The sequence below is a fragment of the Allobosea sp. Root483D1 genome, from assembly GCF_001429505.1.
Lineage (GTDB): Bacteria > Pseudomonadota > Alphaproteobacteria > Rhizobiales > Beijerinckiaceae > Allobosea.
Window position 1 is genome coordinate 54,447 of sequence record NZ_LMJW01000006.1, and the last position, 55,502, is coordinate 109,948.

Here is a 55,502-nt window from a genome sequence, read left to right on the forward strand (position 1 = left end):
CAGGTTTTGACGGGATAGAGGATGTGCGGCTCGACGCCGGGCACCGAAGTGGGAACGGCGAAGCCGAAATAAGGATCCCGGCGGAAGTCGGCGCGGTTGAGCGAGCCGTCGAGCGCCGCCGTCAGCAGGCGGCGCGTCACGCGGATCGGCATGCGCCGGCCGGTGCCGTAGCCGCCGCCGGTCCAGCCGGTGTTCACCAGCCAGCAATCGACATGGTGCTTGGCGATGAAGTCGCGCAGCAGATTGGCGTATTCCGACGGATGGCGCGGCAGGAAGGGTGAACCGAAGCAGGTCGAGAATTCCGGCTGCACGCCGACGAGCCCGCGCTCGGTGCCGGCGACCTTGGCGGTGTAGCCGGAGAGAAAGTGGTACATCGCCTCGGCCGGGGTCAGCTTGGCGATCGGAGGCATCACGCCGAAGGCGTCGGCGGTCAGCATCACGATGTTCTTCGGCGTGCCGGCTCGGCCCGAGCGCGAGGCATTCGGGATGGCGTCGAGCGGATAGGCCGAGCGGGTGTTCTCGGTCTTGCTCTCATCGTCGAAATCGACCTCGCGCGAGATCGGATCCATGACGATGTTTTCGAGCACGGTGCCGAAGCGCTGCGAGGCCGCGAAGATCTGCGGTTCGGCCTCGGCCGAGAGGCGGATCGTCTTGGCGTAGCAGCCGCCTTCGAAATTGAAGATGCCTTCCTTCGACCAGCCGTGCTCGTCGTCGCCGATCAGGGTGCGGTCGGGATCGGCCGAAAGGGTGGTCTTGCCGGTGCCGGAGAGGCCGAAGAAGATTGCCGGATCGTCCTTGGAGCCGACATTGGCCGAGCAGTGCATCGGCACCACGCCCTTGGCCGGCAGCGTGTAGTTCAGATAGGTGAAGACCGATTTCTTCATCTCGCCGGCATAGGCCGAGCCGCCGATCAGCACGATCTTGCGGGAGAAGTCGATCGCGACCACCGTCTCGCTGCGGCAGCCATGGCGTTTCGGATCGGCCTTGAAGCTCGGCAGGTCGACGATCGTCAGCTCGGGCACGTAACCCGCGATCTCGCCGGCCTCGGGCCGGATCAGGAGGTTACGAATGAAGAGCGAGTGCCAGGCGAGTTCGGTGAAGACCCGCGCCTTGACCCGGTGGGCCGGGTCGGCGCCGCCATAGAGGTCCTGCGCGAACAGCTCCTTGCCTTCGGCATGCTTGATGAAGTCGGCGAGCAGGGTCTCGAACTGCTCCGAGGAGATCGCGCCGTTGTTCTCCCACCAGACCGTCTTTTCGGTCAGGGCGTCCTTGACGACGAACTTGTCCTTGGGCGAGCGGCCGGTATGCGTGCCGGTGTCGGCGCAGAGCGCGCCGCCGCGAGCGAGCTGCGATTCGCCGCGCCGCAGCGATTCCTCATAGAGGCGCGCCGCCTCAAAATTCCAGTAGACCGCCTTGAGCCCGCGGAAGCCGAATTTGTCGGCGCCGCTGTTCGGGTTGACGTGACCGATGGTCTCCACTGGCAATTCCTCCTGCCGAGAAGCCGCCGCCTGACAATGCCGGCGCCGTGATTGGAGCGGGGCGGGCCCCACTATGGGCCCGATGGACCGGTGAAGTGGAAGGCTCTTTAGGCGGATGATGACGCCGGCTCAAGTCGCGAGGGTAGCTCGTGAGCGGCCCTTTGGAATCTAAATCGTTTAAAAAATCCAGCTGTGGTGAATCGCCGCGCTCAGGTTGCTTCGCGGGCCTTGCCTGCGAGGGCGACGAGGGTTTTGCGCAGCGCGTCCGGCGTCGTCACCGGCTCGTCGAAGGGCAGGCGCAGGGCCTTGTCGCCGAGCATCAGGTCGGCGCCATCGGGATCCACGCCGGAGAGGCGCCAGGCGCCCTCCTCGCCGCCTAGCAGCCGGGTGGCGTAGAGCCCGATCGCGTCGGCATGGTCCTCGTTCATGTGTTCGACCGCGCCTTCCTCCGCCTCGATCAGCGCCTGTGCCTGCGAGCAGTCGCTGAGCACGTCCCCGGCCTCGAGCTCGTAGGCCCGGCCGAAGCCGCCATTGAGGCTGGCGCGCGCGAGCTTCAGCGCGAAGAAGGAGAAATCGGGAAAATCGACATAGAGCGAGGCCTTCGGCTGGCGCGCCAGGAAGCGGCGGCGCGCGTGCTGGCCGAAATCTGAGTCGCGTTCGATTTTCTCGGCTGTCGCCAGCAGTGTGATCCTCGCATGGGCGAGCGGGTCGCCCTTGCCGCCGGGCGCAATCAGCAGGGAGCAGCGCGGATCGGCGATGAGGTTGCCGGTGTGTCCCGACAGCGAGGAGACCAGGATCAGCGGGGTACCGTCGATGTCGGTGGCGAGGCTGGTCAGGCTGGCGAAGGGGTGTCCCTCCGGCGTCAGCGTCGCCAGGGAGCCGGAGCGCGCGCTGCGCAGGAGGCCTCGCGCGAGCCCGCGTGCGCTGGCATCGGTCGGCCTGATCGGATCGGTCGCCATGGCACTTTTTTCTGTCTTAAGGGTTTTCGAGGCGAGACGTAGCGAAACCGCCTTGGCTTGGCTAGATTGCAGCCTTGCTTTGGCCGCTCTCCCGCGAGAGTGGACCCCTTTGATTGCAACGCCAGAACACAAAGAGCTGGAAAAGCTTATGCCAACCATTGCGCTGGTCGACGACGACCGCAACATCCTGACCTCGGTTTCGATTGCATTGGAGGCCGAGGGCTATCGCATCCAAACCTATACGGATGGCGCCTCTGCCCTGGATGGGCTGAAGCAGAATCCGCCCGACCTCGCCATCTTCGACATCAAGATGCCGCGCATGGACGGGATGGAGCTGCTGCGCCGCCTGCGTCAGAAATCCGATCTGCCGGTGATCTTCCTGACCTCCAAGGACGAGGAGATCGACGAGCTCTTCGGCCTGAAGATGGGCGCCGACGACTTCATCCGCAAACCGTTCTCGCAGCGCCTGCTGGTCGAGCGGGTCAAGGCGATCCTGCGCCGCGCCGGCGCCAAGGACGCGAGCGCGGCCCCGCGCACCGAGGACGCCAAGGCGCTGGAGCGCGGCCTGCTGCGGATGGATCCGGAGCGCCATACCTGCACCTGGAAGGGCGAGCCGGTGACGCTCACCGTCACCGAGTTCCTGATCCTGCAGTCGCTGGCGCAGCGTCCGGGCGTGGTCAAGAGCCGCAACGCGCTGATGGACGCGGCCTATGACGACGAGGTCTATGTCGACGACCGCACCATCGACAGCCACATCAAGCGCCTGCGCAAGAAGTTCAATCAGGTCGATATCGAGTTCGACATGATCGAGACGCTCTACGGCGTCGGCTACCGCTTCAAGGAGACTTGAGAAGCACCCCGGCGCGGCCCACGACCACGTTTGCGTGCGCGCCGGGACAGGGTATGAGCCGCTCATGGCGACGATCGAACAGGAGGGGGCCCGCCAAGGCGGGCCGCGNTGTTCGGCCGGCGCCTGGCGCGTGCGGTCTCGGGGCGGGCTGCGTCGAGCCTGACCCGGCGCATCGTCGTCCTCAACCTCGCCGGCCTCGTGGCGCTGCTCGTCGGCTTTCTCTACCTCAACCAGTTTCGCGAGGGCCTGATCGAGGCGCGGGTGCAGAGCCTTCTGACGCAGGGCGAGATCATCGCCGGCGCCATCGCTGCCTCCGCCACGGTCGAGACCGATACGATCGCGATCGATCCGGACAAGCTCCTGCAGATGCAGGCCGGCGAGAGCGGGGCCATCGCCGAGGATCCGCTCGACTTCTCGATCAACCCGGAGAAGGTCGCCCCGCTGCTGCGCCGGCTGGTGACGCCGACCAAGACGCGCGCCCGCATCTACGACAAGGACGGGATGCTGACGCTCGATTCGCGCAACCTCTATTCGCGCGGCGATATCTTGCGGCTCGACCTGCCGCGCATCGGCGAGAGCGACGAGCCACCGCTGTTCGAGCGCACCTGGAACCTGCTCCGCAACCGCCTCGGCCGTGCCGACGTGCCGGCCTATGACGATTTCGCCAACGCCAACGGCAAGTCCTATACCGAGGTCGCCCGGGCGCTGGCCGGCTCGCCGGCGAGCGTGGTGCGGGTCAACACACGCGGCGAGACCATCGTCTCGGTGGCGGTGCCGGTGCAGCGCTTCCGGGCCGTGCGCGGCGCGCTGCTGCTGTCGACGCAGGGCGGCGACATCGATGCCGTCATCGCCTCCGAGCGCTACGCGATCTTCCAGGTCTTCGCGGTCGCGGCCGGCGTGATGATCATCCTGTCGGTGCTGCTCGCCGGAACCATCGCCGAGCCGATCCGCAAGCTCGCCGACGCGGCCCAGCGCGTGCGCCGCGGCGTCAAGTCGCGCGAGGAGATCCCGGATTTCTCTAGCCGCCATGACGAGATCGGCCACCTCTCCGGCTCGTTCCGCGAGATGACACAGGCGCTCTACAATCGCATGGAGGCAATCGAGCGCTTCGCCGCCGACGTCGCCCATGAGCTCAAGAACCCGCTGACCTCGCTGCGCAGCGCGGTCGAGACTCTGCCGCTGGCCAAGAGCGAGGAGTCGCGCGGGCGCCTGCTCGCGGTGATCCGCCATGACGTGAAGCGGCTCGACCGGCTGATCACCGACATCTCGGATGCATCGCGCCTCGATGCCGAGCTCGCCCGCGACGACGCTGCTCCGCTCGACGTCGCGCAATTGCTCGAGGCGGTCGTCTCGGTCCAGAACCAGATCAGCCGCGACGGCCAGCCCGTCGTCGAGCTCGCGATCGACCGGCGCGGCCAGCGCCCGGGCGGCGATCCGTTCCGCGTGATGGGCCACGATTCCCGCCTCGGCCAGGTCTTCGTCAACCTGATCGAGAACGCCCGCTCGTTCTCGCCCGCCGACAATCCGGTCAGGGTCAAGCTCTCCCGCGTTGCCGGCGACGTGCTGATCACCATCGAGGATGACGGCCCCGGCATTCCGCCGCATGCGCTGGAGCGGATCTTCGAGCGCTTCTACACCGACCGGCCGGAGAGTGGCTTCGGCCAGAATTCGGGCCTCGGCCTCTCGATCTCGCGCCAGATCGTCGAAGCCCATCGCGGCACGATCCGGGCCGAGAACCGTTACGCCTCCGAGCAGTCGGAAGGCGAGGACAAGCGGCTCGGTGCACGGTTCGTCGTGCGCCTGCCGGCGGCGCAGCAGGCATGACCGCAGCGCCTCCGCTTCGCCTGCACGCCAGTGCCGTGGTGGTCGGCGAGGCCGGCATCCTGATCCGCGGTCCGTCGGGCGCCGGCAAGTCGAGCCTGGCGCTGGCGCTGATCGCGCTTGCGCGATCGCAGGGGCGCTTTGCCCGGCTGGTCGCCGACGACCGCACCGAGGTCACCGCCCGCGCCGGCCGTCTCCTCGCCGCGCCGGTGCCGCCGATCGAGGGGATGATCGAGCGCCGCGGCCTCGGCCTGACGCCGGAGCCCTATCTCGCGACGGCGGTGATCCGGTTCGTGATCGATTGCGGCGCCGAGCCCGAGCGCATGCCGGAACCGGAGGCGCTGGTCGAGACCATCGCCGGCGTCACCCTGCCGCGATTGCCCCTGCTGCCGAGGGCAGGCGACGAACGTCTGATACTGACGGCGCTTGCGCTCTTTGCAGGCTCTGATTGAATTGCCTTCGACGAGTTCGAGACAAGCGCCTTGCCTATCTTTCGCACCTGCCGCATAAACCGCGACCTTGTCCGGGTGCCGATGGGCGCTCTTCGGTGGGACTGAATGATCGGACTCGTGCTTGTCACGCATGGGCACCTGGCGACGGAATTCCGCGCCGCGCTCGAACATGTCGTTGGCCCGCAAGCCAACCTGGCCACAATCGCCATCGCCCCCGATGACGATATGGAGGGCCGTCGGCGCGACATCATCGCGGCGGTCGAGCAGGTCGAGACCGGCAAGGGCGTCATCGTCCTGACCGACATGTTCGGCGGCACGCCCTCCAACCTCGCCATCTCCGTGATGGAGCCGGGCCGGATCGACGTCGTCGCCGGCATCAACCTGCCGATGCTGATCAAGCTCGCCAGCGTGCGCGAGGAGAAGACCCTCGACGAGGCTGTCAGCAGCGCGCAGGATGCCGGTCGCAAGTATATAACGGTGGCCAGCCGCGTACTGGCGGGCAAATGAGGTCCGGCGTGCAGGACATGCGCGAAGAAGACGTTCGCGACGAGGATTGCGACTGCTCCGAGGTCGAGATTCCGGCCGGCGCCGTCTATGGCGAGTTCCAGATCATCAACAAGAAGGGCCTGCACGCCCGCGCCACGGCGAAATTCGTGCAATGTGCCAGCCAGTTCGACGCCGACATCACCGTCTCCCGCTGCGGCGAGACGGTCGGCGCCACCTCGATCATGGGCATCCTGACGCTGGGCGCCGGCATCGGCTCGACCATCACCGTGGTCGCCAAGGGCGCCGACGCCAATGACGCGCTGCAGGCGCTGGGCGCGCTCGTCGCCGACAGGTTCGGCGAGGGCGAATAGCTCCCGGACCGTCATTCCCGGACGCAGCGCAGACCCGGGAATCTCTTTCAGAATGCGGTACCAGTCGTAACCTCACCGTCGTGAGATGCGCGTGGGCGAGCCCGAGCATGACGCGCTTCCCCGCTCGTCGTCGCAGGATATAAAGACATCTTTATATCTTTGATTGCCTTCCCGCGGGCGCCCTGCTAGAGAGCCGCCCATCATTCAGCGCGATCTATTGGAGCAGCCCCGTGTCGAAGCAGGATTACGTCGTCAAGGACATCAGCCTCGCGGATTACGGCCGCAAGGAAATCAACATGGCCCAGGACGAGATGCCGGGCCTGATGGCGATCCGCGCCGAGCACAAGGGCAAGGCCCCGCTCAAGGGCGCCCGCGTCGCCGGCTGCCTGCACATGACCATCCAGACCGCCGTGCTGATCGAGACGCTGACCGAGCTCGGCGCCGACGTCCGCTGGTCCTCCTGCAACATCTTCTCGACCCAGGACCACGCCGCCGCCGCGATCGCCGCGACCGGCGTGCCGGTCTTCGCCATCAAGGGCGAGACGCTGGAAGAGTACTGGGAATACGTGCTGCGCACCGCGACCTGGGGCGACGGCGGCACGCCCAACATGATCCTCGACGATGGCGGCGACCTGACCATGCTGATCATCCTCGGCGCCGAGGCCGAGGCCGGCAAGGCCGAGTTCCTCGACAAGCCTGGCAATGAGGAAGAGACGATCTTCTTCAAGCTGATCAAGCGCGAGCTGAAAGCCAATCCGGGCTGGTTCACCAAGACCCGCGCCGCGATCAAGGGCGTCTCCGAGGAGACCACCACCGGCGTGCACCGCCTGTACGAGCTCGCCAAGGCGGGCCGCCTGCCCTTCCCGGCGATCAACGTCAACGACTCCGTCACCAAGTCGAAGTTCGACAACCTCTATGGCTGCCGTGAATCGCTGGTCGATGCCATCCGCCGCGGTACAGACGTGATGATGTCGGGCAAGGTCGCGGTCGTCGCCGGCTATGGCGACGTCGGCAAGGGCTCGGCCGCCTCGCTGCGCCAGGCCGGCTGCCGCGTGCTCGTCACCGAAGTCGATCCGATCTGCGCCCTGCAGGCGGCGATGGAAGGCTACGAGGTCGTCACCATGGAGGATGCCGCGCCGCGCGCCGATATCTTCTGCACCGCGACCGGCAATCTCGACGTCATCACCGTCGACCACATGCGCGCTATGAAGCACCGCGCCATCGTCTGCAACATCGGCCACTTCGACTCGGAGATCCAGGTCGCCGGCCTGAAGAACTTCAAATGGGACAACGTCAAGCCGCAGGTCGACGAGATCGAGTTCCCCGACGGCAAGCGTATCATCCTGCTCTCGGAAGGCCGCCTGGTGAACCTCGGCAACGCGACTGGCCACCCGTCCTTCGTGATGTCCTGCTCGTTCTCGAACCAGACGCTGGCCCAGATCGAGCTCTGGAACCACCACGCCAAGTACGAAAACAAGGTCTACACCCTGCCCAAGCACCTCGATGAGAAGGTCGCGGCGCTTCACCTCGCCAAGGTCGGCGCCAAGCTGACCAAGCTCAACGACGCCCAGGCGAAGTATATCGGCGTGGCACAGACCGGTCCGTTCAAGCCGGAGCTCTATCGCTACTGACGAGCTCCGCCTGGCCGCTGCCGGCCGGGCGAAGCGACGTCGCGCCGCCGGGAGCCTGTTTCCGGACCCGGCGCCACATTCGAGAAGCCCGGCCTCGTGCCGGGCTTTTTCGCATCTGCAGTCGATTTGTCGTGCCGGATACCACTAATAGATGCGCCGAGCTGGCCAGCATCAACTTGTTGATGCTGGCGCGGTGAGGCCGGGCGCGACCGCCGCCATTCGACCTTTACTGTCGATTAAGCACTTCCTGCCGGAGTCCTGCGGTGATTACAGTGGCACTGATTCGGGCTGCCGGCAGGCTCTGCACGCGGCGTCCGGTTTCGTGCAGCGGTGGCTTTGCGGGTTGCGGGCGTGGGTCCTTCAGGGGAGCCAGGGCCGGCTGCCGCGTTGATGAGCTCCCGCCGATGGCGGCCAGATCACGGGCCTGGAACAGGACGGATGCGAGAATGAGACGGGCAAGGCAGGTCGGGCGGGAGATGAACGGAGCGGTCCGCTTCCTCCTGCCCGGGCTTGCCGGCGTAGCGCCGGCTCCCGCTCTCGCGCAGGCCGAGATGCTGCTGCCCCTGCGGCCCGACTGGCTCAGTGCCGGCGGTCTTTCGCTGATCTTCGTCGGACTCGTCGTCTTCGCCACGACCACCTCGATCCTCTATGTTCGCGAGCGTTCGCGCTGGACGAGGCGGGAAGGTGAGCTCGCCGCCGGGCTGGAGGCGACGCGAGGCCATCAGGAGCGGCTCAATGCCCTGCTCGGCAGCGATCGCCAGGTCGTGCTGAGCTGGGATGGGCCGAAGGCGAGCCCCGTGGTCGAAGGCGACAGCGGCTTCCTCGGCATCGGCGGCTCCGCCCCGGCGCTGGCCTATGGCACCTGGGCAGGGCCTGCCGAAGCAAAACGACTCGAACTTGCGACCGAGGCCCTCAAGGAGCGCGGCGAGGCCTTCGCCTTCACCTTCAAGGCCAAGGCCGGGCGCTTCGTCGACGTCGAGGGCCGGCCCGTCGCCGGCCGCGCCGTGATCCGCCTGCGCGAGGTCGGCGGCGAACGCGCCCGGGCGCTGGCGCTCGAAGATGAGCTCGGCAAGCTCGCCAGCAACCATGCTGCGCTCACGACATTGCTCGCCGGCGTGCCGCAGCCGGTCTGGATGCGCGCCACCGATGGCCGCTTGACCTGGGTCAACGCCGCCTATGCCCGCGCCGTCGAGGCCTCGGACAGTCAGCAGGCGGTCACGGCCGGGCTCGACCTGTTCGATCGCAGCGAGCGCGAGGCCGCCGCCAAGGCCCGCAAGGACGGCCGCGTCTTCCAGCTGCGCGCGCCCGTCGTCATGGCCGGCCAGCGCCGCATCGTCGATGTCCTGGAGACGCCGACGCCGTCGGGCTATGCCGGCATCGCTACCGATATGAGCGAGCTGGAGGCGGTCCGCGCCGACCTGCAGCGCCAGATGGACGCGCATGTGCGCACCCTCGACCGTCTCAAGACCGGCGTCGCCGTCTTCGACGCCTCCCAGCGCCTGGTCTATCGCAACAGCGGCTACGAGGCACTCTGGTCGCTCGATACCGGCTTCCTCGATTCGAGCCCCGGCGACGGCGAGATCCTCGACCGGCTGCGCACCGAACGGCGCCTGCCCGAGCTCGGCGACTACCGGACCTGGAAGGCCCAGGTGCACGCCGCCTATACCGCGACCCGCGCCAGCGAGGACTGGTGGTATCTGCCTGACGGACGCACCGTCCATGTCGTCGCCAGCCCGAACCCGCAGGGCGGCGTCACTTATCTCTTCGACGACGAGACCGAGCGCTTCACCCTCGAATCGCGCTTCAACGCGCTCTCTCGCACCCAGCGCGAGACGCTCGACTCGCTGCGCGAGGGCGTCGCCGTGTTCGGTTCGGACGGACGCCTCAAGCTCTCCAACCCAGCCTTCGCCCAGCTCTGGAAGCTCTCGGCCGAGCGCGCCGCCGCCGCGCCGCATATCGACGAGGTCGTGACCCTGAGCCGCCCGCTCTTCCCCGACGATGCCGTCTGGACGGAGATCCGCAGCGCGGTCGCCGGCGTGCGCGATGCGCGCGAGGATTATCGCTGCCATATGGAACGCCGCGACGGCACGGTGCTCGACTGTACGGCCACGCCGCTGCCCGATGGCGCTACGCTGATCACCTTCGCCGACGTCACCGCCGGCGTGAACGTCGAGCGGGCGCTGACCGAGCGCAACGACGCGCTGGAGCGCGCTTCGCGGCTGCGCGAGGAGTTCGTGCATCATGTCTCATACGAATTACGCTCGCCGCTGACCAACATCATCGGTTTCGCGCAATTGCTCGGCGAGGAGACGGTCGGTGCGCTGAACGAGAAGCAGCGCGACTATGCCGGCCATATCGTGCGCTCCTCCGGCGCGCTTCTCGCCATCATCAACGACATTCTCGACCTCGCCTCGATCGATAATGGCGCGCTCGCGCTCGATCTCGAGGAGGTCGACGTCGCCAAGAGCATCGCCCAGGCCGCGACCGGGCTGCAGGACCGTCTCGCCGACAGCAAGCTCAGGCTGCAGGTCGACATCGCGCCCCAGACCGGGCCGCTACGCGCCGATCCCAAGCGCCTGCGCCAGATCCTGTTCAACCTGCTCTCCAACGCCATCGGCTTCTCGCAACCCGGCCAGACCGTCCGCGTCAGCGCCGGCCGCTTCGGCGGCGAGATCCGCATCACTGTCGCCGACGAGGGCCGTGGTATCCCCGACGAGGTCAAGGAGAAGGTCTTCGACCGCTTCGAGAGCCATTCGCTGGGATCGCGCCATCGCGGCGTCGGGCTCGGCCTGTCGATGGTGCGCTCGATCGTCGAACTGCATGGCGGCCGTGTCGAGCTCGATTCCGCCCTGGGTCAGGGCACGCGCGTCACCGCCGTCTTCCCGCCTGAAGGCATGCGCATCTCGGACGCCGCGGAATGAGTGACGAGGCCGCGCGGGCGGGTACCCATGTCGTCGTCCTGCCGGACGAGGCCGCGACGGTGCGGCTGGCGCAGGACATCGCCGATATCCTCAAGACCGGCGACGTCGTCGCCCTCTCGGGCCATCTCGGCGCCGGCAAGTCGCTCCTGGCGCGCGCCATGCTGCGCCGCCTCACCGACGATCCGGCGCTGGAAGCGCCGAGTCCGACCTTCACCCTGGTGCAGAGCTATGACAGCCCGCGCGGGCTGCTGCTGCATGCCGATCTCTACCGCGTCCGCACCCCTGACGAACTCGACGATATCGGCCTGATCGAGGATCTCGATCTCGCCGTCACCATCGTCGAATGGCCTGATCGGGCCGGGACACGTCTGCCCGGGGGAAGGCGGCTCGACATCGTGCTGGAGGTCGACCCCGAAAACCCCGAGCAGAGCCGGATCGCGACGCTCTCCGGCGGAGTGCTCTGGCGCCAGCGGCTGGCGCTGGCGATCGGGGCGCGCCGGCTCATCGACGAAGCCGGCTGGAGCGAGGCCAAGCGCGAATTCATGCTCGGCGACGCCTCGAGCCGTGCTTATGAGCGCCTGATCAGGCCATCCGGCGAGACTGCGATCCTGATGATCTCGCCGCCGCGGCCGGACGGGCCGGCGATCCGCCAGGGCAAGCCCTACAGCGCCATCGCCCATCTCGCCGAATCCGTCGACGCCTTCGTCGCCATGGACAAGGGGCTGCGCTCGCTCGGCCTCTCGGCGCCCGAGATCCTGGCGCAGGACCTCGTCACCGGCCTTCTGATCACCGAGGATCTCGGCGCCGAGCCGGTGGTCGATGCTGATGGGCCGATTCCGGAGCGCTACGAGGCGGCCGCCCGCCTGCTCGCCGAACTGCACCGGCACGCTTTGCCGACGATCCTGCCGGTGGTGGAAGGGCGCGACCATATCCTGCCTGACTATGATCGCGAGGCGCTGGCGATCGAGACCGAACTGGTGCTCGACTGGTATGCCCCTCACATCGCCGGCGTGACCCTGCCGGCGGTGACGCGGGCGGAGTTCAGTCGGATCTGGGAGAAGCTCTTCGACGAGCTCTTCGAGGCGCCGGCGACCTGGACATTGCGCGACTATCACTCGCCGAACCTGCTCTGGCTGCCGGATCGCGTCGGCCATGCCAGGCTCGGCCTGATCGATTTCCAGGACGCGGTGCTCGGCCACCCGGCCTATGATCTCGTCGCGCTCGGCCAGGATGCCCGCGTCGACGTGCCGGCGGCGCTGGAGTTGCGCCTGCTTGCAGCCTATGCCGGAGCGCGGCGCGGCACCGATCCGAGCTTCGACCTGCCGGGCTTTGCCCGCGCCTATGCGATCCTCGGCGCCCAGCGCAACACCAAGATCGCCGGCATCTTCGCCAGGCTCGACCGGCGCGACGGCAAGCCGGGCTATCTCAAGCACCTGCCCCGGATCGAGACCTATCTGCGCCGCAATCTCGAACAGCCGGCCCTGGCCGAGCTGAAGGCCTGGTACGAGACCTATCTGCCCAAACTTTATGCCGGGCAGGAGGAGAGTGCGCCGGACGAGGCCAGCGACCCGGCCTGAAAGAAGACTCAGCCCTTGCGGACACGCGCGGGAACCCCTCTCCCGAGCGGGAGGGGGGTAGGGGTGAGGGACCGCCATTTCGTAATGAGATCGCAGCGGAGCCGCAGCGTTTTCGGGGTGCAGGCCCTCATCCCTGCCCTTCTCCCACACGGGGGAAGGGTTCCCCGCGCTTTTCACTGGCTGCTTGTGCCTATCGGCTTCTCACGCCGGCGCGGCGCCCTGCGTGCCGAGATAGACCGCGTAGAGCGACTGGCTCGCCGCCATGAACAGGCGGTTGCGCTTCGGCCCGCCGAAGCAGACATTGCCGCAGACTTCCGGCAGGCGGATGCGGCCGATCAGCTTGGCCTCGGGATTGAAGCAGAGCACGCCATTATAGCCGACGGCACGGCCGGCATTGCTGGAAGCCCAGAGATTGCCCTGCACGTCGCAGCGCAAACCGTCCGGCCCGCATTTCACTCCGTCGACCATGCAATCCGAGAACAGCTTGCCGTTCGAGAGCTTGTTGTCGGCGCCGACGTCGAAGACATGGATGTCGCCCTTGCCGCCGGGCCCGGTGTCGCCCGGGCCCTTGCCGGTGGAGGCGACGTAGAGCTTCTTGAAGTCGGGCGAGAAGCACAACCCGTTCGGATCGGGCACCTGCTGTTCGGTGACGACGAGGTCGACCCGGCCGCTCGGGTCGATACGGTAGCAGTTCGTCGGCAATTCGCGCTTGAAGAAGCCGATCTCGGGCGGTTGGCCGAGGCGCGGATTGAGCTTGCCGCTCGCATTGCTCGGGCCGCCGGCCGCATCGGGCGCCCCCTCGTAGAGTTGACCGCCATAGGGCGGATCGGTGAACCAGTAGCTGCCATCGGGATGCTGGACGACGTCGTTCGGCGAGTTCAATCGCTTGCCGTCGAACTTGTCGGCGAGGATCGTCACCGAGCCGTCGAGCTCGTAACGGACGACGCGGCGGTTCAGGTGCTCGCAGGAGAGCTGCCGGCCCTGGAAGTCGAAGCTGTTGCCATTGCTGTTGCCCGACGGCGTGCGGAAGACGCTAACGCGGCCATCATCCTCAAGCCAGCGCAACTGCCGGTTGTTCGGGATGTCGCTCCAGACGAGATAGCGCCCCTGCGCGTTCCAGGCCGGCCCTTCCGCCCAGAGCGCGCCGGTCCAGAGCCGCTGGATCGGTGCGTTGGGCTGGGCTAGGCCCTCGAAGGCGGGATCGACGGCAATGACGTCGGGATCCCAGAAATAGGTGGTCGGCGCGCCGCTACGGCTGAAATCGCGCGGCGGCGTGGTGATCGTGCTCGGCGGCCCGGGCCGGGCGGCCGGGGCCTGCGCCAGAGCCGTGTCGGCGGCGGCGACAAGCGCTCCCGCCCCCGCGGCCTGCAACAGGCGGCGGCGCGACAATGCGGAACGTGTTTGATCGATTGGGCTTCGCTGCATCGGTGACCTCCCTGGGTTGAACTGTGCCGTTCTTACCCGGCCATCGGGAGCGCCGATTGCGGCGATGACGTGACGGCAGGCTGCCGTATCGTCATGACGAGCCTTGTCCCAACAGTGCTTCTCAATGACCTAAATCGGTTTAATGATATCGAGTCCGGCGATCGGGACTGCGATTTCCGCTCAGGCCGCCAGATCGGCGACCAGTGCGTCGAGCAGCAGCGCCCCTTCCGGCGTCGCGGCGAGGCGGCCGTTCGGCTTACGAGTGAGGAAGCCCTCGGCGATCAGGCTGCCGATCCGGTTGCCGTTGAGCTTGCGGCCGGCCAGCCCCTCGAACACGTCGAGATCGATGCCTTCGACGAGCCTCAGGCCCATCAGCAGGTATTCGTCGCCCTGCGCCTCGGTCGAGAGGCGCTCGTTCTCGACCAGCGTGTCACCGCCGGCCTCGATCCGCTCCAGCCATGCCTCGGGCCGCTTCTCGGTCGATTGCGCGTAGCGGCCGTCGGCGGTCACCAGCCGGCCATGGGCGCCGGGGCCGACGCCGGCATATTCTCCATAGTGCCAATAGACCAGGTTGTGCCGGCATTCCGCGCCCGGCCGGGCATGGTTCGAGATCTCGTAGACCGGCAGCCCGTGCTTGGTCGTGATCTCCTGCGTCAGCTCGTACAGCGCCGCGCCCGCATCGGGATCGGGAATGGCGAGCTTGCCGGCGCGGAAGAGCTGGTCGAAGGCCGTGCCGGGCTCGATGGTGAGCTGGTAGAGCGAGAGATGCTCGGCGGCGTGGCTGATCGCCAGCTCCAGCTCGGCTTGCCACAACGCCGGTGTCTGGTTCGGCGAGCGGGCATAGATCAGGTCGAAGGAGTAGCGCTCGAAATAGCGCCGGGCGATCGCGACCGCATCGAGCGCTTCCTGGGCCGAATGCATCCGGCCGAGTGCTTTCAGGTCGGCATCGTTCAGCGCCTGGACGCCGAGAGAGACGCGGTTGACGCCCGCCGCGCGGAAATCGCGGAAGCGACCGGCCTCGACGCTGGTCGGGTTGGCCTCCAGCGAGACCTCGCAATTCGGGTCAACCGCCCAATGCTCTCCGATCGCATCGAGGATCGCGCCGACGGTGGCTCCATCCATCAGCGAGGGCGTGCCACCGCCGAAGAAGATCGAGGAGACCGTGCGACCCGGCGCGAGCTCGGCACGCTGGGCGATCTCGCGGCGGAAGGCGGCAATATAGCGCGCCTGGTCCGGCGGCTGATGCCGAACATGGCTGTTGAAGTCGCAATAGGGGCATTTGGCCAGGCAGAACGGCCAATGCACATAGACGGCGAAGCCAGCAGCCGCGGTCGGATGCGCCGGGACGCCGGGCCGCGCGGCAAGGGCGGCCGAAGGGCTCAACCTGGCTTCCTCAGGCAGGCGGCGGCCAGCACATGGAAGGCGCGAGCGCGGTGCGACAAGCCGGGCGAGCCGTCCTGCGGGATGCCGTGCTTTTCCTCGGCGCTCATCTCGCCGAAGGTCTTGGCATGGCCGGCCGGCTGGAAGACCGGGTCGTAGCCGAAGCCGGACAACCCACGCGGCGCATCGACGATGGTGCCGAAGACGCGGCCCTCGAACAGTTCCTGATGCCCGTCCGGCCAGGCGATCACCAGCGCCGAGACGAAATGCGCCTTGCGCTGCTCGGGCGTGGTCGCGCCGCGCTTGCCGAGCTCCATCTGGACGCGGGCCAGCGCCGGGGCGAAATCCTTGCCCGGACCGGCCCAATTGGCCGAGAACAGGCCGGGCGCGCCATCGAGCGCGTCGATGCAGACGCCGGAATCGTCGGCCAGCGCCGGCAGGCCGGACGCTTCAGCCGCCGCGACCGCCTTGATCGCGGCGTTCTCGGCGAACATGTGGCCGTTCTCCTCCGGCTCCGGCAGGCCAAGCTCGCCGGCCGAGACCAGCTCGATCCCATAGGGCGCCATCAGCTCGCGCATCTCGCGCAGCTTGCCCTGATTATGGGTCGCGATCACAACCTTGCCGGTGAGGGGACGGTTCGCGCTCATCAGATCAGGCCACCGCAGCCTTCTGCAGCGCCACCAGCTTGCCGACACCGCCCTTGGCAAGCTTCAGCAGGGCCAGCAGTTCCTCCTCGGAGAACGGCGCGCCCTCGGCCGTACCCTGCACCTCGACGAGGCCGCCCGCGCCGGTGATGACGAAATTCGCGTCGGTCTGCGCGCCGGAATCCTCGACATAGTCGAGATCGATCACGGGGTTGCCGGCGACGATGCCGCAGGAGATTGCCGCGACATGGTCCTTCAACGGATTGGCGCCCTTCATCAGGCCGCGCCCCTCCATCCATTTCAGCGCGTCGTGCAGCGCGACCCAGGCGCCGGTGATCGAAGCGGTACGGGTGCCGCCATCGGCCTGCAGCACGTCGCAGTCGACGACGATCTGGCGCTCGCCGATCGCGGTCAGGTCGACCACGGCGCGAAGCGAGCGCCCGATCAGGCGCTGGATCTCCTGCGTCCGGCCGGACGGCTTGCCGGAGGTGACCTCGCGGCGAGTGCGCTCATGGGTGGCGCGCGGCAGCATCGAATATTCGGCGGTGACCCAGCCCTTGCCGGTGCCGCGCAGCCACGGCGGCCCCTTTTCCTCGACAGTCGCGGCGCAGAGCACCTTGGTCTCGCCGAAGGTCACCATGCACGACCCTTCCGCATAGCGCACAACGCCGCGTTCCAGCGTGACCTTGCGCATCTCGTCGGCTGCGCGCTTCGAGGGTCTCATCGTGTCATCCTGTCTTCTGAATGCGCGGCTTGTAGGCGTTTAACCGGATAGCGGCAAGGCGAGGGCGCGCAAGGGCTTGATCCGGCCGCCTGTGCCGGGGACAATGGGGCATGGTCACGAGGCTGTTCACGAGGCGATGAGCGCCCATACCCGCCCGGAGTCTCCCGGCGGCCTGGTCGAGATCGACCAGCGCTCGCGCGAGATTTTTCGGCAGATCGTCGATGGTTACCTGACCACCGGCGAGCCGGTCGGCTCGCGCAACATCGCCCGCCTGCTGCCGATCGCGCTCTCGCCGGCGACGGTGCGCAATGTCATGACCGATCTGGAGATGGCGGGCCTGATCTATGCGCCGCATACTTCGGCGGGCCGTCTGCCGACAGAGCGGGGCCTGCGCTTCTTCGTCGACGGCATGATGGAGGTCGGCAACCTCACCTTGGACGAACGCTCGCGCATCGAGGCGCAGATCAGGGCCGCCGCCAGCAATCGCTCGCTCGACCAGACGCTGACCGAGGCCTCCGCCCTGCTCTCCGGCCTGTCGCGCGGCGCCGGCGTCGTCGTCACCACCAAGGCCAATGCCCGGCTGCGCCATATCGAGTTCGTCCGGCTCGACGCCGGCCGCGCGCTCGCCGTGCTCGTCGCCGATGACGGCACGGTCGAGAACCGCATCCTGGCGCTGCCGCCCGGCCTGCCGGCTTCGGCGCTGGTCGAAGCCGGCAACTTCCTCAACGCCCGCATCGTCGGCAAGACGCTGGATGAACTGCGCCGCGAGATCGCCGACAGCCGCACGCTGATGGAGCGCGAGCTCGACGAGTTGACGGCGCGCCTCGTTGAAAGCGGCATTGCGACGAGTTCCGGCCCCTCCGGCGACCGGCATCTGATCGTGCGCGGCCAGGCCAATCTGCTCGAGGATCTGAACGCGCAGGAGGATCTGGAACGCATTCGCCTGCTCTTCGCCGATCTGGAGACGCAGACCGAATTGATCGACCTGCTCTCGCGGGCCGAGGCCGGTGACGGGGTGCGCATCTTCATCGGCTCGGAGAACAACCTGTTCTCGATGTCGGGCTCGTCGATCATCGCCGCGCCCTTCCGCGATGGCGGCCAGCGCATCGTCGGCGTCGTCGGCATCATCGGCCCGACCCGGTTGAACTATGCCCGGATCGTGCCGATGGTCGATTATACCGCCAAGGTGGTCGGGCGCCTGCTCGACAGCGGACGGTGAGGCGGCTGCTGCGTGCCGCCGCGATCCTGGCGGGAGTGTTTTTGATGACGGGAACGGGAGAGGCTCAAACCGGCTTGCTCGAAGCCGCGGGCCGCGGCGATCTTCCCGTCGTGAACCGGCTGATCGCGGCCGGTGCCGATCTCGAACAACGCGACGGACAGAAGCAGACCCCGCTGCTGCTCGCCGTCGCCGGCAATCATGTCGCCATCGCCAAGGCGCTGCTCGCGGCGGGAGCGAGCCCCAACGCCCAGGCCGCCAACCAGGACACGCCCTGGCTGCTCGCCGGCGCCAGCGGCCGCACCGAGATCATCGCGGCGATGCTGCCGCTCAAGCCCGATCTCTCACTGCGCAACCGCTATGGCGGCAATGCGCTGATCCCGGCCTGCGAGCGCGCCCATGTCGAGACCGCGAAGCTGCTGCTGACGTCAGGCATCGACGTGAACCACGTCAACAATCTCGGCTGGACCTGCCTCCTGGAGATCGTGATTCTCGGCGATGGCGGCCCGCGTCATCGAGAGGTGGCCAGGCTCGTGCTCGATGCCGGGGCCAACCCCAACCTCGCCGACAAGGATGGCGTCAGCCCGCTCCAGCATGCCCGCAAGCGCGGCCAGAGCGAAGTCGCGAAGCTGATCGCAGCCGCCGGCGGGCGCTGAGGCCGGCCTATTCCAGCCAGTCGGTGACGAAGCGCTCGCTGGCGTGGATGTCGATCGATTCGAGCGTCTCCGGCCCGAGGCTGCGGAATTTGTGCGGCGCGCCGGCCGGCACGACCAGGATCTGCCCGGGGCCGGCCTCGATTTCCTGATCTCCGATCGTGTAGAGCGCTCGCCCGGCACGCACGATGAAGGTCTCGGGATAGGGATGGCTGTGCAGCCGCGGTCCCTTGCCTGGTTCGGCCCGAACGAAGATCAGCGAGACCTCGCCGCCGAAGCCCTGCACCTCGCCATGCCAGGCGCCGGCCGTTTCGGTCCAGTCCTCGCGCGCGATGATGCGCGGGGCTGCAGCTTCGTCCGTCATCTCAGCCGCGCGCCGCGATTGCCGCCGCAGCGCCCGCCATCACCCCGCCGGTGATGCGGTTGATCCGGCGCATGGTCGTGGGGCTCGCGACCAGCCGCCGCGCCCGGTCGGCAGCGTAGGCATAGCCGAGCAGGGTGGTGTTGATGATCAGCATGGTCAGCACGGCGACCTCGACGAAGGCGAGCGGAGTCAACGCCTTGAGGTCGACGACCAGCGGCAGGATCGAGACGAAGAACACCATCACCTTGGGGTTCCCTAGCGTCAGCGCGACGCCGCCGAAGAAGAGGCGCAGGCCCTCGCCGCGCGCCGCCGGCTGGTCCACCAGGCTCTTCACCGGCGCGGTCCAGAGCTTCCAGGCGAGATAGATGAGATAGGCGCAGCCGGCATATTTGATCGCCAGGAAGAGCCCGTGGAAGCTCTGCATCAACAGCGTCAGGCCGAGCGCCGAGAAGGTCAGCCAGATCAGGTCGGCCGCGGCGATGCCGAGCACGAAAGGCACGGCGCGGCGGAACCCGGTCGAGAGCGAGCGCGCCACGATCGCGGCGATGCCCGGCCCCGGCGAGGCGACGGCGAGAAAATAGACACCGGCGAAAACCAGAAGCCCGGCGAGATCCATTGGGCGCTGCTCCCTCATATCGGCCTGTTGCGCTCAGACTAGCAGCCTGAGCCAGACGTGTCCCATCGCCTTGCGTGATGGGAGGGATCAGCCGGTTTGGCGGATTCGCCCGCGCCGCCTCTCGGCGCGTGCCTTCGCGACCGAGCCGAGAAAATCACCGATCGACTGTTCCAGCGCCTGCGATTGCGACGAGGTCGCCCGGACCCGATCGTCGACCTGCCGGGCAAGCGCAGCAGCTTCACTGGCGAGCGCCTCGACGAGCGCGGCATGGCGCGCGATGGCATCGACCCCCGAAGACGAGCTTTCTGCCTGCTGGGCGATCGAGCGGATATGGCTGGCCTGCCCCGCAACGGACTCGGCGACGATGTTGGCGCTGTCCTGCAGGGTCTGCATGGTCTGTCCGAGCCCGCCCACCGCTTCTCCGATGGCGCGGCCGGCATCGACGACCTCGCCGACGCCGTGACGGATGGTTTGCGTCGCATTGTTGGTCGCTGTGGCGAGTGACTTGACCTCGGCCGCGACCACGGCGAAGCCCTTGCCCGCCTCGCCGGCGCGGGCCGCTTCGATGGTCGCGTTGAGCGCCAGCAGATTGGTCTGTGCGGCGAGGCTGCGGATCAGTTCGACCAGGCTGCCGATGCGGTTGCTTGCCTGCTGCAGCAGGGCAACGCTGCCGGTAATCGCATGGCATTCGGCGTTTGCAGCCTGCGTGGCGCGGCTGGCGCCGGCCGTCTCCTGTGAGATGCGCGCGCTGGCGAGCTCGAATTGCCGCGTCGCCGCGACGATGTCGGCGACGGAGGCCGCGACCTGCTCCGGCCGCTCCTGCGTGCCGGCGAGAGCCGACAGCGTCGCGCTGGCTTTGGTCGAGAGCTGGCCCGAGAACCCAGCGACATCCCCCATGCTGGCCTCGATCGTCGAGATGCGTTCGGCGATGCCGTCGCGAAAGGCGTTCTCGAGCGCGCCGAGGCGGTCGTTGACGTCGCTTTCGAGCGCCTCGTCGAAACAGGCGAGCGAATAGGAGATGTCGGTCAGCATGATCTTGGTGAACACGCGCAGCGCCACGTCGACCGGCCCCCAGCGCCGCTTCCAGCGTGCGACCAGGATGGCGAGGAAATTCGAGAAATCCTCGATGAAGAACTGCGGATAGTCGGCGAGCAGGATGTCGCGATCATTCGCACGGCCGACGATGCGCAATTTCGCCAGCCGGTAGCGCTCGTCGAATTCGAGCTTGAACAGCTTGCGGTACTTCAGCTGCTCGTCGGTGAAGATATCGAGCTGGTCGAGGTCGCGGCCGAACGTCTTGACATAGAGTTTGCGTACCGAGGCGTCGAAATGCGGCTCCAGGATCGTCAGCAGGCGGCTGGCGATCGCAGCTTCGGCCTCCGTGAAGGACGGTTGCGAGGGATGCATCGCAGGGAGCGTCGCTCAAAATAGTTAACCGCCTTCATACCTGAAGGCTCCGCCGCCGCGCGCCGCTGTCGCTAGGACGCTTGCCGGACCTCGCCCGGCGTGACCAGGAAGCGTTGCGCTCCAGCGGGGAGATCGCCGAACAGGGCCGGGTCGGCGCCGGTCATCCAGACCTGGCAGCCGAGCTCGGCCAGCGTTCCGTACAGCGCCGCCCGCCGGCGCGGGTCGAGATGGGCGGCGACCTCGTCGAGCAGGACGAGCGGCGGCAGGTCGCTCATCGTCGCGACCAGGCGCGCATGGGCGAGCACGAGGCCGATCAGCAGCGCCTTCTGCTCGCCAGTCGAGCCTTGCCCGGCCGGGATGTCCTTGGCGGCATGGCGCACGGCGAGATCGGAGGCCTGCGGCCCGGTGAGCGTCCGCCCGGCCGCCTTGTCGCGCGGGCGCATCGCAGCCAGCAGCTCGCGATAGCGGTCTTCGGCGTCGAGCGCCGGCAGGCTCGCGACCAGCGCGTCGATCTCGCCCTCCAGCGCGATGTCGGCCTGCGGGAAGGGCGAGGCCTCGTCCGCGGTCTGCGAGATGATGGCGGAGAGCCGCGCCACCGTCTCGGCCCTCGCGGCAGCGACGGCGACGCCGAGCTCGGCGACCTCGCGCTCGACCGCATCGAGCCAGCGCTGCTGGTGCGGGCTTTCCTCGAGGATGCGATTGCGCGAGCGCAGCGCTTTTTCGAGCGCGTTCGAGCGTGTGCCGTGACCGGGATCGACCGCCAGCACCAGCCGGTCGAGGAAGCGGCGGCGATCGCCGGCCGAGCCGCGGAACAGTCCGTCGAGATCGGGGGTCAGCCAGACCAGCCTGACATAATCGCTGAAGGCGAGGGCCGAGCCGGCCGAGACGCCGTCGATCCGGGCGATCCGCGCCCGCCGTCCCTCGGCGTCCGGCGGCTCCAGGCCGATCCCGAGCCTCGCCCCGTCATCGCCGAGCCCGATCGAGACGGCAAAGCCGCCATCGCCGGGCTGGCGCACCATGTCGGAGAGATCGGCGCGCCTGAGCCCGCGGCCGGGCGCGAACAGCGAGAGCGCCTCCAGCAGATTGGTCTTGCCGGCGCCGTTCTCGCCGCACAACGCAACGAGCCGGCCCTCGATCGCAAGATCGAGGGCCGGATAGGAGCGGAAATTCTGCAGGGTGAGGCGGGCGACCGCGGTCAAGACGCTCTCGCGGGATCAGACCCGCATCGGCATCAGCACATAGAGCGCCGATGCACCTTCGCGGTCCTGGATCACCGTCGGCGAACCGGGATCGGCGAGCTTGAGCAGGGCGGTGTCGCCGTCGAGCTGGGCGGCGATGTCCATCAGATAGCGCGCGTTGAAGCCGATATCGAGCGGGCCGGCATCATAGTCGACCTCGATCTCCTCGGTCGCCGAGCCGGAATCGGGGTTGGTCACCGAGAGTGTCATCCGGCCATCGGCCATGGAGAGCTTCACGGCGCGGCCGCGCTCGGACGAGATCGTCGAGACGCGGTCGACGGAAGCGGCGAAATCGCTCCGGTCGACGGTGAGCAGCTTGTCGTTCCCCGACGGAATGACGCGCTGATAGTCGGGGAAGGTGCCGTCGATCAGTTTCGAGGTCAGCACGACCTCGGCCGTGGCGACGCGAATCTTGGTGGCCGAGAGCTCGACCTGGACCTCGCTCTCGCCGTCCTCCAGCAGCTTCTGGATCTCGGCCACGGCCTTGCGCGGCACGATCACGCCGGGCATGCCGAGCGAACCCTGCGGGGCGGCGGTATCGACGCGGGCGAGGCGGTGGCCGTCGGTCGCGACCGCGCGCAGCACCGGGCGCCCGTCGACGTCGATCGCGTGCAGATAGATGCCGTTGAGATAGTAGCGCGTCTCCTCGGTCGAGATCGCGAACTGGGTCTTGTCGATCAGCCGCTTGAGCTCGCCGGCCGGCAGCACGAAGCGATGCGCCATCTCGCCGGCAGTGATGTCCGGGAAATCGCTTTCCGGCAGCGTCTGCAGGGTGAAGCGCGAGCGGCCCGAGCGCAGCACCATCTGGCCGGTCTCGCCGGTGGTCTCCAGCGAGACCTGCGAGCCATCAGGCAGCTTGCGGACGATGTCGTAGAGGGTGTGGGCCGGAACCGTGGTCGCGCCGGGCTCGACGACATCGGCCGGCACGGTCTCGACCACCTCGATGTCGAGGTCGGTCGCCTTCAGCTTCAGCCCGTCCTCGCTGCCGCGCAGCAGCAGGTTCGACAGGATCGGGATCGTGTTGCGCCGCTCGACGACACGATGGACATGCCCGAGCGACTTCAGGAGCGTTGAGCGTTCGACCGTAACCTTCATGGCGTCTTCTGGCATGCTGGCGCCCGCGGCGAGCCGGCAGGCAGAAAGGTGGCCCGCGACATTGCCGGACGGCCGGCCCGCGCGCAAGGGCGCGAAGGCCGGCGGCCACAGCTAACGCAATGAAGGCGATCCGGCCTCACTCCTGCAGCATGCGCTTCAGGAGATCGACCTCGTCATGGAGCAGGCGGTCCTCGACGATCGCCTTCTCGATCTTGCGCACCGCATGCAGCACGGTGGTGTGGTCGCGCCCGCCGAAGCGGCGGCCGATCTCAGGCAGCGAGCGCGGCGTCAGCGCCTTGGCGAGATACATCGCGATCTGGCGCGGCTTGACCACCGCCGCGGTCCGGCGCTCCGACAGGATGTCGGCGCGGCTGACATTGTAGCGGGTCGCGACCAGTTTCTGGATGTCCTCGATCTTGACCCGGCGCGGCTCGCGCGTCCGCACGAGGTCGCGGATCGCCGCCTCGGCGGTCTCCATCGTCACGCTCGCGCCGGTCAGCGTCGCATGGGCCAGGATGCGGTTGGCGGCGCCGTCGAGATCGCGGCCATTGGTGGCGACGACCTTGGCGACATAGGCGATCACGTCCGGATTGACGTGGAAGCTCGGATGAGCGGCCTTCAGCCCGTCGAGACGGATGGTCAGGATCTTGGCGCGCAGCGCCTCGTCGAGCTCGCCGATCTCGACGGCGAGCCCGCCGGCGAGCCGCGAGCGGATGCGTTCGTCGAGCGCTTCAAGATCGGCGGGCAGCCGGTCGGCGGCGACGACGATCTGCTTGCCGGCGTCGATCAGCGCGTTGATCGTGTGGCCGAACTCCTGCTGGATCGAGCGGCCCTGGATGAACTGGACGTCATCGACGATCAGGAGGTCGATGCCGCGCAGCTTCTCCTTGAAGGCGAGGGCGGTCTGCGACTTCAGCGCGGCGACGAAGCCGTACATGAAGCGGTCGGCGGTGAAATAGGCGACGCGCTTGCCGTGCTGGCGCGCATCCTGGGCGATCGCCTGGATCAGATGGGTCTTGCCGAGGCCGACCCCGGCATGGAGGTAGAGCGGGTTATAGGGCGTCGCGCCGGCCGGGGCCGCCGAGATGCGCTCGGCCGCGGCGAAGGCAAGCGCGTTCGACTTGCCGACGACGAAGCTCTGGAAGGTCATGCGGCGGTCGAGCAGCGTGCCGCAGGCGTCCATGGGATCGCGCTCGCTGGGCTGGGCGGCCGCCGAGGCGGGAGCGATCTCTGCCGTCGCGGTGGCGATGCGGGCCTGGGCCGGGCGGCCCCGCTGGGCCGACAGGTCCTGGCAGGGCTCGGCGCTTTCGCGCGCCACCTGGCGCACGGCGAGGGCGACCCCGTTGGGCGCATCGAGCTCGGCCATGCAGTGCGCCCGCAGGCGCTCGGCATAGTGGGCTTCGAGCCAGCTCTTCAGGAAGCGGGTCGGCACGGTGAGGTGGGCGACGCCATCGACGATCGCGCCGATCTCGACGCGGGCGAACCAGCTCGAGAACACGTCCTCACCGAGTTCGGCGCGCAGGCGCCGGCGGACCCTGTCCCACCGTTCCTTGATTCCGGCAACGCTCACGGTCTCACCGAGGGTGAGCCCCTTCAGCGCCGGAGAAGTCGTCGCCTCGACCAGATTGCCGGTCTCGATCCGCTCGAACATTCCAATTGCCCCGTTCATGGTCATGCGCACTTCGCCACCTGCGAAGGGAGGTTGTGCGTTATCTGGTTTTCAGGAAAAGCGCGGCTCTCTCCGCCGGCATGCGCCGTGAAGCAAGGTCACCCCAACGCTTTTCGTGGTAATGCCGCCTGGCTCGAAAATCCGGCCGCGGCCGCTCGTCATTTCAACGTTTTTAAATCTTCACGATAAACAAACGCATTCTTCCAACCCCTTTCGGTTGTAAGTCAAAACCATTAACAATTCTGTGGAGAGCCGGGTGGACATCGCTGTCCGCCCGCCGATGAAAAGGACCTTACAGGGCCGCCTCGAACGGGGGCAATATCCCCCTCAGCCGGCTTCGTGGCTCGGGGGCATTCCGACAGGTGTCTGACCTACCGGAATGTGCCTCGCAATCAGTTGGGGAAGTTAAGCTTTTCTTTACCGGGGGAGTCTCGTGCCGGCTCCGAATCTTTTTTTTCGTGGGCCGCCCCCCGCCCCATCCGGGCCCCGGCGATTCCTTCAACTGAATTGCTTTGCCCACTAAGATGATGAAAAATATGGAGGAATTTTGTGCGGTCCAAAGTCCCGTTCGGGACGATTTTCGACCTCTAAAACCGGGCTGGTGTCAAGCCGGTAAAGCAGTGGAAAGATTGCGGAATCTGCGTTGACAGCGGGTGTTGCGCCGCAGCATCGGAGCCTGCCCGAGTCGGTAGGCCGACAAACAAAAACCCGGCCTTTCGGCCGGGTTGTAAACGTCATGAAATCCGTTCTGCTGAACGGCGATCAGGAAGCCAGCGCGCCCACGCGGTGAGCCAGTCGCGAAACCTTGCGCGAGGCGGTGTTCTTGTGAACCACGCCCTTCTGCGCGGCCCGCATGATCTCTGGCTGGGCAGCCTTCAGCGCGGCGGCGGCAGCGCTCTTGTCACCGGAAGCGATCGCCTCCTCGACCTTGCGCAGATAGGTACGCACGCGGCTGCGGCGCGCCTTGTTCACTTCAGTGCGCCGCACGATCTTGCGTGCGGCCTTCTTGGCCGAAGTCGTGTTGGCCATGGTCTGTCCTCGTCCTCATCGCGGTGAGCGCCTGGCTATCGCCGGCTGGCACGACCACGAACCTTCAGGTGAAAATGCGAGCGACGGTCCTGCCGGAGCAAGACCGCCGCGAGGCCCGACCCTATAGTTCCTGCGGCGCGCGGCGTCAACGGTGGAATCGCCGACACGTTCAACCCGCCTTGTTGCGGACCGCCACGGCCTCGATCTCGACGAGATACCCATGGTGCAGTTCCGCTACCGGAACGACCGCGCGCGCCGGTCTGTGCGGCCCGAAGACCTCGGCATAGATCGCGTTGAACTCAGGCCAATGCGCGGCGCCGACCAGATAGGCGGTGACCTTGAGTACATCGGCCGGGCCGCAGCCGGCGGCGGCGAGCACCGCCAGGAGATTGTCGAGCGCCTGGCGCGCCTGTACGGCGAAGGGCTCGCCGGCGGTGTGGCTGCCGTCGGGCTGCGGCGCAAGCTGGCCCGAGACGAAGACCAGGTCCTTGTAGGCGACCGCTTGCGAGTAATGCCCCGCCGGCGCCGGCACCTCCGGCGAGAGGATCGTCTCGATCTTGCTCATGCGCTCTCGCCGATGAAGCGCGCGAAGCTGGCGAGGTCGACATTGCCGCCGCTGATGATGACGCCGACGCGCTTGCCCTCGACCGGCACGGCGCCGGTGAAGGCGGCGGCCGCGGCGAGGCAGCCGGTTGGCTCGACCACGAGCTTCATCCGTTCGGCGAAGAAGCGCATCGCCGCGATAAGCGCCGCATCCGGCACCGTGACGATATCCTCGACGAGATCGCGGATGATCGGGAAGGTGTAGTCGCCGAGGAAGGGCGTCTGCGCGCCGTCGGCAATGGTCTTGGGCACGTCGATCTTGACGATCTCGCCCTTGCGCAGCGACTGCTGGCCGTCATTGCCGGCCTCGGGCTCGACGCCATAGACCTTGCAGCCCGGGTTGAGCGCCTTTGCCGCGAGCAGCGCGCCAGCCAAAAGCCCGCCGCCGCCGAGGCAGACCAGCAGCACATCGAGCTCGCCGGCGTCCTCGATCAATTCCTTCGTCGCCGTGCCCTGGCCGGCGATAACCTCGGGATGATCATAGGGCGGGATCAGCATCAGCCCGCGCTCTGCCGCCAGCCTGTTGCCGAGCTCGAGCCGGTCCTGGGTATAGCGGTCGTAAGGAACGACCTCGGCGCCATAGCCCTTTGTCGCCGCGACTTTCGCCGCCGGCGCGTCGAGCGGCATGATGATCGTCGCCGGCGCTCCGAGCAGCTTGCTGGCATAGGCGATCGCCTGGGCATGGTTGCCGGAGGAGTAGGTCAGGACGCCGGCCTTGCGCTGTTCGGGCGTGAGCGCCGCGATCGCATTGTAGCCGCCGCGGAACTTGAAGGCGCCCATGCGCTGCAGGTTCTCGGCCTTGAAGACGAGATTGGCGCCGGTGCGCTCGTTCGCCGTGCGCGAGGTCAGCGCCGGCGTGCGGTGGGCGACGCCGGCAATGCGCTTGGCCGCCGTCTCGACGTCGGCATAGGTCGGCAGTGCGATGCCGTCGGTGGAGCGGGCTGCGGCGGTCATGACGAATCCTGCGTGCTTCAAGACAAGCCGCATGGTGTCAGCAGCGCCGCTGCGCTTTCAAGTGAAAGAAATTGGCCCCGGCCATGCGTGACGTTGATCGCCGGGGCCCTGGCTTCAGCGGTTCTTGAAGTCGGGCTTCCGCTTCTCGATGAAAGCGGCCATGCCTTCCCTCTGGTCGTGCGTGCCGAACAGTGCCGAGAAGACGCGGCGCTCGAAACGCAGGCCTTCGGCCAGCGTCGTCTCGAAGGCGCGATTGACCGATTCCTTGGCTGAAAGCAGCGAGGGCAGCGACTTGCCCGCGATCTGCTCGGCCGCCTTCAGCGCCTCGGTCATGAGGTCGGCGAGCGGCACGATGCGGGCGACGAGCCCGGCGCGTTCGGCCTCGGTCGCATCCATCAGCCGGCCGGTGAGGCAAAGGTCCATCGCCTTGGCCTTGCCGATCGCATGGGTCAGGCGCTGGGTGCCGCCGGCGCCAGGGATGACGGCGAGATTGATCTCGGGCTGGCCGAACTTGGCGTTGTCGGCGGCGATGATGAAGTCGGCCATCATCGCGAGCTCGCAGCCGCCGCCGAGCGCAAATCCTGAGACCGCGGCGATGATCGGCTTGCGGCGCTGGCCGATGCGGTCCCAATCGGCGAACTTGTCGTCGAGATAGGTGCCGGGATAACTGCGCTCCTGCATCTGCTTGATGTCGGCGCCGGCGGCGAAGGCCTTTTCCGAGCCGGTCATGACGACGCAGCCGATCTCGTCATCGCGCTCGAAACCGTCGAGCGCCGCGTTGATGTCGGCGATGAGCTGGACGTTGAGCGCATTCAGGGCCTGCGGCCGGTTCAGCGTGATGATGCCGACCTTGCCCTTCACCTCGACGAGAATGGTCTCATAAGCCATGGCGGCCTCCCGGATGCTGCTGTCGGGCCAGCATTAGCGGCGGGCGCGGGGGGAAGTCCATGCGCGCCCGTGCAAGGCTGGATGGGGCTGCGCGTTCGTGGACCAGGCGCGAGGAAACCTGCTGCCCGGTTCGGGCGTTTCATTCCGTTAGCCTTCGCGCAACCGTTCAGGGAGCCTGCCATGTCCGCCGAGACGAGAACCGATACGGCCTCGCGGCTGATCAAGGCTTCGCCGGGCGCGGTCTACAACGCCTTCGTCGATCCCGCCACGCTGTCGAAATGGCTGCCGCCCAAGGGGATGCGAGCCAGGATCGAACGGTTCGAGCCGCATCCAGGCGGCCTCTACCGCATGGTCCTGACCTATGACGATCCCACTGGAGCGCCCGGCAAGGCCAACGCCGACAGCGACATCGTCGAAGGCCGCTTCGTCGCGCTCGATCCCGGCGAGCGCATCGTCTGGGAGGTCGGCTTCGTCTCGGACGACCCGGCCTTCGCCGGCACGATGACGATGAGCTGGCGCTTCAAGGAGGTTCGCGACGGGACCGAGGTGACGATCCTGTGCGAGAATGTGCCGGCCGGCATCGGCAAGGCCGATCACGACGCCGGCTTGCGCTCGACGCTGGAGAATCTCGCCCGCTTCATCGAGACGGCCTGATCAATCCGCCGGCCCGGCCTCGGCGAGCAGGCGCTGCAGGGCCGAGGGCGTCGTGCGCGAGCGCCAGGCCGCGATCAGCCTCTCCGCATTGAGCTCGGGCGCGGCGGCCGAATTGAGCTCGGCATCATAGCGGCAGTAGCTGTGGATCTGGTGATAGTCGCGCCGGGCATCGCCGACCTTCCGGTCGCCGCGGGCAATCTCGCGGCGCTCCAGCTCGGCGAGATCGCAATGCAGGCCGACGAAGAAGACATCTTCCTTCGCGAGCAGGCGCGCCAGCCGCAGCAGCCAGGCGCGGCTCTCCATGATGTGTTCGACGATCAGATTGTTGCCGCAGCGGGCATAGGCGAAGAGCGACTGCTCGAAGCCCTCGAAGAAGGCGTCGCGCAACATGGCCCACGGGAACTCGCCGCTGCGGATGCGCGCCGTTGGCAAGACGCCGGAATCGCGCAGATGGTCGATCGAGATATGCCAGAACGGCTCTTCGATCCGGGCCCGCACCGCGCGCGCCAGCGAGGATTTGCCGCTGCTGGAAGCGCCGTTGAGCAGGATGATCTTGCCGGGCGGGCGAGGAGCGTCGGGCATCGTGGTCCTCAAGCCCGTTTCTGGCAGCTCTCGCAATAGAAGGTCGAACGCCCGGACTGGACGAGCCGCTTGACCGGATGCCCGCAGCCCGGCGTGACGCATGGATCACCCTCGCGGTCATAGACCTTGAAGCGATGCTGGAAATAGCCGAGCGAGCCGTCGGCATGGGCGAAATCGCGCAAGGTCGAGCCGCCGGCGGCGATCGCCTCCTCCAGCACGTCGCGGATGATCTGCGCCAAGAGATGCGCCTTCTCGCGCGGCTTGCCGGTCGGCGTCGCCAATGAGCCGGCCGCGGCCTCCGGGTGCAGCCCGGCGCGGAACAGGGCTTCGCAGACATAGATGTTGCCGAGGCCCGCGATCAGCCGCTGATCGAGCAGCGCTGCCTTCAGCGGGGCGATCTTACCGGAGAACAGCTTGGCCAGCAGCTCGCCCGACAATTCGTTGCCGAGCGGCTCGATGCCCATTCCGGCGAAGTGTCTGCAGGTCTCAAGCTCGGTGCGCGGTAAAAGGTCCATGAAGCCGAAGCGGCGGACGTCGTTGTAGGTAACACGCGCGCCCGAGCCGAGATGGAAGACGACATGGTCGTGGATGAGATGCCGGCCGATCTCGTTGTAATAGGCACCTGGCTCGGTCGGCTTCGTGCCGGGGGCTTCGACGATGAAGCGCCCGCTCATGCCGAGATGCATGACCAGCGCCTGCCCGTCGTCGAGATCGGCGATCAGGTACTTTGCCCGCCGCGACAGCGCCTCGATGCGCCGGTCAGTCAGCCGCTCGGCGAAGCGCTCGGGCAGCGGAAAGCGTAAGTTCGGCCGGTTCTGCTCGACCTTGGCGAAGCGCTCGCCGAGCATGGCGGGCTCCAGCCCGCGCCGGACGGTTTCGACCTCGGGGAGTTCAGGCATTAAACTGTAAGAGCCTTGAAGCCAGATGAACGTTTGACCGGTAGTTCAAACAATGAGCCCGGCGCCGCGGACCTGATGAAATTCTCCATTTCCGGCCAGCGCCAGAGCAGAGTCGATGCGACTTGGTTCGTGGGAGTTTTCTGGAAGCCTGAGGCGAGCACGAACCCTTTTAATCCGCATCGCAGCCACGCCGCTCGATTCGCCTTGTTCCGGCTAATCCTCAAATCGCTCGTTAGAACGATCCAGTCGGCAGGTCGATCCTGATGCAAGCGTTCGATCCAATCGATATCGGGAGTATCGTGACGAAAATCATAGTCCGTCATATCCCGGACATGCCGGGCGGCTCCTCCCTCAGTACGGACGTAAGCATTCAGGACTTCGGCAAGCACGGGAGAAGTGCAATTGTCGAAGAAGATTCTCACGCGGCCAAACCGTGCTCGAAATCAACAGCGCGCTGTACAGCAGCCGTACTTACACGGAAAAGCCGGGCTGCCCGAGTGACGGAGCCTTCAGCTTCCGCTGCTGCGCTCAAAATCGACGTTGGTATGCCGACACTTTCAATGATCGGCTGGCCAAATTGCCTCGCCGGATCGAGGACGATGTCGCTGGCTCGGCCTCTCGGCCACCACCGGGCAGCGATATCGGTGTCGAAATCGATACCTTTCAAGCTCGGTTCGATCACCTTGTGCATCACATACTGGCCTCGCTTGAAGAGATCGACGAGCGGCCGATCATCTTCATCTTCGCCTAGGGCCTCCAGGAGCAAGGTCCGACCGTCGGTTCTAAAACGGGACGTAGCGAATGGGTGATCGTGCTCGATCAACTCACGCGCTAGAATCAGAGCTCTGCGAACTTTCTGCGGACTCAAGCCAGCAGCGATGAAAGCGGAAGCCATTCGGCTTTGTACGAGATCGAGAAAGCCGAGATAGAGCTTGTCGTCATGTAGGTCGACCTGCCCATGCCAAAGGGGAGGGTAAGTGCGATTCCCGGAACCGTGTCCCTTAAGCCAACGCGTCAGCTTCGCAGCCGGCACCTTAATCAGGCGAGCTGCCTCCGCCGGCGTATAAAGCCCTAGGCCAATGAGAGAGGTGTCGTGCTTGGTCAAGAATGAACCCTCGGCCCAGAACTAGAATCATGCGGCGACGCGTAGGTCAACGCACGCGACATCCAGGCGATGGCGCTGACGGCACACTTTCGCTATTCATCGCCTCACCCGAACACAAGAGCGGCCCAACCGTGACAGCAGCCTCCGACACCACCCATTTCGGCTTCGAGAACGTGCCGCTCGGCGAGAAGCAGGCCAAGGTCGACGACGTCTTCCACAAGGTCGCCGGCCGCTACGACCTGATGAACGACCTGATGTCGGCCGGGCTGCACCGCGCCTGGAAGGAGGCGCTGCTGACAGCGCTGAAGCCGCCGCGTGACCGGCCCTTCCACCATCTCGACGTTGCCGGCGGCACCGGCGACGTCGCTTTCAAGGTGCTGGAGGAGGGCGGGCCGCAGACCGACGTCACCGTGCTCGACATCAACGCCGAGATGCTCAGCGTCGGGCGCGAGCGGGCGCAGAAGCGCTTTCCGGACGATGAGCGCATCCGCTTCGTCCAGGGCAATGCCGAGGAGCTGGCGCTGCCGGATGCATCCTTCGACGCCTATACGATCGCCTTCGGCATCAGGAACGTGCCGCGCATCGAGAAGGCGCTGGCCGAGGCCTATCGCGTGCTGAAGCGCGGCGGCCGCTTCCTCTGCCTCGAATTCTCCCATGTCGACGTGCCGCTGCTCGACAAGGTCTACGAGGCCTATTCCTTCAACGTCATCCCGCCGATGGGCAGGATGGTGACGGGCGAGGCCGAGCCCTACCAGTATCTGGTCGAGTCGATCCGCAAGTTCCCGCGCCCGCAGGCCTTCGCCAACATGATCGCCGAGGCAGGCTTCCGCCGCGCCAGCTTCACGCCGATGACCGGCGGGGTGGTGGCGCTGCATTCCGGCTGGAAGCTGTGACAGCACCAGCCATGCCGACCCGCCGCGTCCCCGCATGATTTCTGCGCTCGCCCATCTCGCCCGCTCGGCGCGGGTCGGTTTCGTGCTGGCCCGTGAGGGCGCGCTCGCGCTCGTCGATCCTTCTGTGCTGCCGCCGGCGGCGCGGGGATTGATCGCGCTCGGCCGCCTGATCGAGCGGCGCGGTGCCGGCTCTTCCGCGACGCGCCTTGCCGCGGCGCTGACACGGCTCGGCCCGTCCTATGTCAAGTTCGGCCAGTTCCTGGCGACGCGGCCGGACGTCGTCGGCATGAAGATCGCCGAAGATCTCTCGGCGCTGCAGGACCGGATGGCGCCCTTCCCGATGGCGCAGGCGCGCGCCGCGATCGAGGCCGCCCATGGCGAGCCGGTCGAGACGATCTTCGCCGAATTCGGCGAGCCGGTGGCAGCCGCCTCCATCGCCCAGGTCCACCGCGCCCGCCGCAAGGACGGCACAGAGGTCGCGGTCAAGATCCTGCGGCCCGGCATCCGTGACCGCTTCCATCGCGACCTCGCGGCGATGCGCTTCGGTGCTCAGCTCGCCGAGAGCCGCTCACCCGAGGCGCGGCGGCTGCGCTTCGTTGCCATCGTCGAGACGCTGGCGCGCTCCGTCACGATGGAGATGGATCTGCGCCTGGAAGCTGCGGCGCTCTCCGAATTCGCCGAGAACACCAAGGAAGACAGCGATTTTCGCGTGCCGGTGCCGGATTGGCAGCTCACCGCCCGCGAAATCCTGGTCGACGAATGGATCGACGGCATTCGCCTCTCCGATGTCGAGGCCCTGCGCGCCGCCGGCCACGACCTCCAGGCGCTCGGCCGCAACGTCATCCAGTCCTTCCTGAAGCACGCGATCCGCGACGGCTTCTTCCACGCCGACATGCACCCGGGGAACCTGTTCGTCGATGCGCAAGGCCGGCTGGTCGCGGTCGATGGCGGCATCATGGGCCGGCTTGGCCACAAGGAGCGGCGCTTCCTCGCCGAGATCCTGTTCGGCTTCATCACCCGCGACTACCGACGCGTCGCCGAAGTGCATTTCGAGGCCGGCTATGTCCCGGCCCATCACTCCATCGATGATTTCGCCCAGGCGATCCGCGCCGTCGGCGAGCCGATCCACGACCGGCGCGCCGACGAGATCTCGATGGCGAAGGTGCTGACGCTCCTGTTCGAGATCACCGGCCTGTTCGACATGGCGACGCGCACCGAGCTCGTCATGCTGCAGAAGACCATGGTCGTGGTCGAAGGCGTCGCGCGTACGCTCGATCCCCATTTGGACATGTGGACCACCGCCGAGCCGGTCGTGCGCGACTGGCTGACGCGCAATCTCGGGCCGATCGGCAAGCTCGAGGATGCCGGCCGCAGCGTGCGCACGCTTGCGGCCAGCCTCGCCAACCTGCCGGAGACGGTCGGCCGGGCCGAGCGCGTGCTGGGACAGCTCGAGGATGCCTCGCGCCACGGCTTCTCGCTCGACGAAGCCAGCGTCCAGGCGATCGGCCGGGCGGAAGCCGCGCGCAATCGCTGGGGCAACTGGGCGCTCTGGCTGATCGCGGCGCTGCTGGCGTGGATGGTGTTCTTCGACTAGCGCAGGACAGTCGCCTCAACAGGGCGCGACTGGAAACCATTTTAGCGGTTTCAGCTTTACAAGCGCCGGTCCCTCGGGATTCCTTTACGGCAAGGCCGGGGCTGACTTCGCATGGCGCACGCGCCCGAGCGACAGCAACCAAAGAGCCGCTTTCCTCAGGTTGCGTCGTTCAGGAGTCGCGTCATGCATCGCCTTCTCGGCATTCTGGCCTTTCTATGCGCGTCTTTCGCCGGGCTCGCCTCGGCTCAGGCCAAGCTCGATGTTCGCGTCGACATCGCCGCCCAGCGCATGACGGTGGCCACCAGCGACGGCGAGGTCCATAGCTGGGCGATCTCGTCCGGCCGCAAGGGCTTCCGCTCGCCCAACGGCGTCTATCGCCCGACCCGGCTCGAGCGCAGCTGGTATTCGCGCAAATACGGTGGCGCGATGCCCTATGCGGTGTTCTTCCGCGGCGGCTACGCCATCCACGGTACGACGGCCGTCGGCGCGCTCGGCCGCCCGGCTTCGCATGGCTGTATTCGCCTTCACCCCGCCAATGCCGCCAAGCTCTTCGCGTTGGTCAAGAAGCACGGCGCCGGCGGCACCCGCATCGCGCTGAACGGCGCTGCGACCGATAATCTCTCGCGCTTCGCCAAGACGTCCTCGGGCTCGAAGCACAAGATCGCCAACGCCAAGATCAAGACGCAGAAGGCCGTGCTGACCGCCAAGCAGCAGCGCCAGGGCCCCGCCTGGGGCGAGGCCCGCGAGCAGATGCTGCTCAGGCCGGCAATTCCCGCTGGCGCGATCGGCTTCCAGCCCGTGACCGGACCAAGCTGGCGTTAGATCGCTTCGGCGGCGATCCGAACCCAGCCTTCCAGCGTCTCGCCGGGCTGAAGCCGGGCGAGCGGCGAGGCCTCGCGCACGATTCGTTCGCTCGGCGCGCCGGCGGCATGGCTTTGCGGCTCGACACAGAGGAAATCGGCGCCGGCCGGCGCCCAGACCACCGGACAGCGCAGGCTCTCGCTCGCGGTGATCGTGATGGCGAGGCCGGTCGAGGGCGTCTCGATCCGGGCGATGCCGTCCCAACCCAAGAAGCTCCAGGCACTCTCGGCGCCGGTGGCGAAGGCCGGGCCATCGGCATAGGGGCCGCCATCGGCGAAGGCTTGCGTGCCGGTGGCGCGGAACTGGTCGCCGAAGATCAGCGCGCCGGTCGCAGTCGTGGTGAGGCGCGTGTCGGCGGCGCAGGGAAACCAGGGATGCAGGCCCATGCCGAACGGTAGGGCCTGGTTGGCCTCGTTCGTCAGCGAAAGCGCGACGGTCATACCGCTCGCATCGAGCAGGATCTCCTGTCTCGCCAGGTAGCGGTAGGGATCCGGGCCGGCCGTACGGCGATGCGCCAGCACGGTATGGCCGCTGTCCTGCCGCTCCACCTGCCAGGCGGACTGCCAGCCGAAGCCATGGATCGTGCCGGCGGGATTGTTGGGCGGCACTGTGAAGCGGGTATGGCCGTCGTCGACCAGGCTGTCGAAGGCGCGGTTGGCGAAGGGCAGCATCGCCCAGGCCCCGAACTTGTTGGGAGTCTCCGTCTGCGGCGCGAGCCCCGCCGGCGCGTGCAGCAGCGGATGCGTCCTGCCATCCGGCCCCCGCCATTCGAGCGCAGCGATCGTGCCGCCGGCGTCCGGGGCGATGCGGGCGGTGTACCCGCCGGATGAGAGGGAGAGCATTCGGACGTCCTTCAGGCAATCGCATGCGGCAGCGGGTCAGCATGGTATGCGCCCGCGACGGGACGTTCGTCTCGCCCTCGTCCCTCGTCAAGGATGGAAGCCGGACGGGGGGCGATCCGGCTGAAGGCCTTGCCTTTCACCGCGGCGCTGGCCGAGACTCAACCGTTCGGCCCGGCGGGGGATTCGCCATCCTGCCGGACCCACGCACCCGCAATGCCCCAGGAGCAGCGGCATGAGTCTGATCTACCCGCGCGAGGGGCAAAAAGCCCATCCGTTGAACACGTCGCCGGACTATGGCAGCACGCTGAAGCGGGCGCCGTCACAGCCGCTGATCCTCCTGCCGCACACGCTGTCGGAGACCACCGGTCCGGTCTTCGGCCATGTCGCGGTCTCGGACATCGACAGCGACCTGACGCGGCGCCATGCCGGCGAACCGCTCGGCGAGCGCATCATCGTCACCGGCCGCGTCCTCGACGAGGATGGCCGCCCGGTGCCGCATGCGCTGATCGAGATCTGGCAGGCCAATTCTGCCGGCCGCTATGTCCATGTCCGCGACCAGCACCCGGCGCCGCTCGACCCGAATTTCACCGGGGCGGGGCGCGCCGTCACCGACGCCGAGGGGCGTTACCGCTTCGTCACGATCAAGCCCGGCGCCTATCCCTGGCGCAACCACCACAATGCCTGGCGGCCGGCACATATCCATTTCTCCCTGTTCGGGCCGAGCTTCCTCTCGCGCGTGATCACTCAGATGTATTTCCCGGGCGATCCGCTCTTCCGCTTCGACCCGATCTTCCAGTCGATCACCGACGAGCGGGCGCGCAACCGGCTGATCTCGCGCTTCGACATCGACACCACCGAGCCGGAATGGGCGCTCGCCTACCAGTTCGATATCGTGTTGCGCGGCCGCGAGGCGACGCCGACGGAGGAGCCGCATGAACACTGAGAAGCCGGACGGCCTGACCCCGTCCCAGACCATCGGCCCCTTCTTCGCCTATGCGCTGACGCCGCGCGCCTATGGCGGGCCGGAGCTCGCCAGTGAGCAGGTCGCCGGCGAGGGCGTCGCTGGCGAGCGCATCCGCATCGAGGGCACGGTCTTCGACGGCGACGGCGTAATCGTCGGCGACGCGATGATCGAGACCTGGCAGGCCGATGCCGAGGGCCGTTTCAATGCTGTGGGCAATGCCGGTTTCACCGGCTTCGGCCGGGCCGAGACCACTGCCGAGGGGGCCTTCTTCATCGAGACGATCCGGCCCGGCGCCCTGCCGGGGCCGAACGGGAGCACACAGGCGCCGCATCTGACCGTCTCGGTCTTCGCCCGCGGTCTGCTGATCCGGTTGGCGACGCGGATCTATTTCGACGATGAGCCCGGCAATGCGCAGGACCCGGTTCTGGCGCTTGTACCGGCCGAGCGTCGAAGCACGCTGATCGCAAGACGCGGCACGGACGGCGTCTTCCGCTTCGACATCCGCCTGCAGGGCGAAGGTGAGACGGTGTTCTTCGATGTCTGACCCTTGCGGGCTTGACCGGACCGTGCCGCATGGGGAGATTCCCGGCCCTTTCGCCGCGCTTCGACCGGGAGATCCGTCGGTGCGTGTATTCTGCCGGAGCCTGCCATGCCCAAACCCCTGATCGCGCTCGACTGGGGCACGACGCGCGCCCGCGCCTTCCTCCTTGGCGAGGATGGCGCCGTGCTGGCGAAACGCGTCGCCGATCGCGGCATCCAATCGGTGCCGGCCGGTGGCTTCCCCGCCGCCTTCGCCGAGATCGCCGGCGAATTCCGCCAGGCGCGGCCTGACGCTGCGGTGCTGCTCGCCGGCATGGTCGGCAGCCGCAATGGCTGGGTCGAGGCGCCCTATGTCGCCTGTCCGGCTAGCCCTGAGGAGATCGCGGCCGCCGGCCTCGCCGTCACGCTCGACGACGGCACGCGCGCGACCGTGCTGCCCGGCCTGTCCTGCGACGAAGGCGCCTTCGACGTCATGCGCGGCGAGGAGACGCTGATCGTCGGCCTCGGCCTGACCGACGGCGTCGCCTGCCTGCCCGGCACGCATTCGAAATGGGCTGAGGTCAAGGGCGGCCGCATCACCCGCTTCGCCAGCTTCATGACCGGCGAGATCTACGGCCTGTTGCGCGAGCACTCGATCCTGTCGCGTCTGGCGAGCGAGCCGAAGGATGGCGATGCAGCCGAGGGCATGCGGCGCGGGCTTGCCGCGGCGCAGCGGCCCGGCGGCCTGCTCAACGCCGCCTTCCATGCGCGCAGCGAGATTCTGGGAGGGCGCATGGAAGGCGGTGCTGTCGGCCCCTATCTCTCCGCTCTGCTGGTGGCGCAGGAGATCGAAGGCGCCCGCGCCCTGTTTGGCGGTCTCGACAACCTGCATCTCGTGGCAGATGGCGTGCTCGCCGGGAGCTATGGCCGGGCGCTCGCCGCCGCCGGCCTCGATCATGGCCTGACCACGCCCGAGGACGCCTTCGTCGCCGGCGTCACCCGGCTCGCCCGGGGCAATCAGGCATGATCACCGTCTTCGGCTCGCTCAATGTCGATCTCGTGACGCCGGTCGAGCGCCTGCCCGGCGCGGGCGAAACCGTGCTCGGTCCGGGCTATGCGCTGCATCCCGGCGGCAAGGGTGCCAATCAGGCGCTGGCGGCCCGTCGTGCCGGCGCCGAGGTGACAATGGTCGGAGCGGTCGGTCGCGACGGCTTCGCCGAGATCGCACTCGGGCTCCTCGCCGAGGACGGAGTCGACCTCTCCCATGTCGCGCGCGTCGAGGCGCCGACCGGCGCGGCCTTCATCGCCGTCGATGCCGCCGGCCACAACCAGATCGTCGTTGCCGCCGGCGCCAATGCGCTGGCGAAGGCCGATGCCGTCGAGACCCTGGAGCCTGGCGAGGGCGACCTGCTCCTGCTCCAGCGCGAGGTGCCGGAGGATGAATGCTTGCGTGCCGCGCGGGCGATGCGGGCCGGCGGCGGGCGGGTGATCCTCAATCTCGCCCCGGCCGGCGAGCCAGCGCCGGAGCTGTTGGCGCTCACCGACATCCTGATCGTCAACGAGCATGAGGCGCTGATCCTCGCCGGCTCGCTCGGCTGGGCCGAGACCGAACCCGATGTGATCGCGCAGCGCACCGACGGCGAGCGCGGCATCGCCTGCATCGTCACGCTGGGCGCTGCCGGCGCGGTCGGCTGGCATGGCGGTGTCCGGCGCCGGCTCGAGGCGCCGGTGGTCGAGGTCGTCGACACCGTCGCGGCCGGAGACAGTTTTGTCGGCGCCTTCGCCGCGGCGCTGCAGGCCGGCTTCGGCTTCTCTGGCGCGCTTCAGCGCGGGCTTGCCGCCGGCACGCTCGCCTGCACCGTCGCCGGCGCCCAGCCGAGCGTGCCCCGGCGCGCGGCGATCGAAGCGCTGGCCGGCAAGAGCTTCCTATAAGGCTGCGTCCTGGCGGTCGGCTCGGCATTCCGCTTCGGCCGCGGATCGGCTATGCCGGCCTTGCGTCCTTGCCCTGTCGTGCTCAGGCTGCATTCATGTAGCCTGTGGCCTGTCCGTTCCGCACACGTCAGCTGCATGGTTTCCGCGCAGGCCTCGTTGCCGCGCTCCTCGAAGATGGATGGCCCGATGTTTCCGAAGCCCCTGCCCGAGCTCTTCCCCAACACCTTCGACTACGAATCGCTGCCGATGGTGAAGCCGACCGGCTTCCGCGAATACGATGCGCGCTGGTTCTTCGGGAAAGAGCTCAACCTGATGGGCGTGCAGGCCGTCGGCATGGGTCTCGGCACGCTGATCAAGCGCATGGGCGTCAAGCCCGAGATCGTGACTGCCCACGACTTCCGCAGCTATTCCTCCTCGATCAAGATGGCGCTGGTCACCGGCCTGATGGCCGCCGGCTGCAAGGTCCACGATATCGGCCTCGCCATGTCGCCCATGGCCTATTTCGCCCAGTTCGAGCTCGACGTGCCCTGCGTCGCCATGGTCACCGCCTCGCATAACGACAATGGCTGGACCGGCATCAAGATGGGTGCGCAGCGCCCGGTCACCTTCGGCCCCGACGAGATGGGGCAGTTGCGCGACATCGTGCTCGCCGGCGATTTCGACCTCTCCGGCGGCGGTTCCTACGCCTTCGTGCCCGACTTCCCGGCGCGCTACATCGCCGACCTGACCAACCGTCCGAAGATCAAGCGCAAGCTCAAGGTCATCGCCGCCTGCGGCAACGGCACGGCCGGCGCCTTCGCCCCGCAGATCCTGGAGGCGCTGGGCTGCGAGGTCATCCCGATGGATGCCGAGCTCGACCACACCTTCCCCCGCTACAATCCGAATCCCGAAGACATGAAGATGCTGCACGCCATGGCCGATGCCGTGAAGCAGCATGGCGCCGATGTCGCGCTCGGCTTCGACGGTGACGGCGACCGCTGCGGCGTCGTCGACAACCATGGCGAGGAAATCTTCGCCGACAAGATCGGCGTGATGCTGGCGCGCGACCTCGGCAGGCTCAACCCGGGCGCGCAGTTCGTCGTCGACGTCAAGTCGACCGGCCTGTTCTCGACCGATCCGGAACTGCAGAGGCTCGGCGTCAAGACCGATTACTGGAAGACCGGCCACTCCTACATCAAGCGCCGGGTCCGCGACCTCAACGCGCTCGCTGGCTTCGAGAAGTCCGGCCACTTTTTCTTCAACGCGCCGGTCGGACGCGGCTATGACGACGGCGTCGTGACCGCGATCGCCGTGATCGACATGCTCGACCGCAATCCGGACAAGTCGATGGCCGAGCTCTATGCTGCAGTGCCGAAGACCTGGGGCACGCCGACCATGGCGGCCAAATGCGCCGACGAGATCAAATACGGGGTCAGCGACAAGATCACCAAGCGGATCCAGGCGATGCAGGCCGCGGGCGACAAGATCGCAGGGCAGAAGATCGTCGACGTCATCACCGTCAACGGCGTCCGCGTCGTCAACGAGGACGGCACCTGGGGCCTGGTCCGGGCGTCCTCGAACAAGCCGGAGCTGGTCGTGGTCTGCGAGAGCCCGGTCTCGGAGGCGCGCATGCGCGAGATGTTCAAGGCGATCGACGGCGTGCTGCGCGAGAACCCGGAAGTCGGCGCCTACAACCAGACGATCTGACGAACCCGCTCGCGAGCGGGGCGGAGAAGTTACTTCTTCTCAGCCCCGGTCGCCGCGGCGTTGCGGGCGCCGCTTTGCCCGCTGGTGCTTTCGAAGAATGTCTTGGAATCGCCGAGCTGCGCGCTCGGTTGGCAGGCCGGCGAGCAGGAATAGCTCTCGCGCTCGAGGCCGCGCTGCACGGTCAGGATCGAATCGCTGGCGGCGCCGACGCGCACGGTGGATTCCGCCAGCAATGCGCCGGTCGCGTCGAGCGCGATCAGGTTGGTGACGCCGTAGCTCTTGCCGGTGACGATCATCACGCCGTTGCGCTGGACGGTGACGTCCGCGATCGCCGGATTGCCGACGATGACCGTCTGCGCCTTCTCGGGCAGGCGCAGCACCTTGGCGTGGTCGACCACCACCTGGACCGCCTCGCCGCCATCGGTCCTTGTGTCCGGAGCCGGCGCGGGGACGAGCCTGGCTTGCGCGTGGGCGTGGTCAGCCGCGCCACTCAGTCCGGCGGCTCCGACGAGCCCGGCGCAGACGAGGGTCAGGAAAGATTTGGAGAGCCGCGATCCCGGCATCGCAATGGACATCGCCCGCGCCTCAAGGTTTCGAACAGGCCGAGCAAAGCCGAAAATGATGAACCATTCCCTAAGATGGCGATTTTCGATGGCGGATGATGCGGCGCCTCGCCATGGAAGCCTGGCGGTGCTTAGTGAAGGGCACAGGCGAACACGGAAGGCGGCTCACATAGCGTAGCGTAATATTTGGCAATATCAGTTTGAGGTTCGATGTAGAACTGGATTATGGAAAGTCTTATACCAAGCGTTAACTGCGACAGTGCGCTAAAAGCATATTAACCATCGAACGAAGACCTGCAAAATTCGGCGAATTATTGGGTCGCCTTAACTGATCAGCAAGACGGGCGCCGTAGTGTCACTCCTGTCGCTGACCGAAGCCACCTAGAGCGAAGGCAGCAGTCAAACGTGGTGCAAAAGGAGACTACCATGAAGAACCTGTTCACGCGCTTCGCCAAGGACGAGTCGGGCGCCACCGCCATCGAGTACGGCCTGATCGCCGCCCTGATCTCGGTCGTCTGCATCGCCACCTGGCGCCTCATCGGCCCGGCGCTCGAGGCGAAGTACACGGAAATTCTGACCGCCCTGACCACCTGAGCTAGTCGAGCGGGGGCGAGGCTACCAACTCAAGCGCCCGGACAATGTTCCGGGCGCACGCGTTTTAGGAGTATCGCCCGTAGACGCACAACCGCGGCTGCAGTGCCACTGCCCAGATTGTCGAATGCGATGCACGACCCGACGTAAGGCGGAGTTGTGGCGTCCCTCTCGTCCCAACCCGGAGCGAGCCCAAGCGAAGGTACTTGGGGGACCGCGATGTTGAAGGAGGTTGCCATGAAGAGCCCGTTTGCGCGCTTCCTCAGCGATCAGTCCGGAACGACTGCTATGGAGTATGGCTTGATTGCATCGATCATCTCGATCGCTTGCGTCGCCACCTGGACGCTCATCGGGCCGGCGATCGACGCGTGGTTTCAGGAAGTCCTCAGGCGTATTGTGTAGGCTGCGTGCGAGAGGTCGCGGATCGCTCAGGGGCGCCGGCAACCGCACAGCAAGCCTCAGCTAACGCTTTGGTGATCAACCAGTCGCAATATGATCCACGCCAGGGGCTCGAGCGCCGACCTGTGGCGTTTCATATCCCCGGCAGCGTTGAAGCCCAGAACATCCGGATCGTCATCATGTCGCTCTCGCTGATCATCGTCTTCATCGTTTTCCCGATCGCAATGGCCTATGCGGCGGCGAGCGACCTCACGACGATGACGATCCCGAATTGGCTCTGCCTTTTGCTGCTCGGCACATTCGGGTTGGGCGCTGCATCGACCGGGCTGGGCTGGACGACCGTCGCTTGGCATCTCGTTGCCGGGCTGGCGGTGCTCGCCGTCTGCTTCGGCATGTTCGCTGCCGGCTGGATCGGCGGCGGTGATGCCAAGCTCGCGGCGGTGACGGCCCTCTGGCTCGGCTTCGACCAGCTGCTCCCCTATCTCTTCGTCGCTGCGCTCGGCGGTGGGCTCCTGACGGTAGCGATCCTGATGCTGCGCATCTCGCCTTTGCCTGCTCCGGCCAGTAACTGGGCCTGGGCGCAGCGGCTGCACGACGTCAAGCAGGGCGTGCCCTATGGCATCGCGCTTGCCGCCGCGGCACTGGTGGTGCTGCCTGACACGGCGATCTGGCACGCCGCGATCGGCGTCTGAACGCGTCGATCTGCTTCGGCGCTGCCGATCCGCGCAAAAAGATACCTCCGGTTAACCATAAGTTGACGATTCGAAGCCCACGATCCCGTTGAGGGTCGGCGTATGCCGGCCAAGGATCGTGTGCCATGAGTCCCGCCCGTATCATCATTCTCGCCGTAGCGGTGGTCGCCGGGCTCGGAGCCGCCCTGTTGATCAGCCGCCCGCCGAAGGTCACGACTCCGTCGGAGACCAAATATGAGCCGGCGCCCACAGTCGAGGTGCTGGTGGCAGCTGTCGATGTGCCGCTTGGCAACAAGCTGGCTGCGAGCGACCTGAAATGGCTGGCCTGGCCGCTGGCAAGCCTGCCTCCTGCGGTGATCCGACGCCAGGATCTTTCCGGGGGCGAGAGCGAGTTCGTCGGCCAAATCGCACGCGCCCCGCTCTACAGTTCGGAGCCGATCCGTCGCGAGAAGCTACTCAAGGCCGACTCCGGCTTTCTGTCCGCCATCCTGCCGCCGGGCAAACGCGCGGTCGCGATCACCACCGACAATCGCGGCGCAAACACCGCCGGTGGCTTCATCCTGCCCAATGACCGTGTCGACGTGATTCGCACGACCCGCGACGACAGCAACTCCAAGGATGGCTCGCCGCCGGTCAGCGAAACCCTGATCACCAATGTGCGGGTGCTGGCGATCGGCCAGAGCATCCAGGAGAAGAACGGCGAGAAGGTTGTCGTCGGCGAAACCGCGACGCTCGAGCTTGATCCCAAGCACGTCGAGACGGTGACGCTGGCGCAGAAGACCAGCAGCCTCTCGCTGGCGCTGCGCAGCTTGCAGGATGCCGGCGACAAGAGCCCGCCGAGCGACGAGGGCGGCCTGACGCTCGTGCGCTACGGCGTCGTCACCAAGGCGGTGAAGCCATGATCCCGATGCAGAATTCGACGCCGTTGCTTCGGTCCGCGCGCAAGCACAGGTTCGCTCTGTCGCTGGCGATCCTTTACGCTGCTTCGCTGGCGGCAACCGCGCCGGTCCTGGCGCAAGCGAAGGGGCCCGCACCCGTCCTCAATGTCGGCGCCAGCGAGCATGCGCTCTCGCGCCGGCTCGATCTCTCGATCGGCCGCTCGCTGATCGTCGAATTGCCGCGCGACGCCAAGGAGGTCTTCGTCGCCAATCCCAAGGTGGCGAACGCGGTGGTGCGCTCGGCCCGCAAGCTCTTCATCATCGGCATGGCCGACGGCGCGACCTCGATGTTCGTGATGGACGCCGAAGGCCGGCAGATCACGGCGCTCGAGATCGAGGTCGGCCGCGATCTCAACGTGCTGCGTCAGACGCTGCGGACCGCGATGCCGGGCGCCGATATCCAGGTCAAGCCGGCAGGGAACTCGATCCTGCTGGTCGGCAATGTCGCGAGCGCTTCCGAGGCGACGCAGGCGATGGACATCGCCAATGCCTTTGTCGGCATCTCCGGCGAAGGTAGCAACGCGACCAAGGGCGCGGTCATCAACTCGCTCACCATTCGGGGCCGCGATCAGGTCATGGTCAAGGTCACCGTCTCGGAGGTTTCTCGCAGGGCAATCAAGCAGCTCGGCGTCAATTCGACAGGCGAGTGGAAGCTCGGCAAATTCAGCCTCTCCCCGACGATCGACACGCCGTTCTCGCTGCAGCCACAGCAGCTCGCTGCGACGGCAATTGGTGCTGGTATCGGCAATTCGACCAACATAACGCTGCGCGCGCTCGAGCGCGCCGGCCTGTCGCGCGTGCTGGCCGAGCCGACCGTCACCGCGATCTCCGGCGAAAGCGCCAAGTTCACCGCTGGCGGCGAGATTCCGGTCCCGAACGGCTATTCCTGCGACAACACCAATCGCTGCGTTCTCAACATCGTCTACAAGCCTGTCGGCGTCTCCCTGAACTTCACGCCGATCGTGATGTCCGAGGGCAAGATCTCGATGCGCATCGCCACCGAGGTCACGGAGCTCGACTTCGAGAACCAGCTGCGCCTCAATCCCACAGAGACTACGGCCGTCAACGCGCCCGGCTTCCGCGTCCGCAAGTCCGATACCACCGTCGAGCTGCCTTCGGGCGGCACGCTGGCGACCGCGGGCCTGATCCAGCGCGTCTCGCGCCAGGCGATCAACGGGCTGCCCGCCCTGATGAACATCCCGATCATCGGCGCGATGTTCCGCTCGCGCGATTATCAGCGCGAGGAGACCGAGCTGATGATCGCGGTGACGCCCTATATCGTGAAGCCGGTCGGGCCGAATGGCCTGCAGCGTCCGGACGACGGTTTCGTCGAGGCTCATGACGCCCAGACGATCCTGATGGGACGATTGAACAAGATCTACGGGTCGACGAGCGGCGGGCCGATACCGCAGGCCTACAAGGGCCGCGTCGGTTTCATTGCCGATTGAGGACGAGAGCACGACAAGGATGGCGATCGTGATCGTGACCAGTGAATTGCTCCGCGCCCGACGCGCAGCGCTGCCAGCCGCCCTTGGCGCGGCGCTCCTGCTTGGAGCTTGCGCCAAGGGCGACATCTCCACCTCCGGTATTCCCACCGATACCCGCGAGCGCCACCCGATCGTGCTGCGCGATGCCCCGCGCTCGCTCGACGTCTTCGTCGGCCGGTCCGGCGGCGGGCTGGATCCGCGCCAGGCCGACGACGTCGCGCGCTTCGGCGAAGACTACCGACGCGGTGGTAAAGGTGGGCTGGTCGCCGAGGTGCCGACGGGAACCGGGCGCGACCTTGCGACCCATGACACGCTCGATGGCATCCGCCGCTCGCTCGCCCGGGCTGGCGTCTCGCCCGGAGCTGTTTCGGTCAGGACCTATCGTATCGCCGATCCGGGGCTCGCCTCGCCGATCCGCCTGACCTACGCCTCGCTCCAGGCCGGATTGCCGCATTCCTGTGGGCAATGGCCGGCCGATCTCGGCGTCGCCAGTTACAGGACGGATGCGGCGAACGAGCCCTATTGGAATTTCGGTTGTTCCACGCAGGCCAACCTCGCGGCGCAGATCGCCGACCCGCTCGATCTGGTCCGCGCGCGTGGTGAGGGGCGCCTTGACACGCAAAAGCGCATGGAGGCGGTCAAGAAGCTGCGCGAGGGCAAGGACCCATCGACGCAATATCGCCAGGAGCAGACCTCGATCAGTACGGCGGTCGGAGGCAAATGATGGCGAGCACGCCTGGGTTCGAACCGGAGACCGGTGGCGAGGAGATCATCGCGCCGCTGCCGCGAGTGACGCTGCAGGCCTTCTGCGAGACGCGGGAGGTCGCGGACTCGCTGCAGGCGGTCGCTGCCGACCGGCGCATGGACAAGGTCCAGGCGCGCATCCAGATGGGCGGGCCGGCTGCGGCGGTCGAAGCGTTCCGTGGCGCGCCGACACCAAATGTGATCGTCCTGGAAACGCTCAGCGAGCCCTCCGCGCTGACCGCCCATCTCGACGCGCTTGCCGAGAGCTGCGATCCCGGCACCAAGGTGGTCGTCATTGGCCACGTCAACGATATCCAGCTCTATCGCGAACTGATCAGGCGCGGCGTCAGCGACTACCTCGTCGCCCCGTTCGGAATCCTCGACCTGTTGCGCACCTTGTCCGAACTTTACGCCGCATCGGGCGCGGCGACGCTCGGGCGTTCCATCGCCATCGTCGGCGCCAAGGGCGGCGTCGGCGCCTCCACCGTCGCGCACAATGTCGCCTGGGCGATCGCCCGCAATCTCGGCGTCTCGACGGTGATCGCCGATCTCGACATCGCCTTTGGCACGGCCGGGCTGGATTTCAACCAGGATCCGCCGCAGGGTATCGCCGACGCCGTGTTCGCCCCGGAGCGGCTCGATGCCAACATGCTCGACCGGCTCCTGTCGCGCTGCAGCGAGAACCTGTCCTTGCTGGCGGCTCCGGCGATGCTGGACCGGACCGTCGACCTCGGCGAGGATGCGTTCGAGCTGCTGTTCGATCTGCTGCGCAGTAGCGTACCCTGCATCGTGCTCGACGTGCCGCATCTCTGGACCGGTTGGGCCAAGCGCGCGCTGATCGGAGCGGACGAGGTCGCGATCGTCGCCGCTCCCGAACTCGCCTCGCTGCGCAATGCCAAGAATCTGGTGGATCTGCTGCGTGCGGCCCGGCCGAACGATTCCATGCCGCGGCTGATCCTGAATCAGGTCGGCCTGCCCAAGCGGCCCGAGATCGAGGCCAGCGAATTCGCCAAGGCGCTCGGGATCGAGGTGATGAACTCGATCCCCTTCGACGCCCAGCTTTTCGGCACGGCCGCCAATAACGGACAGATGATCGCCGAGATCCAGTCCGGCGCCAAGGCGGCGGAGGCCTTCGTCCAGATCGCGACCGTCCTGACTGGACGCGGCGAGCAGAAGCGCGGCAAGCGCAGCCTGCTCGAGCCGCTTGTCGCGAAGCTGATGCGTCGGAAGGCTTGACTATGTTCGGCAAGCGGCAGGTGACCGGCCCCGTCCCGGCGACTCTGGTGAGCGCGGCGCTGTCCGCTCCGTCTCGCTCGGTCGCGCTGCGCCCAGCCGCAGCCGAGGCACGCAAGCCACCTCCGCCTCCGCCCGTGCCGGTGGAGGCGCCGAAATCCGACGAATACTACCAGATGAAGAGCATGATCTTCGGTGCTCTCATCGAAGCGATCGATCTTTCGCAGTTGGCCAAGCTCGACGGCGAATCGGCCCGAGAGGAAATCCGCGACATCATCAACGAGATCATCTCGCTGAAGAACGTCGTGCTCTCGATCGCTGAGCAGGAGGAGCTGCTCGACGACATCTGCAACGACGTGCTTGGCTACGGACCGCTGGAGCCGCTGCTGGCGCGCGACGATATCGCCGACATCATGGTCAACGGTGCCGGCCGGACCTTCATCGAAACCGGTGGCAAGATTCAGCTTACTGGCGTCCGCTTCCGCGACAACGCGCAGCTGATGAACATCTGCCAGCGCATCGTCAGCCAGGTCGGGCGTCGCGTCGACGAATCCTCGCCGATCTGCGATGCGCGCCTCGCCGACGGCTCGCGCGTCAACGTCATTGCTCCGCCGCTCGCCATCGACGGGCCGGCCCTCACCATCCGCAAGTTCAAGAAGGACAAGCTGACGCTCGACCAGCTCGTGCGGTTCGGCGCGATCTCGCCCCCGGGCGCCGAGATCCTGAAGATCATCGGCAGGGTTCGTTGTAACATCGTGATCTCGGGCGGCACGGGTTCGGGCAAGACGACGCTGCTCAACTGCCTGACCAACTATATCGAGCACGACGAGCGCGTGATCACCTGCGAGGATGCGGCCGAGCTCCAGTTGCAGCAGCCGCATGTGGTCCGGCTCGAAACCCGCCCGCCCAATCTCGAGGGAACGGGCGCCGTGACGATGCGCGATCTCGTTAAGAACTGCCTGCGCATGCGTCCCGAGCGCATCATCGTCGGCGAAGTGCGCGGGCCGGAGGCCTTCGATCTGCTTCAGGCGATGAACACCGGCCATGACGGCTCGATGGGCACGCTGCACGCCAACACGCCGCGCGAATGCCTGAGCCGTATCGAATCGATGATCACCATGGGCGGCTTCAGCCTGCCGTCGAAGACCCTGCGCGAGATGATCTGCTCCTCGATCGATGTGATCATCCAGGCGCAGCGCATGCGCGATGGCTCGCGCCGCATTACTCACATCACCGAGGTGATGGGCATGGAGGGCGATGTGATCGTCACCCAGGACCTGATGCTCTACGACGTGCTCGGCGAGGACCCGAACGGCAGGCTGATCGGCCGGCATCGCTCGACGGGCATCGGCCGGCCGCGCCTTTGGGAGCGCGCGCGCTATTTCGGCGATGAGCAGCGGCTCGCTACGGCGCTCGACCAGCTCGAGGCCGACGGCGTGGCTGAGGCCTAGTAGCCGGGAGGTGTACATCATGGATTATGGCCAGATCGCCGCCGCCGTCCTCGCCGCCATCTCGGCGGGCGGCGTCGCCTATGCCCTCTTTTATCCTCGGCTCAGCGGTCAGGCGCGTGCCGAGCAGCGCCGCCGCGAATTTGCTGCTCCGGCCGCAGTCCGTGCGGCCGCGGATCGCGATGTGCAGAGCCAGGCCAGGCGCGGACAGGTCGCACAGAGCCTGAAGGATATCGAGAACCGCGAGAAGGCGCGCCACAAGGTCACGATCGAGGCTCGGATCGAGCAGGCCGGGCTGACCTGGTCGCGCAAGCAGTACTGGCTGCTCGGCGCGGTGCTCGGGTTCGTCCTGGCTATCGGGCTCCTCGCCGTGTCGGGCAATCTGGGGTTGGCGCTCGTCGGTTTCCTGGTCGGCCTCCTGGGCTTGCCACGCTGGTATCTGGCCCATCTCGGCAAGAAGCGGCTGCAACGCTTCATCCACGAGTTTCCGAACGCGCTCGACGTCATCGTGCGTGGCATCAAGTCTGGACTGCCCCTGAACGATTGTCTGCGCATCATCGCCAGTGAGGCCCAGGACCCGGTCAAGACCGAGTTTCGGCTGATCGTCGAGGCCCAGACGCTCGGCATGTCGATGAGCGACGCCACCACCAAGCTGTATGAGCGCATGCCCTGCGCCGAGGCCAATTTCTTCGGCATCGTCCTGGCGATCCAGCAGAAGACCGGTGGCAATCTCGCAGAGACCTTGTCGAATCTGTCGCGCGTCATTCGCGAGCGCCGCAAGATGCGCGACAAGATCCAGGCGGTCTCGATGGAGGCCAAGGCTTCAGCCGCGATCATCGGCTCCTTGCCGCCGGCCGTCGCAGGGCTCGTCTATGCGACGAGCCCTGGCTACATGGACCCGCTTTTTAGCACGAATGCGGGCCGGATTGCGCTGGCCGGCTGCGCTCTCTGGATGTGTATCGGCATTCTCGTCATGCGCAAGATGATCAACTTCGATATCTGAGGAACCCTCGGCATGCTCTCGCTCCTGTTCGAGAAGCTCCTCGACATGAGGTTCCTGCTCGCGCTGGTCGGCGGGATTGCCGTCGCGGTCACTGTCATGACGGTGGCGGCGCCGCTGCTTGAAGGCAATGTGCTGAACAAGCGCATGAAGACGGTTGCGACCGAACGCGATCGGATCCGCGCACGTGAGCGCGACCGTCTGGTGCGGCAGAAGGAGAAGATTTCGCTTCGCCAGGAGCCGAAGGCGTTCATGCGCAACATCGTCGAGCAGTTCAAGCTCAGCGACTGGCTCGGGACGGAGAACGCCAAGAAGCAGCTCGCCACCGCCGGATTCCGGGGTCAGCAGGCCGAGGTCGGCTTCCTGTTCTTCAGGCTGGTCACGCCGATCGGTCTTTTCCTGTTCACCCTGTTCTACCTCGGCCTGATCAATGACTTCGGCCAGTCCTTCGTCATGCAGATCGGATTCGCGCTCGGCGCCGCCTATCTCGGCATCAAGGCGCCGGAAATCTATCTCTCGAACGCGACGGGCAAGCGCCAGATCTCGATGCGGCGCGCCTTTCCGGATGCACTCGACCTGCTGCTGATCTGCGTGGAATCGGGCATGTCGATCGAGCTCGCCTTCCGCAAGGTCTCGACCGAGATCGGCAGCCAGTCGGTGCCGCTGGCCGAGGAGCTCGCGCTCTGCACCGCAGAACTCTCATACCTCTCCGAACGTCGGCAAGCTTACGAGAACCTGGCCGCACGCACCGGCCTGGAATCGGTGAAGTCGGTGAGCACGGCGCTGATCCAGGCCGAGCGCTACGGCACGCCGCTCGGGACCGCTTTGCGCACGCTTGCGCAGGAAAGCCGGGATCAGCGGATGAACGAGGCGGAGAAGAAGGCTGCGGCGCTGCCGCCGAAGCTGACCGTCCCGATGATCATGTTCTTTCTGCCGGTGCTGTTCGTGGTGATTCTGACGCCCGCCATCATCAAGGCGCTCAACACCTTCTGAACCGAGGCAGGCGGCGGGCCTCTCGGTTCTGCCCGAACTGATATCATGCCCCTGCCTGCGCCGGCGTTCAGTGGCAATCGACCGGGAAAAAGGCGACGGTTGTCGATCGCGCTTCTAGAGCGAAGTGACGATCGGTTCGCGTGGAAGAAAATGCTTCCAAAGAGGCAGAGGGAGGCTCAACCCGCCGGCAGGGAGGCCTTCTCGGGCGCCGCCGTGCGCGCTGCCGGCTTGGGCTTGCCGCCGCGCAGCATGTCCCAGCTGTTCGGCTGGCTGACCGAGCGACGCAGATAGGCGATGGTCGCCGAGGCTTCCGCCGGGCTCATGTCCTGGCGGGCGATCTGCTCGGCGTCCTGGAAGCGTCCCTGCAGGCCGAGCACCAGGACGAGGTTCTGGCGCACCCTGGCGTCGGAGCCTGGCGTTGCCGTCGCCTCGCGCAGCACGCGTTCGGCGTCCGGAAGCCGCTTCGACAGGGCGAGCGACAGGCCGAGATTGGACATCACCGTCGGTTCGTTCGGCACGAGCCTCAGCGCGGCCGCATAGAGCTGCTGGGCGCGGTCGTGCTCGCCGAGCTGGTCGGCGACGGTGCCTTGCGCCGAGAGGATCCGCCAGTCGGGCTTCTCCGGCTGATGGGCCCTGCCCAGCACATCGTCCGCCTGCTTCAGGCGGCCATTGTCGGCGAGCGAGCGGCCATAGGCGCCGAGTAGTTCCTGATCCTCGGTGTGGATGATCACGGCGCCTTCGAGGATGGCGAGGGCCTGGGCGTTCTTGTCGAGCGCGCGCAGCGCCCGCGCATAGAAGAGAGCTGCGTTGCGGTCCTTCTGGTTCGCCTCGTAGCGCTTGGCCCAATCCGCTTCCTCGCTACGCCATTGCGCCTCGGTCCGCGGCTGGGTCTGCCTCGCCCCGATCGAGCCGGTGACGTCGCCGGGGCCGCCGCGCATCTGGCAGGCGCCGAGCGCGAGGCAGAGGACGGAGGCCGCGGCGAGATGGCCGAAACGAAGGGCGCGGATGCGAATGGACATAAGCCGGAATGCCTCGCCGGTACGGGAAAACTGTTGCCCTCGGTGATAAAACGTTAACCCTAACGGATTGTTAATCGGGCGGATCGGGGCCGGCGCCGCATGCTGGCGCCGGCGATTTCGCCATCCGAGGTTCGTCGATCGTGCATCCGCTGCTTCTGCCTTCTGGAACATCAGCCATATCAGTCCATTGCGTCGCCAAGTCAGATTGGCCGGCCCTGCGCGACGGGTTCGCGCCGGTGCCGCGCAGCTTCGCGCAGGCGCAGGGTTTCGAGGCGCGGCCGGGCCAGCATGTCCTGCTCCCGGGCGCGGATGGCTCCCTCACTGCCGTGCTGCTCGGGGTCGAGCCGATGGGCCCGCGGCGGCGCGACCCGTTCGCCCCGGGCCGCCTCGCCACCAGCCTGCCGCCGGGCGACTATGCCCTGGCGGGTGATATCGGCGATGCCGGTCTCGCCGCGCTCGGCTGGCTGCTCACCGCCTATCGTTTCGAGCGCTACCGCAAGCCCAAGCCCGCTACGGCGCGGCTCGTCCTGCCGGAGGGCGTCGACGGCGACGAGCTGAGCAATCTCGCGCAGGCGAGCGCCCTGGCGCGCGACCTCGTCAACACCTCCGCCGCCGATCTTGGGCCGGCCGAGATCGAGGCGGCCGTGCGTGCGCTCGGCGAGACCCATGGCGCCGAGGTCGGCAGCACCGTCGGCGACGATCTGCTCGCAGCCAATTTCCCGATGATCCATGCCGTCGGCCGGGCTTCGCCTCGCGCGCCACGGCTGATCGATCTGCGCTGGGGCAAGGAGGGCGATCCGAAGCTGACCCTGGTCGGCAAGGGTGTCGCTTTCGACACCGGCGGGCTCAACCTCAAGACCGATGCCGGCATGCTCCTGATGAAGAAGGACATGGGCGGCGCGGCGTCGGCGATCGCGGCGGCGCGCATGATCATGCAGGCGAAGCTGAAGGTCCGCCTGCGCCTGCTCGTGCCGGCGGTCGAGAACGCCGTCTCCGGCGCGTCCTTCCGCCCCGGCGATGTCTTGCAGAGCCGGAAGGGGCTGACCGTCGAGATCGGCAACACCGATGCGGAAGGGCGTCTCATCCTTGCCGACGCTCTGGTGCTGGCCGACGAGGAGGCGCCCGAATTGCTGGTCGATTTCGCCACGTTGACCGGAGCGGCCCGCGTCGCGCTCGGGCCCGATCTGCCGCCCTTCTACACCCATGACGACGGCCTCGCCGCCGAGATCGCCCGCATCAGTGCCGCGGTGAACGATCCGGTCTGGCGCATGCCGCTCTGGCCGCCCTATGACGGGATGCTCGACTCCAAGATCGCTGATCTGAACAACGTTTCCGGCGGCGCCTTCGCCGGTTCGGTGACAGCTGCGCTCTTCCTCAACCGTTTCGTCGAGAAGAGCCGCTCCTATGCCCATTTCGACATTTATGGCTGGAATCCCTCGACCAAGCCCGGGCGTCCCGAAGGCGGCGAATGCCAGGCGGCACGGCTGATCTACGCGCTGGCGAAGCAGCTTTACGGCGTCCGTTAAGCCTGCTGCGCGGCTCAGCTTGCGCGGCGATGCCGGCGCGATAATGATACGGCCCCGTAACGATCCGGGGACGGCATGGTGCTGGAGATCAAGCCGACGCAGGCGCTCAGGCTCTGGCGCGAGGTGCATCTCGACCTGGTGCGCGATACCCAGTCCGACCTGTCGGTGCGCCAGACCGCGATCCTGCTGACCATCTATCTGGAGTTGCCGCCGCATACGGTGCGCGGCCTCGCGGCGCGGCTCGGCGTCACCAAGCCGGTGATCACCCGCGCCCTCGACAGCATGGGCAAGCTCGGCCTGGTCAGCCGAAAGCGCGACGAGTTCGACAAGCGCAATGTCGTCATTCAGCGGACGGTCGCGGGCGCCCTGGCGGTTGAGCATCTTGCCGATCTCGTCACCGCACGGGCCCGCGAGCTCGGCCCGGCCTGAGCGTTCTGCGCTTCGCCCGTTAACTGGACAGGACTACAGTGCCGGCATGAGCCCGATTCTCGACCGCCGCCTCACCCCCGCCCGCCCGGACCTCGCCGCCCGTCATCTCGACGGAAAGGTCGAGGCGCTCGCCTTCGCCGATCCGATCCCGATGCGGGTGGTGACGCCCTCGGCCCCGCTGCGGCGCGAGCCGCGGCCGGATGCGCCGCTCGACACCGAGGCGCTCGCCGGCGAGGCTGTGCGGGTCTATGAGCAGCACGAGGGCTGGGCCTGGGGCCAGCTCGTCGGCGATTCCTATGTCGGCTACCTGCCCGAGGATTGCCTGGCCGGCGATGCTCCGGTTCCGACGCATCGCGTCTGCACGCTCCGGACCTTCGTCTATCCCGGCCCTTCGATCAAACTGTCGCCGTTGGAGGCGCTGTCCATCGGCGCGGGCCTGGCGGTCACTGGCGAGAGCGGTGATTTCCTCACGACCGAGCGCGGCGGCTACATCTTCAAGCAGCATCTTAGTCCGCGCGAGCAGCATGAGCCGGATTTCGTCGCGGTCGCCGAGCGCTTCCTGCACGCGCCCTATTTCTGGGGTGGCAAGACCAGCCTCGGCCTCGACTGCTCGGCTCTCGTCCAGCTCTCGCTGGCCGCCGCCGGCATAGCGGCGCCGCGCGATTCCGACATGCAGGAGCAGGGCCTGGGCGAAGCCGTCGCCTTCGACGATGGCCTGGACGGCCTCAGCCGCGGCGACCTCGTCTTCTGGAAGGGCCATGTCGGGATCATGACCGACCCCGAGACGCTGCTGCACGCCACCGCCTTCACCATGAGCGTGATCAGCGAGCCCCTGCGGCCGGCGCGCGACCGCATCCTCGCCCGCAAGGGCGGGCCGATCACCGCGATCAGGCGGCTATCGCCTCAATAGCCCCGCGTCGGGTCGACGACGTTCTGCAGCTCCCCGCCGGCTTCCAGCCGCCGGATCTGCGCCGCGATCTGGTCGGCGACGGTTTCGGGCGCCGACATGGCTGAGTTGTGCGGCGTCACCGTCACGGCGGGATGGACCCAGAGCCGCGACTCCTGCGGCAGCGGCTCGGTCTGGAACACGTCGAGCACCGCTTCCCTGAGCTCGCCGGCGTCGAGCGCCGCGAGAATGTCGGCCTCGACCTGCAATTTGCCGCGGCCGGCATTGATCAGCGCCGGCCCGCCGAGCCGGCCGTCACGCGCCAGCCCGGCGAGCAGCGGGCGGTTCAGGATGCCTTCCGTCTCCGGCGTATGCGGCAGCAGGGCGACCAGGATGTCAGTGCGGGCGAGGAAGGCCGCCAGGCCGTCCTCTCCGGCGAAGGTGGCGAGCCCCTCGATCGCCTTCGGCGAGCGGCTCCAGCCGGCGACGTCGAAGCCGAGCAATTGCAACTTGCGCGCCGCGTCCTGCCCGAGCTCGCCCAGCCCCATGATGCCGACCCGGACCTCGCGCGC

Annotated in this window: 55 protein-coding genes and 1 pseudogene (2 of these 56 cut by a window edge); 32 read left to right on the forward strand and 24 right to left on the reverse strand. The window is 67.1% G+C overall.

Going from position 1 to position 55,502, the window contains the following annotated elements:
* A protein-coding gene (locus tag ASE66_RS09290; protein WP_057189345.1) for a phosphoenolpyruvate carboxykinase crosses the window boundary here: on the reverse strand, positions 1-1,478 show its 5' portion. 133 nt of this gene lie to the left of the window's left edge; the window shows 1,478 of its 1,611 coding nt (coding positions 1-1,478); the start codon lies at positions 1,476-1,478; its stop codon lies off the left edge, out of view.
* A 209-nt stretch (positions 1,479-1,687) separates the two neighbouring features.
* Entirely contained in the window at positions 1,688-2,437 is a 750-nt protein-coding gene (locus tag ASE66_RS09295; RefSeq protein ID WP_057189346.1) for a HugZ family protein, read from the reverse strand.
* Between the two features lie 148 nt (positions 2,438-2,585).
* On the opposite strand from ASE66_RS09295, the gene ASE66_RS09300 reads away from it, so the two are divergent.
* The 8 genes and pseudogenes from ASE66_RS09300 (at position 2,586) to tsaE (ending at position 12,546) form a co-directional block, all read left to right on the forward strand.
* Complete coding sequence (locus ASE66_RS09300) at positions 2,586-3,287, forward strand: response regulator transcription factor (RefSeq protein WP_057189347.1); 702 nt, start codon at positions 2,586-2,588, stop codon at positions 3,285-3,287.
* Positions 3,288-3,396: 109 nt separating this feature from the next.
* A pseudogene (locus ASE66_RS09305) lies at positions 3,397-5,111 on the forward strand (stimulus-sensing domain-containing protein); the annotation flags it as partial.
* Complete coding sequence (locus ASE66_RS09310) at positions 5,108-5,560, forward strand: HPr kinase/phosphorylase (RefSeq protein WP_057189349.1); 453 nt, start codon at positions 5,108-5,110, stop codon at positions 5,558-5,560. The pseudogene ASE66_RS09305 and the gene ASE66_RS09310, both read left to right, overlap by 4 nt.
* Positions 5,561-5,665: 105 nt before the next feature.
* Complete coding sequence (locus tag ASE66_RS09315) at positions 5,666-6,067, forward strand: PTS sugar transporter subunit IIA (RefSeq protein WP_057189350.1); 402 nt, start codon at positions 5,666-5,668, stop codon at positions 6,065-6,067.
* A gap of 17 nt (positions 6,068-6,084) precedes the next feature.
* Positions 6,085-6,417, forward strand: a complete 333-nt coding sequence (locus ASE66_RS09320) for an HPr family phosphocarrier protein (protein WP_082613329.1) — start codon at positions 6,085-6,087, stop codon at positions 6,415-6,417.
* A gap of 230 nt (positions 6,418-6,647) precedes the next feature.
* Positions 6,648-8,048: an adenosylhomocysteinase gene (gene ahcY / locus ASE66_RS09325; protein WP_057189351.1), complete on the forward strand. Its 1,401-nt coding sequence runs from the start codon at positions 6,648-6,650 to the stop codon at positions 8,046-8,048.
* A gap of 446 nt (positions 8,049-8,494) precedes the next feature.
* Positions 8,495-10,969 carry a sensor histidine kinase gene (locus tag ASE66_RS09330; RefSeq protein ID WP_057189352.1) on the forward strand — a complete coding sequence of 825 codons (2,475 nt, stop codon included), beginning with the start codon at positions 8,495-8,497 and terminating at the stop codon, positions 10,967-10,969.
* On the forward strand, positions 10,966-12,546 hold the full coding sequence (gene tsaE, locus ASE66_RS09335; protein ID WP_057189353.1) for a tRNA (adenosine(37)-N6)-threonylcarbamoyltransferase complex ATPase subunit type 1 TsaE: 1,581 nt from the start codon (positions 10,966-10,968) through the stop codon (positions 12,544-12,546). Before ASE66_RS09330 ends, tsaE begins: the two co-directional genes overlap by 4 nt.
* Before the next feature lie 201 nt (positions 12,547-12,747).
* On the opposite strand, the gene ASE66_RS09340 is transcribed toward tsaE, so the two are convergent.
* From ASE66_RS09340 to rph, 4 genes are all read right to left on the reverse strand, one after another.
* Positions 12,748-13,971 carry an SMP-30/gluconolactonase/LRE family protein gene (locus ASE66_RS09340; RefSeq protein WP_057189354.1) on the reverse strand — a complete coding sequence of 408 codons (1,224 nt, stop codon included), beginning with the start codon at positions 13,969-13,971 and terminating at the stop codon, positions 12,748-12,750.
* Positions 13,972-14,151: 180 nt separating this feature from the next.
* A complete protein-coding gene (gene hemW / locus ASE66_RS09345) occupies positions 14,152-15,354 on the reverse strand; it encodes a radical SAM family heme chaperone HemW (protein WP_057189355.1) in 1,203 nt (400 codons plus the stop codon).
* Entirely contained in the window at positions 15,351-15,998 is a 648-nt protein-coding gene (gene rdgB, locus ASE66_RS09350; RefSeq protein ID WP_057189356.1) for an RdgB/HAM1 family non-canonical purine NTP pyrophosphatase, read from the reverse strand. Before rdgB ends, hemW begins: the two co-directional genes overlap by 4 nt.
* A gap of 4 nt (positions 15,999-16,002) precedes the next feature.
* Entirely contained in the window at positions 16,003-16,719 is a 717-nt protein-coding gene (rph, locus tag ASE66_RS09355) for a ribonuclease PH (protein WP_057189357.1), read from the reverse strand.
* A gap of 136 nt (positions 16,720-16,855) precedes the next feature.
* Here rph and hrcA point away from each other — a divergent pair, with 136 nt between their 5' ends.
* Together hrcA and ASE66_RS09365 are read left to right on the forward strand one after the other, a co-directional pair.
* Positions 16,856-17,938 (forward strand): heat-inducible transcriptional repressor HrcA, encoded by a 1,083-nt coding sequence (hrcA, locus tag ASE66_RS09360; protein ID WP_057189358.1) that lies wholly within the window; start codon positions 16,856-16,858, stop codon positions 17,936-17,938.
* A 44-nt stretch (positions 17,939-17,982) separates the two neighbouring features.
* Positions 17,983-18,591: an ankyrin repeat domain-containing protein gene (locus ASE66_RS09365; RefSeq protein ID WP_057189444.1), complete on the forward strand. Its 609-nt coding sequence runs from the start codon at positions 17,983-17,985 to the stop codon at positions 18,589-18,591.
* Between the two features lie 7 nt (positions 18,592-18,598).
* Here the strand turns inward: ASE66_RS09365 and ASE66_RS09370 are convergent, their stop codons facing one another.
* The 10 genes from ASE66_RS09370 to ASE66_RS09415 form a co-directional block, all read right to left on the reverse strand.
* Positions 18,599-18,952 (reverse strand): cupin domain-containing protein, encoded by a 354-nt coding sequence (locus ASE66_RS09370; RefSeq protein WP_057189359.1) that lies wholly within the window; start codon positions 18,950-18,952, stop codon positions 18,599-18,601.
* A gap of 1 nt (position 18,953) precedes the next feature.
* Positions 18,954-19,568: a LysE family translocator gene (locus ASE66_RS09375; protein ID WP_057189360.1), complete on the reverse strand. Its 615-nt coding sequence runs from the start codon at positions 19,566-19,568 to the stop codon at positions 18,954-18,956.
* 87 nt (positions 19,569-19,655) lie between these two features.
* Positions 19,656-20,975 carry a methyl-accepting chemotaxis protein gene (locus ASE66_RS09380; RefSeq protein WP_057189361.1) on the reverse strand — a complete coding sequence of 440 codons (1,320 nt, stop codon included), beginning with the start codon at positions 20,973-20,975 and terminating at the stop codon, positions 19,656-19,658.
* 71 nt (positions 20,976-21,046) lie between these two features.
* The gene (gene recF, locus ASE66_RS09385) at positions 21,047-22,174 is read right to left on the reverse strand and encodes a DNA replication/repair protein RecF (RefSeq protein ID WP_057189362.1); all 1,128 of its coding nucleotides are present in this window, start codon (positions 22,172-22,174) and stop codon (positions 21,047-21,049) included.
* Positions 22,175-22,189: 15 nt separating this feature from the next.
* Positions 22,190-23,308: a DNA polymerase III subunit beta gene (gene dnaN, locus ASE66_RS09390; RefSeq protein ID WP_057189363.1), complete on the reverse strand. Its 1,119-nt coding sequence runs from the start codon at positions 23,306-23,308 to the stop codon at positions 22,190-22,192.
* Positions 23,309-23,444: 136 nt separating this feature from the next.
* Entirely contained in the window at positions 23,445-24,983 is a 1,539-nt protein-coding gene (gene dnaA, locus ASE66_RS09395) for a chromosomal replication initiator protein DnaA (RefSeq protein WP_244494846.1), read from the reverse strand.
* Positions 24,984-25,739: 756 nt separating this feature from the next.
* Positions 25,740-26,006, reverse strand: coding sequence for a 30S ribosomal protein S20 (gene rpsT / locus ASE66_RS09400; RefSeq protein WP_057189365.1), 267 nt, complete (start codon positions 26,004-26,006; stop codon positions 25,740-25,742).
* Between the two features lie 169 nt (positions 26,007-26,175).
* On the reverse strand, positions 26,176-26,571 hold the full coding sequence (locus ASE66_RS09405) for a RidA family protein (protein ID WP_057189366.1): 396 nt from the start codon (positions 26,569-26,571) through the stop codon (positions 26,176-26,178).
* Positions 26,568-27,563 (reverse strand): threo-3-hydroxy-L-aspartate ammonia-lyase, encoded by a 996-nt coding sequence (locus ASE66_RS09410; protein ID WP_057189445.1) that lies wholly within the window; start codon positions 27,561-27,563, stop codon positions 26,568-26,570. The genes ASE66_RS09405 and ASE66_RS09410 overlap by 4 nt, the downstream gene beginning before the upstream one ends.
* 114 nt (positions 27,564-27,677) lie before the next feature.
* Positions 27,678-28,451: an enoyl-CoA hydratase gene (locus ASE66_RS09415; RefSeq protein ID WP_057189367.1), complete on the reverse strand. Its 774-nt coding sequence runs from the start codon at positions 28,449-28,451 to the stop codon at positions 27,678-27,680.
* Positions 28,452-28,631: 180 nt separating this feature from the next.
* On the opposite strand from ASE66_RS09415, the gene ASE66_RS09420 reads away from it, so the two are divergent.
* On the forward strand, positions 28,632-29,105 hold the full coding sequence (locus tag ASE66_RS09420; RefSeq protein ID WP_057189368.1) for an SRPBCC family protein: 474 nt from the start codon (positions 28,632-28,634) through the stop codon (positions 29,103-29,105).
* Here the strand turns inward: ASE66_RS09420 and ASE66_RS09425 are convergent, their stop codons facing one another.
* The 4 genes from ASE66_RS09425 to ASE66_RS09435 are packed head-to-tail and all read right to left on the reverse strand — an operon-like array spanning position 29,106 to position 31,691.
* On the reverse strand, positions 29,106-29,687 hold the full coding sequence (locus ASE66_RS09425) for a chloramphenicol phosphotransferase CPT family protein (protein ID WP_057189369.1): 582 nt from the start codon (positions 29,685-29,687) through the stop codon (positions 29,106-29,108).
* A gap of 8 nt (positions 29,688-29,695) precedes the next feature.
* On the reverse strand, positions 29,696-30,586 hold the full coding sequence (mutM, locus tag ASE66_RS09430) for a bifunctional DNA-formamidopyrimidine glycosylase/DNA-(apurinic or apyrimidinic site) lyase (RefSeq protein ID WP_057189370.1): 891 nt from the start codon (positions 30,584-30,586) through the stop codon (positions 29,696-29,698).
* On the reverse strand, positions 30,586-31,008 hold the full coding sequence (locus ASE66_RS33950; RefSeq protein WP_162262468.1) for a hypothetical protein: 423 nt from the start codon (positions 31,006-31,008) through the stop codon (positions 30,586-30,588). The genes mutM and ASE66_RS33950 overlap by 1 nt, the downstream gene beginning before the upstream one ends.
* On the reverse strand, positions 31,005-31,691 hold the full coding sequence (locus ASE66_RS09435; RefSeq protein ID WP_057189371.1) for a hypothetical protein: 687 nt from the start codon (positions 31,689-31,691) through the stop codon (positions 31,005-31,007). Before ASE66_RS09435 ends, ASE66_RS33950 begins: the two co-directional genes overlap by 4 nt.
* Positions 31,692-31,822: 131 nt before the next feature.
* On the opposite strand from ASE66_RS09435, the gene ubiE reads away from it, so the two are divergent.
* From ubiE to ASE66_RS31300, 3 genes are all read left to right on the forward strand, one after another.
* Positions 31,823-32,584 carry a bifunctional demethylmenaquinone methyltransferase/2-methoxy-6-polyprenyl-1,4-benzoquinol methylase UbiE gene (gene ubiE / locus ASE66_RS09440; protein WP_057189372.1) on the forward strand — a complete coding sequence of 254 codons (762 nt, stop codon included), beginning with the start codon at positions 31,823-31,825 and terminating at the stop codon, positions 32,582-32,584.
* A gap of 34 nt (positions 32,585-32,618) precedes the next feature.
* Positions 32,619-34,178, forward strand: a complete 1,560-nt coding sequence (gene ubiB, locus ASE66_RS09445) for a 2-polyprenylphenol 6-hydroxylase (RefSeq protein ID WP_057189373.1) — start codon at positions 32,619-32,621, stop codon at positions 34,176-34,178.
* Positions 34,179-34,361: 183 nt separating this feature from the next.
* Positions 34,362-35,000, forward strand: a complete 639-nt coding sequence (locus ASE66_RS31300) for a L,D-transpeptidase (protein ID WP_082613314.1) — start codon at positions 34,362-34,364, stop codon at positions 34,998-35,000.
* Here the strand turns inward: ASE66_RS31300 and ASE66_RS09455 are convergent.
* Positions 34,997-35,881 (reverse strand): hypothetical protein, encoded by an 885-nt coding sequence (locus tag ASE66_RS09455; RefSeq protein ID WP_057189374.1) that lies wholly within the window; start codon positions 35,879-35,881, stop codon positions 34,997-34,999. The two genes, ASE66_RS31300 and ASE66_RS09455, sit on opposite strands and share 4 nt — an antisense overlap.
* Before the next feature lie 232 nt (positions 35,882-36,113).
* On the opposite strand from ASE66_RS09455, the gene pcaH reads away from it, so the two are divergent.
* The 5 genes from pcaH to ASE66_RS09480 all read left to right on the forward strand — a co-directional run bounded on the left by pcaH (position 36,114) and on the right by ASE66_RS09480 (position 40,982).
* Positions 36,114-36,824 carry a protocatechuate 3,4-dioxygenase subunit beta gene (pcaH, locus tag ASE66_RS09460; RefSeq protein ID WP_057189375.1) on the forward strand — a complete coding sequence of 237 codons (711 nt, stop codon included), beginning with the start codon at positions 36,114-36,116 and terminating at the stop codon, positions 36,822-36,824.
* The gene (pcaG, locus tag ASE66_RS09465) at positions 36,814-37,389 is read left to right on the forward strand and encodes a protocatechuate 3,4-dioxygenase subunit alpha (protein WP_057189376.1); all 576 of its coding nucleotides are present in this window, start codon (positions 36,814-36,816) and stop codon (positions 37,387-37,389) included. Before pcaH ends, pcaG begins: the two co-directional genes overlap by 11 nt.
* A gap of 105 nt (positions 37,390-37,494) precedes the next feature.
* Complete coding sequence (locus ASE66_RS09470) at positions 37,495-38,391, forward strand: 2-dehydro-3-deoxygalactonokinase (RefSeq protein ID WP_057189377.1); 897 nt, start codon at positions 37,495-37,497, stop codon at positions 38,389-38,391.
* Entirely contained in the window at positions 38,388-39,296 is a 909-nt protein-coding gene (locus ASE66_RS09475) for a ribokinase (RefSeq protein ID WP_057189378.1), read from the forward strand. The genes ASE66_RS09470 and ASE66_RS09475 overlap by 4 nt, the downstream gene beginning before the upstream one ends.
* Positions 39,297-39,482: 186 nt before the next feature.
* Positions 39,483-40,982 carry a phosphomannomutase/phosphoglucomutase gene (locus ASE66_RS09480; RefSeq protein ID WP_057189446.1) on the forward strand — a complete coding sequence of 500 codons (1,500 nt, stop codon included), beginning with the start codon at positions 39,483-39,485 and terminating at the stop codon, positions 40,980-40,982.
* Positions 40,983-41,011: 29 nt separating this feature from the next.
* On the opposite strand, the gene ASE66_RS09485 is transcribed toward ASE66_RS09480, so the two are convergent.
* The gene (locus ASE66_RS09485) at positions 41,012-41,557 is read right to left on the reverse strand and encodes a pilus assembly protein N-terminal domain-containing protein (protein ID WP_244494847.1); all 546 of its coding nucleotides are present in this window, start codon (positions 41,555-41,557) and stop codon (positions 41,012-41,014) included.
* Positions 41,558-41,971: 414 nt separating this feature from the next.
* Between ASE66_RS09485 and ASE66_RS31305 the strand changes: the two genes are divergently transcribed.
* The 10 genes from ASE66_RS31305 to ASE66_RS09530 all read left to right on the forward strand — a co-directional run bounded on the left by ASE66_RS31305 (position 41,972) and on the right by ASE66_RS09530 (position 51,070).
* Positions 41,972-42,139 (forward strand): Flp family type IVb pilin, encoded by a 168-nt coding sequence (locus ASE66_RS31305; protein ID WP_082613315.1) that lies wholly within the window; start codon positions 41,972-41,974, stop codon positions 42,137-42,139.
* A gap of 234 nt (positions 42,140-42,373) precedes the next feature.
* Positions 42,374-42,538: a Flp family type IVb pilin gene (locus ASE66_RS09490; RefSeq protein ID WP_082613330.1), complete on the forward strand. Its 165-nt coding sequence runs from the start codon at positions 42,374-42,376 to the stop codon at positions 42,536-42,538.
* Positions 42,539-42,660: 122 nt separating this feature from the next.
* The gene (locus tag ASE66_RS09495) at positions 42,661-43,227 is read left to right on the forward strand and encodes a prepilin peptidase (protein WP_320409760.1); all 567 of its coding nucleotides are present in this window, start codon (positions 42,661-42,663) and stop codon (positions 43,225-43,227) included.
* 125 nt (positions 43,228-43,352) lie between these two features.
* Positions 43,353-44,129 carry a Flp pilus assembly protein CpaB gene (gene cpaB, locus ASE66_RS09500; protein ID WP_057189380.1) on the forward strand — a complete coding sequence of 259 codons (777 nt, stop codon included), beginning with the start codon at positions 43,353-43,355 and terminating at the stop codon, positions 44,127-44,129.
* Between the two features lie 5 nt (positions 44,130-44,134).
* Positions 44,135-45,613: a type II and III secretion system protein family protein gene (locus tag ASE66_RS09505; protein WP_057189449.1), complete on the forward strand. Its 1,479-nt coding sequence runs from the start codon at positions 44,135-44,137 to the stop codon at positions 45,611-45,613.
* A 28-nt stretch (positions 45,614-45,641) separates the two neighbouring features.
* Positions 45,642-46,376, forward strand: a complete 735-nt coding sequence (locus ASE66_RS09510; RefSeq protein WP_244494849.1) for a CpaD family pilus assembly protein — start codon at positions 45,642-45,644, stop codon at positions 46,374-46,376.
* A complete protein-coding gene (locus tag ASE66_RS09515) occupies positions 46,376-47,632 on the forward strand; it encodes an AAA family ATPase (RefSeq protein ID WP_057189382.1) in 1,257 nt (418 codons plus the stop codon). Before ASE66_RS09510 ends, ASE66_RS09515 begins: the two co-directional genes overlap by 1 nt.
* Positions 47,633-47,634: 2 nt before the next feature.
* Positions 47,635-49,080 (forward strand): CpaF family protein, encoded by a 1,446-nt coding sequence (locus tag ASE66_RS09520; RefSeq protein ID WP_057189383.1) that lies wholly within the window; start codon positions 47,635-47,637, stop codon positions 49,078-49,080.
* A 19-nt stretch (positions 49,081-49,099) separates the two neighbouring features.
* Positions 49,100-50,080 (forward strand): type II secretion system F family protein, encoded by a 981-nt coding sequence (locus ASE66_RS09525; protein WP_057189384.1) that lies wholly within the window; start codon positions 49,100-49,102, stop codon positions 50,078-50,080.
* A 12-nt stretch (positions 50,081-50,092) separates the two neighbouring features.
* A complete protein-coding gene (locus tag ASE66_RS09530; protein WP_057189385.1) occupies positions 50,093-51,070 on the forward strand; it encodes a type II secretion system F family protein in 978 nt (325 codons plus the stop codon).
* Between the two features lie 176 nt (positions 51,071-51,246).
* Here the strand turns inward: ASE66_RS09530 and ASE66_RS09535 are convergent, their stop codons facing one another.
* Entirely contained in the window at positions 51,247-52,089 is an 843-nt protein-coding gene (locus tag ASE66_RS09535; RefSeq protein WP_057189386.1) for a tetratricopeptide repeat protein, read from the reverse strand.
* Between the two features lie 137 nt (positions 52,090-52,226).
* Between ASE66_RS09535 and ASE66_RS09540 the strand changes: the two genes are divergently transcribed.
* The 3 genes from ASE66_RS09540 to ASE66_RS09550 all read left to right on the forward strand — a co-directional run bounded on the left by ASE66_RS09540 (position 52,227) and on the right by ASE66_RS09550 (position 54,954).
* A complete protein-coding gene (locus tag ASE66_RS09540; protein ID WP_057189387.1) occupies positions 52,227-53,615 on the forward strand; it encodes a leucyl aminopeptidase family protein in 1,389 nt (462 codons plus the stop codon).
* Positions 53,616-53,690: 75 nt separating this feature from the next.
* A complete protein-coding gene (locus ASE66_RS09545) occupies positions 53,691-54,044 on the forward strand; it encodes a MarR family winged helix-turn-helix transcriptional regulator (RefSeq protein WP_057189388.1) in 354 nt (117 codons plus the stop codon).
* A 46-nt stretch (positions 54,045-54,090) separates the two neighbouring features.
* Positions 54,091-54,954, forward strand: a complete 864-nt coding sequence (locus ASE66_RS09550) for a C40 family peptidase (protein WP_057189389.1) — start codon at positions 54,091-54,093, stop codon at positions 54,952-54,954.
* On the opposite strand, the gene ASE66_RS09555 is transcribed toward ASE66_RS09550, so the two are convergent.
* Positions 54,948-55,502, reverse strand: partial view of a 2-hydroxyacid dehydrogenase gene (locus ASE66_RS09555; protein ID WP_057189390.1) — the 3' portion only. The gene runs 390 nt beyond the window's last position; 555 of the gene's 945 nt are visible here — the last part of the coding sequence; the start codon falls outside the window, past its right edge; its stop codon occupies positions 54,948-54,950. The two genes, ASE66_RS09550 and ASE66_RS09555, sit on opposite strands and share 7 nt — an antisense overlap.

Excerpts from the sequence above, each read along its gene's own strand:
- ASE66_RS09295 (WP_057189346.1), bottom strand. The coding sequence starts at position 2,437 with ATGGCGACCGATCCGATCAGGCCGACCGATGCCAGCGCACGCGGGCTC.
- ASE66_RS09300 (WP_057189347.1), top strand. The coding sequence starts at position 2,586 with ATGCCAACCATTGCGCTGGTCGACGACGACCGCAACATCCTGACCTCG.
- ASE66_RS09310 (WP_057189349.1), top strand. The coding sequence starts at position 5,108 with ATGACCGCAGCGCCTCCGCTTCGCCTGCACGCCAGTGCCGTGGTGGTC.
- ASE66_RS09315 (WP_057189350.1), top strand. The coding sequence starts at position 5,666 with ATGATCGGACTCGTGCTTGTCACGCATGGGCACCTGGCGACGGAATTC.
- ASE66_RS09320 (WP_082613329.1), top strand. The coding sequence starts at position 6,085 with ATGCGCGAAGAAGACGTTCGCGACGAGGATTGCGACTGCTCCGAGGTC.
- ASE66_RS09330 (WP_057189352.1), top strand. The coding sequence starts at position 8,495 with ATGAGACGGGCAAGGCAGGTCGGGCGGGAGATGAACGGAGCGGTCCGC.
- tsaE (WP_057189353.1), top strand. The coding sequence starts at position 10,966 with ATGAGTGACGAGGCCGCGCGGGCGGGTACCCATGTCGTCGTCCTGCCG.
- ASE66_RS09340 (WP_057189354.1), bottom strand. The coding sequence starts at position 13,971 with ATGCAGCGAAGCCCAATCGATCAAACACGTTCCGCATTGTCGCGCCGC.
- rdgB (WP_057189356.1), bottom strand. The coding sequence starts at position 15,998 with ATGAGCGCGAACCGTCCCCTCACCGGCAAGGTTGTGATCGCGACCCAT.
- rph (WP_057189357.1), bottom strand. The coding sequence starts at position 16,719 with ATGAGACCCTCGAAGCGCGCAGCCGACGAGATGCGCAAGGTCACGCTG.
- hrcA (WP_057189358.1), top strand. The coding sequence starts at position 16,856 with ATGAGCGCCCATACCCGCCCGGAGTCTCCCGGCGGCCTGGTCGAGATC.
- ASE66_RS09365 (WP_057189444.1), top strand. The coding sequence starts at position 17,983 with ATGACGGGAACGGGAGAGGCTCAAACCGGCTTGCTCGAAGCCGCGGGC.
- ASE66_RS09370 (WP_057189359.1), bottom strand. The coding sequence starts at position 18,952 with ATGACGGACGAAGCTGCAGCCCCGCGCATCATCGCGCGCGAGGACTGG.
- ASE66_RS09375 (WP_057189360.1), bottom strand. The coding sequence starts at position 19,568 with ATGGATCTCGCCGGGCTTCTGGTTTTCGCCGGTGTCTATTTTCTCGCC.
- ASE66_RS09380 (WP_057189361.1), bottom strand. The coding sequence starts at position 20,975 with ATGCATCCCTCGCAACCGTCCTTCACGGAGGCCGAAGCTGCGATCGCC.
- dnaN (WP_057189363.1), bottom strand. The coding sequence starts at position 23,308 with ATGAAGGTTACGGTCGAACGCTCAACGCTCCTGAAGTCGCTCGGGCAT.
- dnaA (WP_244494846.1), bottom strand. The coding sequence starts at position 24,983 with ATGACCATGAACGGGGCAATTGGAATGTTCGAGCGGATCGAGACCGGC.
- rpsT (WP_057189365.1), bottom strand. The coding sequence starts at position 26,006 with ATGGCCAACACGACTTCGGCCAAGAAGGCCGCACGCAAGATCGTGCGG.
- ASE66_RS09405 (WP_057189366.1), bottom strand. The coding sequence starts at position 26,571 with ATGAGCAAGATCGAGACGATCCTCTCGCCGGAGGTGCCGGCGCCGGCG.
- ASE66_RS09410 (WP_057189445.1), bottom strand. The coding sequence starts at position 27,563 with ATGACCGCCGCAGCCCGCTCCACCGACGGCATCGCACTGCCGACCTAT.
- ASE66_RS09415 (WP_057189367.1), bottom strand. The coding sequence starts at position 28,451 with ATGGCTTATGAGACCATTCTCGTCGAGGTGAAGGGCAAGGTCGGCATC.
- ASE66_RS09420 (WP_057189368.1), top strand. The coding sequence starts at position 28,632 with ATGTCCGCCGAGACGAGAACCGATACGGCCTCGCGGCTGATCAAGGCT.
- ASE66_RS09425 (WP_057189369.1), bottom strand. The coding sequence starts at position 29,687 with ATGCCCGACGCTCCTCGCCCGCCCGGCAAGATCATCCTGCTCAACGGC.
- mutM (WP_057189370.1), bottom strand. The coding sequence starts at position 30,586 with ATGCCTGAACTCCCCGAGGTCGAAACCGTCCGGCGCGGGCTGGAGCCC.
- ubiB (WP_057189373.1), top strand. The coding sequence starts at position 32,619 with ATGATTTCTGCGCTCGCCCATCTCGCCCGCTCGGCGCGGGTCGGTTTC.
- ASE66_RS31300 (WP_082613314.1), top strand. The coding sequence starts at position 34,362 with ATGCATCGCCTTCTCGGCATTCTGGCCTTTCTATGCGCGTCTTTCGCC.
- ASE66_RS09455 (WP_057189374.1), bottom strand. The coding sequence starts at position 35,881 with ATGCTCTCCCTCTCATCCGGCGGGTACACCGCCCGCATCGCCCCGGAC.
- pcaH (WP_057189375.1), top strand. The coding sequence starts at position 36,114 with ATGAGTCTGATCTACCCGCGCGAGGGGCAAAAAGCCCATCCGTTGAAC.
- pcaG (WP_057189376.1), top strand. The coding sequence starts at position 36,814 with ATGAACACTGAGAAGCCGGACGGCCTGACCCCGTCCCAGACCATCGGC.
- ASE66_RS09470 (WP_057189377.1), top strand. The coding sequence starts at position 37,495 with ATGCCCAAACCCCTGATCGCGCTCGACTGGGGCACGACGCGCGCCCGC.
- ASE66_RS09475 (WP_057189378.1), top strand. The coding sequence starts at position 38,388 with ATGATCACCGTCTTCGGCTCGCTCAATGTCGATCTCGTGACGCCGGTC.
- ASE66_RS09480 (WP_057189446.1), top strand. The coding sequence starts at position 39,483 with ATGTTTCCGAAGCCCCTGCCCGAGCTCTTCCCCAACACCTTCGACTAC.
- ASE66_RS09485 (WP_244494847.1), bottom strand. The coding sequence starts at position 41,557 with ATGTCCATTGCGATGCCGGGATCGCGGCTCTCCAAATCTTTCCTGACC.
- ASE66_RS31305 (WP_082613315.1), top strand. The coding sequence starts at position 41,972 with ATGAAGAACCTGTTCACGCGCTTCGCCAAGGACGAGTCGGGCGCCACC.
- ASE66_RS09490 (WP_082613330.1), top strand. The coding sequence starts at position 42,374 with ATGAAGAGCCCGTTTGCGCGCTTCCTCAGCGATCAGTCCGGAACGACT.
- cpaB (WP_057189380.1), top strand. The coding sequence starts at position 43,353 with ATGAGTCCCGCCCGTATCATCATTCTCGCCGTAGCGGTGGTCGCCGGG.
- ASE66_RS09505 (WP_057189449.1), top strand. The coding sequence starts at position 44,135 with ATGCAGAATTCGACGCCGTTGCTTCGGTCCGCGCGCAAGCACAGGTTC.
- ASE66_RS09515 (WP_057189382.1), top strand. The coding sequence starts at position 46,376 with ATGGCGAGCACGCCTGGGTTCGAACCGGAGACCGGTGGCGAGGAGATC.
- ASE66_RS09520 (WP_057189383.1), top strand. The coding sequence starts at position 47,635 with ATGTTCGGCAAGCGGCAGGTGACCGGCCCCGTCCCGGCGACTCTGGTG.
- ASE66_RS09525 (WP_057189384.1), top strand. The coding sequence starts at position 49,100 with ATGGATTATGGCCAGATCGCCGCCGCCGTCCTCGCCGCCATCTCGGCG.
- ASE66_RS09530 (WP_057189385.1), top strand. The coding sequence starts at position 50,093 with ATGCTCTCGCTCCTGTTCGAGAAGCTCCTCGACATGAGGTTCCTGCTC.
- ASE66_RS09535 (WP_057189386.1), bottom strand. The coding sequence starts at position 52,089 with ATGTCCATTCGCATCCGCGCCCTTCGTTTCGGCCATCTCGCCGCGGCC.
- ASE66_RS09545 (WP_057189388.1), top strand. The coding sequence starts at position 53,691 with ATGGTGCTGGAGATCAAGCCGACGCAGGCGCTCAGGCTCTGGCGCGAG.
- ASE66_RS09550 (WP_057189389.1), top strand. The coding sequence starts at position 54,091 with ATGAGCCCGATTCTCGACCGCCGCCTCACCCCCGCCCGCCCGGACCTC.